Below are 55,187 nucleotides of genomic sequence, written 5' to 3' on the forward strand. Positions count from 1 at the left end.
TAGTTGCCTTTGCCCATCGTGGCCTCCTTGCCTCAAAAATTAGGGAAGAAGGCGTCCACGAACCATGGGGCTATTCACGAAGGAGGTGGGAACGATCAAAAGGACCTTGCGCGTCGCGGACGGGCTATCCCTTATCTTCAGCCATGCCCTTCCGGTCATCTCGCGCATCACCGAGGCTGCGGCGGATCGCCCCTGGATCGCGGCGGTCTTCCCGATCGACCTGGAGAGGGAGGAGGCGCTTCTGCGCGACCTCCGGCACTGCGCACGCGATGAGGCGCGCGGCCTGCCGGCCCCAATCACGGCGCGCGAAATCCATGCCCGGCTCCTCCTGGGTTTGCGTGCCAAGCCATTGCGCAAGCTTCTCTGGCACGAGACGACGGTCAGCCGCATCTTCCAGGCCACGTGCGAAATCCAGTCGGACCTAGCCCGCCCACTCGTGGTTGGCGATCTTGCGGATCGGGACTGCATGAGCAGTTCCGCCTTCCTCGACCACTTCAAGGCGGTGACGGGACCTTCGCCGCTGCAAAACCAGAAGGATCTGCGCCAGCGCTCGGCAGGCGACCCGCCGCTGGGCGAACAGCGGGGCGGAAAATGCGCATCTGCCATTTCGACGACAGGAGCGGGCGATGCTCCGCTTTCGGCGCATGCGAAGTTTGCAAATATTCGCCTCCGTCCACGCCTCTGTTTGCAACCACTTCAACCAGGAGCGCGGCCTCTCCAGCCGGGATATCTTCAAGGCCAACCGCGCCCCGGCTCTCACCGGGTGGCGAGGCCCCTGCGCGGCATAGGCGGCAGCAATTCCCCCTTGTGAGCCGGGTTCGAATTCGTCTGAGACTACCCCCGATAGCCTTTGAGCGACAGGCCAGATAAGCGAGCTGATCGCCCTCCACCAAACCTGGGCAAGTCCAGATCTTGCGGTGTCGAAATCAAAGCGGCTTTCGCCGCCGACAAGATCAGTCGATTTGTCCAGCCGCGCATGTCAGCGTTCTTCTTCACGTTCCATATGCCAGCGGGATACCATTGATGGGCTTGGGTAAAGAGGTCGCAGGGTTGAATGCCGCAATCTTTGGCGGGTGCATGATCGCCTTCCTCGGCTTCGGGTTTGCCGCGACGTTTGGCGTGTTTCTCGGGCCGATGTCAGCGGACCTGGGGTGGGGCCGCGAGACATTCTCGCTGTCGGTGGCCGTGCAGGCGCTTGTCTGGGGGTTTTCACAGCCCATCGCCGGCGCCATCGCCGACAGGTATGGAACCGCCCGCGTGCTGGCCTTCGGGGCGGTATGTGCGGGGATCGGCTTTGCGCTCCGCGGTGTCACGACCGATCCGGTGGCCTTCATCTTGACGGGGATCCTGGTGGGAGCCGGCACAGGTGCGGCGTCATTTCCGATCGTGATCGGGGCCTTGGGCAAGATCGTCGGCCCGCAACGCAGGAGCTTCATGCTGGGCCTCGGCACCGCTTCGGCCTCGCTGGGGATGTTCGTGGCGGCACCGACGGCGACAGCGATGATCAGTTCGATCGGATGGCAGACCGCGCTGATCGCCATCGGGGTCAGTTTCGCACTGATCCTGCCGTTTCTCGTCTTCATCGCACGGGTCGCACATCCGACGGCGTCGGGATCCGGCGCCGGCGATTTCGGAAAGGCGATAGCGGCCGCGTTTTCCGACCGCAGCTACCTGTGCCTGTTCTTTGGCTTTTTCGTGTGCGGATTTCACGTCGCCTTCATCCAGACACACCTGCCGGCCTACGTCGTGGATTTGGGGCTTGCCGCTTCGATCGGCGCCTGGTCGCTGGCCCTGATCGGCCTGTTCAACATCTTCGGGTCCTTTCTTTCGGGCTGGTCTGGCCAGAACTTTTCCAAGAAAGGCGTTCTGAGCGGTATCTACGTCGCGCGGGCGGTGGTCATCGCGGGCTTCGTCCTTGCACCGGCCTCCGAGGCCAGCGTGTTGATCTTCTCGGCCATCATGGGCCTGTTGTGGCTGTCAACGGTGCCCCTGACCATGGGATTGGTTGCCCAGACCCAGGGCCTGAAGTTCCTGTCGACCCTGGCCGGACTGGTGTTCCTGAGCCACCAGACGGGGAGTTTCATCGGCGCATGGCTGGGTGGGCGCATCTATGACTTGGCTCAGGACTACACGCCCATGTGGTGGGCCGCAGTGGTTCTTGGCCTCCTGGCCGCGCTCATTCACCTGCCGATCCGCGAGCAGCCGGGGCCGCTTGCGCGTGCAGAAATGGGGCTGGATGCCTGACCCGGGCGTCATATCCGCGGTATCGCGCCATGGCATGTACGGGTCGCTTGAGACCGGCGCCCAATCAAGACGCCCCCGGTCTTGGACGCGTTCACAGTCGTCTGGCACCACACAAGGCATGTTTCCGGCGAGGGCCGCCCAAAGCGGGTGCCGCCACAGCCGGCGCGGAATCGGGGAGCCAATAGCTGTGTTCGCTGGCGGAGTGGGACGCTCGAGACGACTGAGTTGAACGCTGCCGCCGGACCATGGTCGTTTGGCAGGCGGGGCGCCTTTTCCAACGGGGGCGGCACTCCGCCGTCGGGCAGGGCTGGTGGCCTGCGCCAATCGAGCCCAGCTCTGGATGTCGGTTCAGGACCGGTCCCCGCCTGCCAGGCCGGCAGGTCGCCCTCGCGTGAAGGGCGACCGCCAAGTTCACACGATCGAGAAAAGCCGCCGCGCGTTGTCTTCGAAGAATGCCTTCTTGGCCTCGGGCGTGATGTCCATCGCGTCCAGCACGCCGACTTCGCCCTTTTCGAACTGCCAGGGGTAGTCCATGGCATACATCATGCGATCGGTCCCGATCACGTCCATCAGGTACTTGATCGGAGGTTCCCAGCCGACACCGGAAGAGGTGTAGTAGAAGTTGTCGCACAGGTAATCCCACGCCCTGCGCTTGAGCTTGGGCACGTTCGGGTGCCGGCCGGTGGTCGAAATCCGCGTGTGCATGAAATCGATGCGATACAGCCAGTAGGGCAGGGCCTCTCCGCAATGGCCGAGGATGATCTGCAGGTTCGGGAAACGGTCGAAGATGCCCGACACCATGAGGCGCAGCGCGTGCAGCCCGGTGTCGCAGGCAAAGCCGTAGATCGCCGCATCCAGCGCGCGGCTGAGGAATGGCTGGATCATCTGCGCCGAGGGCATGTTGGGGTGCAGGTAGATCGGCACGCCGAGCGCCTCGGCCGCTTCGAAGACCGGCCAGTACTTTTTGTCGTCCAGGTAGGTGCCCAGCGTGTGGCCGTTCAGGATACCGCCCTTGAAGCCCAGCTTGGTGACGCCGCGCTCGAGTTCCCTGGCGGCACGGTCGGGGTCGAGCGGAGAGAACGCGGCGAGGCCGACGAACCGGTCGGGATATTTCGCGATGCCCTCGGCCAGTTCGTCGTTGGCGGCTTCGGCCAGTGCGCTGGCGGTGTCGGTGTCAAAGATCTGCACCCCGGGCGAGCCCAGCGAGATGACGGCCATGTCAATGCCGCTGTCATCCATGTCGCGGATGCGTTCTTCGCCAAGGTCCTGGATCCTCCGGCGCTGCGCCTCGGCCATGGGGTGATCGCCGCAAAAGAAGCCCCAAAGCTGGGTAAAGCCGGGGTCGTTGATCTGGGGCTCCGCGATTTCCTTGCGGTAGCGCTTCATGATCTCGGGTGACAGCCAGGCCTCTTCGGTGGCGATCCGCTTGTATGGCGGGTTCGGGTTGCGCGGTGGCATCGGAGGGTAACGGTCGGTCATTGGGCTGGCTCCTTTTTGATGGGATGAGAGTGCAGGCCGATCCGGGTGAGGGCCCAAGCGACGGGAAGCGAGATCACCGCGATGGCGATGGCGGGCAGGCTGTCGGGTGCGACGACGGCGGTGCTGGCACCGATCACCAGCGCCGCCAGGAGCGCCACGAGACGCATGGCCCCGCCGCCGAAAGACCGCTTGCTGGCCAGCACGTCGGCCAGCAGGGTGCCCGCCACCGCCACGGTGAGGCACGAGATGCCGATCTGCAGCCAGGTGCCGTCCATCAGCAGCGCCGGGTTCAACGCGAAGACGAAGGGCAGTAGGTAGGCCACGATGGCCAGGCGCACTCCGCTGATGCCGGTCTGCCACATGTCGCTGCCGGCGATGCTGGCCGCCGCGTAGGACGCCACCGCGACGGGCGGTGTCAGCATGGACAGCAGGCCGAAGTACAGGATGAACAGGTGGGCCGACATGTCACCGATCCCCTGGCGCACCAGCGCCGGCGCCAGCAGGACCGAGACGATCACGTAGACACCGGTCGTCGGCATCCCGACGCCGAGGATGATGGCGATGAGCGCCGTGGCCAGCAGCAGCGGGAACACGCCGCCGACGGCCGCGATCTTGCCCAGTGCAAGGGTCAGCGCAAAGCCCAGCCCGGAGATGTTGATGGTGCCGATGACGATGCCGGCGACGGCGCAAACCAGCAGGATCGGCAACAGCGTCTGCCCGCTGTTGCGCAGGATTTCGGGGATCACCGCAAGGGCCCGGCGCGGCGTGGTCACGACGAACAGCGCATAGGCCGCGAAGGCGGAATAGAGGGCCGCCTTGCCGGGCGAATAGCCAAGGTAGAACAGGAACCAGATGAGCACCGCGATCGGTGCGATCAGCGGCCAGGCCCCCAGCAGTGCGGTCCCGATCTTTGGCAAGCTCTCTTTCGGTTCGCCGTCAAGCCCGTTGGCTAAGGCGAACCGGTCGATCATCCGGTACAGCAGGAAGTAGTAGAAAAAGGCCGGAATGGCCGCGGCCAGCACGACATCGGTATAGGGCACCTGCAGGAACTCAGCGATGACGAAGGCCGTGGCGCCCATGACCGGTGGCGCGATTTGCCCGCCGTTCGAGGCGACAGCCTCGATTGCGGCGGCATAGCGCGGCGGGAAGCCGGATTTCTTCATCATCGGGATGGTGACGACACCGGTCGACATGACATTGGCCACGGTCGACCCCGACAGCGTGCCGAAGAGCGACGAGGCCAGCACCGCGACCTTGGCCGGACCGCCCCTGCGGTGGCCCATGGTCGCCAGCGCCAGGTCGGTCATCGCGCGGCTGCCGCCCACCACGTTCAGCGTCGCGCCGAAGATGATGAAGCCGAGGATCTGCGTGGCGCCCACGTTGAGCACCAGACCCGGAATGCCGTTGGTGTCGTTGTAGATGTAGAGCAGGTAGCGCACGGGCGTGAGGTAGGAGGCCTCGAAGATCCCGGGGGCCATCCAACCGAAGAACCCGTAGGCCAGGAACAGCACGGCAAGACCCGCAAGGACGGTGCCGCATTGCCGCCGCGTCGCCTCGAGCGCGCCGAGAATGGCGAGGATCGCGGGAACCCATTTTTCCGGTCCGCGGTTGATCGGGTCGATCAGCCAGGCCTCGTAGTTCCAGGCCAGCCAGCACCACGACAGCATCGTCGCCAGCCCGACCAGCCAGTCCAGCGCCTCGAGCTTGCCGGGCAGGGGCTTGGTTATGACCCCGGCCAGGCAGGCGAGGCCGCAAATGACGGCAAGGTATTGCTCGGTGATGATGACCAAGCCCAACCAGCCCGGCGCGTCAAGAAACCAGAGGACACCGAGGATCGGCACGATGGCCGAGATGATGGCACGCAGCATGTGGAAACGTCTCACAAAAGACGGCATCGACCGGGGCGGCGCGGACAGGTGCCGCGCCGTCTCGAATGCCTGGGGCGTGCGTTACGGCGCGACTTTCATGTCGTTGGAGGCGTTCGCCTCCGTCCACATTCCCTTTTCCTCGTAGAAGGCCACCGCCGCCGGGTGATAGGGCACCGTGTTCGACGTGGCCGAGAACATCTCGGTGCTGCCGGACCGGATCGGCGGGTAATCCTCGCGCAACTTTTCGAAGCTGTCGTAAAGCGCGGTCAGGATCGCCGTCGCCTCCTCATCCGGCAGGTCGGCCGAGGTTGTTAGGTAGACGTCATAGCCGATCACGTTGACGGGCTCCGTCACCTCGGGCAGGCGCGCCGAGGGTTCGACCGTCACGATATAGGTCCCGGGGTAGATGCTGTTGACGTAGTCCGAGGTCGCGTTCGGCCCGGTGATAGACACGTAGCGGATGCCGCCCGGAATGGTCGCATGCGCCTTTTGGGTCAGCGGGATGCCGACCGCGATCCCGGTCGCGTCGAGCGTGCCTTCGGTCAGGCCGTCCATCCCCGGCCCAAGGCCCGAAACGGTCACGCCCTCGACATCTTCGACTTCGACGCCGCCGGCCCTGAGGTAGGTCTGGTCGACAAGGCTCACGGCCTTGAGCGCGGAAAAGTCGGTGACCACGCGCTTGCCCACGAGGTCCTTGACCTCGACCAGGTTGTCATTGGCGCGCGACGCGAGCGCCACGCGAAGCCCCCAGAGCCGAGCCAGAACCCGCAGGTTGTCATACCCGTCGCCACCGTATTCGCCACGCGCGACCGCGCCGGTGTCGAGGCTGGAGTTGATTCCCACGGTCACTTCGCCCGTTGCGACAAGCGGCAGGTAGACGGTCGAGCCCGCGTAGGGCTGGACGGTGACCTGTCGGCCCATCGCCTCCTGCAGCGCGGCCGCCATACCGCCGCCGACGGTGTAGTACAGCGATCCCTGCGGGTTCGTACCGATGGTCACGCGGCCCTGCGCGGATGCGGTCGGGGCCTGCAATGCAAATGCCATCAGCGCCAGCGCGGCGCCTCCTAGAATACTCTTCATGATGTCCTCCCAGACTGGCCGCGTCACCGGCTCTCGTCCCCGAATGTTAACCAATGCTGAGAGAAAAGATAGTTACCGTGTTCACATATGCCGGCATCAGGCGCCTTCGGTCCAGCCGCAGCATTGCGCCAGGAGGTCGCGGATCGCCGTCTCTTGCGCGGGCGCAGAGACCGAGGCAACGAACCCGTCGGGCCGGACCAGGACCTGCGGCGCCTGCCAAACGTCGAACCATTCCAGTTGTGTCTCGGGCGCGACCAGCGGGATCCCCATGTCCTGCGCGACCCGCGACCAGGCGCGCGCGGCCGCGCGGTCAGGCGTGAGCAGGGTGAAGCCATCGTTGAAGGTCGCCGTCAGGCCCCGAACATCGGCCGAAGGCGGGGGAAGGTGGTGCCCCGGGCGGGCCGCGACCTCGTGATGGCCCATGGCGCTGGGGGTGCCGGTACTGCCCGGCACGATGGGCGAACCGGCGTAATTCGGCTCGAACTTGTCGACGTCCCAGGTGTCGCTCTGGCTGTCCCTCCAGGCCGCGTCGAAGGCCGGGCCGTCCTTGTCGGGCCCATGCGCCCGCAGGAAGGCGCGGTCCTTTTCGATGTAGCGTTCGATGAAGTCGCGCGCGGTCGAGGCAAAGACCGGCTGCCGCTCGGCCGTGTAGCTGTCCAGCAGCGCCGCGCCGCCCCAACCCTGAAGGCAGGCCGAAAGTTTCCAGCCCAGGTTGCGCACGTCTTCGAAGCCGGTGTTGATCCCGTATCCCCCGTAGGGAGGGTGGGAATGCGCGGCGTCCCCGGCGATGAAGACCCGCCCGGCCCGGTAGGAATCCGCCATCGCGATACGCAGGTCCCAGAACCCGACATGTGTCAGGGTCAGCTCGAAGGGCTTGCCGACGGCGCGGTGCAGCAGCCCGGCAAAGTCGAAATTGTCGATGGTCGTTCCCACCGGCACAGGCGCATGGAAGAACCAGCTTTTCCCGTGATCCACGCGACCGAAGAACAGCCAGTAGCCATCGAGGTCGGGATGCAGCACCTTGTAGATCGCCTTGTCAGGATAGCGTTGCAGCAGTTGGTGCAGCTCTTCCGACTCGAAGACGAGAAGCGCCATCAGCTTGTCGTGGCTTTTCTGCGTCTCGGTCAGCCCCACCGCGTTGCGAACCATCGAGTGGCTGCCATCGGCGCCGACGACATATGCAGCCGCGAGCCCGCGCCTTTCTTCCGTCTCGCGATTGCGGATCTCCAGCCGTGCGCCGGACGCATCCTGCTGCACGCTTTCGCCGTTCCAGCCATAAAGCAGCGTGATCGCCTCGATCTCGGCCGCCCGGGCGCGCAGCACGGCCTCGGTCTTGTACTGTGGCAGGCGGGCGTTGGCGGTGTGGTAATACTGGCCCACCGTCGCGCGGTTGAACCAGTCGAGGTGGTAGTCCGACAGAAGAGTTCCATACAGGGTCATCCCGCCGATCCCCGCGCCCTTGGGAAGCACATGCGCCGCGCGCAGCGCGTCTTCGCAGTGCCAGGCGATGAAATGCTCGCAGGTACGCTGGGTCAGGTTCTGACCCTTGGGAATCTGTTGCGGCTGGGGGTGCCGGTCGACGACGCAGGTCCGAATGCCGCGTTGACCCAGGTCGATGGCAAGAGCCATACCGACGGGGCCGCCTCCGTTTATCACGACGTCGAATGTCTGGGTCACGAGGGGGTCCGCCTGGTTGCCGCGTTCCGGGAACCATAAGGTGGACGGGGTCAGGATCAATGATCATTCGTGACATACTGTCTGACGTCAGCGCCCGCCGGACAGATTCAGGGGTTTGAGGAACGGAGGATTTCTGGTTCGTCGAAGCCATTATGGAGCGAAGATGGACCAGAAATCCGGAACATCGAAGGACCTCGCGGACAAGCTGGTCAGGGGCATCAAGCGGAAGACCCGTAAACACGACTCTGCCGGGGAGAAGACCAGGATCGCCCTCGCGGGCCTGCGTGGCGAGGACAGCATTTCCGCCCCGTGTCGCCGCAAGGGGATTGCCCGGAGCCTGCAGTGTTCCAGGTCCAAAGGGTTTCTCGAGGCGGGGACGGCCCCGCTGTCGGGCGACACCGCAGGTCAGGCGACGACGCCCGAGGTCACGGAATTGCGGTCGGCATCGGCCGCCTTGAAGGAGGTGGTCGCCGAACCGACGCTCGAGAACCGGGTGTTCAAAAAGCATGATCGGGGGCGGGCCATGTCCCGCATTGGTCCGAGGACAATGTCGCGCGCGTTCGAAGACAGAGATACCCGGCCTCCGAGACGCTCGAGATCATCCGCACGGTCGAGGCGTCACATCAGTCCGTGGTCAGAGTTTTCCGGAGAGCATGGGTCGTCTTGTAACGGAGGCTCTGGTTCGGTTTCTGTTTGAGTTTAGGCAGTCGCGGCTGGGTGCTGCAACCGTCGTTGTCGGATTGTCAGCTTCCTGGTCTCTTCTCTCATCGTCAGGATCTTCGCGCCGCGACCGTGGTGGACGTCGGCCGGGGCCAGGTTTGCCAGGCTCTCATGAGGGCGGTGGTGGAGTGGTCGACGAAGGCGCCGATCTTGCGTTCCAGGTCGCCGGGCAGGACGTCGCTTTCCAGCAGAACACGGTTCTTCATGGTCTGGTGCCAGCGCTCGATCTTGCCCGGGGTCTGCGGGTGATGTGGCGCGCCACGCACATGATCCATGTTCTTGCCTTCCAGGTACTCGGCGAGATCGGAAGCGACGCAAGACGAGCCGTTATCGCTAAGCAGCCAGGTTGACGCAGTCGGTGCCAGGGCCTTCGCCGAATGCGCCCATCTTCAACGGGTGGCCGCTGAGAACCTGGGCACCGAAAAGACCGAACTCAACCAAGAATTTTTGCGCCACATTCGCCTTGCTGCCACTGCTGGACGTCCAGTTCTTGCCGTCGGCCGCGTCTCCGGTCTGCTCAATGCAGACATCATCCCCGTATGCGGCCATCTTGAGCTCCTTCATCATCTTGATCCCCTCGAGGAGCGTGATGCCCCGGGGCTTTGTGAGAAGGACTTCCTGCGTTTCGGGAGAGAGGTCCCTCAGGTCGATGTTCTTCAGGAGCGGTGGGCGCAGCTTGATCCGGACCGCGGTGTCGTCATCCTTGGCCGCGGTATCCGGGGACGCGTCCCTGGCCGCGGGCTGGGGTGTCGCCGGCACTGTGTCCGCATTCGCGGCCGGGGTTACGGCCGTGTCGACCGGCGCCTGAAGAGGAGCAGCCGCCTGCGTTGCCGGCTGTGGCGTGGAAGCTGCCGTCATGAGCGGCACGGCGATGGAGGTCGCGACCGATGCGGCTGCTGCCGGGATGGCTAGGTCGGGGCGGACGATCGGGAGGCAGCCACGGGCAGGGCGGCAGCGGGGGAGGCTGATCGGCTCGCCATGACCGACCGGAAGATCGGGGTCATTTACTCGTAGGTCCCGACCTCGCGCTTCTCCCGTTCGCGGGACACGTCGAGCATGAGCCGCAAAGCCTCGAACCCGAGCGCGCGCCAGTCCGAGCTGGTCTCGTCGAGGGTCACGCCGAACTGCTTCGCCATCTCGTGCAAGGGGTCCGTGACCGGGGACCGATCACCGAGGGCCAGGGCCCAGCGCAGCATGTCCTGGGTCGCGGGCTCGGTCCGCGCCGCGAAATTCGCCGGCGCCTCCGAACACGGCTCGGTGAAGGCGCTCAGAGCCTCGTGCGCCGCGATCTGGCAACGCGCCGGCTCGATCAGCAATGTCACGTGCTCGGCGCTCAGGTGGTCCACCGGTCTCTCCGTCGTCAGCGCGACGGCCAGGTCCGTGAGTGCCGTGCGGGCCCGGACGCGGCATGTCGCTTCGGAGAGGACGTCGGTCCGCAGGGAAAGACAGATGGCCGAACTTTGATCAGGGTTCGATATCTCGACCCAGGCCTTCGGCAGACGGCGCCGGAGGATGTAGCCCGAGGGGCGTTTTTCAAGTTGAGCGGTGTGTGCGACTCCGGCCATGCGGGCAGCCTCCGAAACGGGTTCCAGGGCATCCGGGAGTCGCGGTGGTGCACCGGTTCGGGCACGCGTTTGTGCACCTATCTGTGCACATGCACGCGTGGCTCCTACTCCGGTCGGGGCTCAACCAATGAAATCAACCACTCAGGGGATTTTGGCTCCGGCGGTAGGGATCGAACCTACGACCAATTGATTAACAGTCAACTGCTCTACCGCTGAGCTACGCCGGAACACGAGGGGCGTATAGCAATGGCCCCCGGGGGCGTCCAGAGGCAAATTTCACTTCTCGGACAAAAATATCGCGGCGGCCGGGATCACCCCGAAAGCGCGTAGCGGGCGCTGGCCGAGAGGGGGCCTTCGGGCGCCAGTAGCCCGCGTCCGGTGAGGTCGACGAGGTGGGCCAGGACGTTGCGCGTGGCGGCCGGAAGCAGGGCCGGGGGCGTGTCGGTGTAGATGCGCCGGGCGAGGGCTTCGGCTGTGGCCGGCCCGTCCGCGAGGGCCGAGAGGATGGCGGATTCGCGACCCCGGCGATGGGCCAGCAGCGCCGCGATCCGGGCGGCGGGATCCGTCACCGGGGCGCCGTGGCCGGGGTGGAAGACCCGCCAGTCGCGCGCGGCCAAGCGCGCGCAGGACGCCATGAAATCCGTGAGGTCTCCGTCCGGGGGCGAGACCAGCGAGGTGGCCCAGCCCATCACAAGGTCCCCGGTGAAACAGGTGTCGCCCCAGCCCAACGCGACGTGGTTGCAGAAATGCCCGGGCGTGTGCAGGACCTCGAGGCTCCAGCCGTCTCCGTCGATCGTCGCCCCATCCGGCAGCGCATGGTCGGGCACGAAGGTGGGATCGACCCCTTCACCGCCACCAGCTAGGCCCGTGGCGGCGAGCGCCTCCATCACCGCGCTGCGGCCGGCGGTGGCGGGGCCGAAGGCGTAGACCGGCGCGCCGGTCTCGTGCGACAGGGCGCGCGACAGGGGGGAATGGTCGAGATGGGCATGGGTCACGACGATATGGCTGACGTGCTGGCCGGGCTCGAGCGCACCCAGGATCGCCGACAGGTGCGCCGGGTCGTCGGGGCCGGGGTCGATGACGCAGATGCCGCGCGTGCCCAAGAGGTAGGTGTTGGTGCCGCGAAAGGTCATGGGCGAAGGATTCGGCGCCAGCAGGCGGCGCAGGCCCGGGGCCAGCGGTTCCGCCACGCCCGGGGCGGGCTGGAAGGTCGGGTCGGGGTCCTGCATGGCGGCTCCTGTCGTCTGTCGCTCCAGAACAGGCCACAGCGCCGCGCCGCCCGCAACCCCCGTTCCCTGTTCCCAAGGCGCGGGGATTGCGTCATAGCTGGGCCCATGTCCTTTGCCTGGCTCAAAAGTTACATGCCCCGCAGCCTCTACGGCCGGGCCGCGCTGATCCTGGTGCTGCCGGTGGTGACGCTGCAGCTTGTCGTGTCGGTGGTCTTCATCCAACGGCATTTCGAGGGCGTGACCGAACAGATGACGCGCTCGGTCTCGTCCGAGCTGGCGCTGCTTCTGGACGTGGCGGCCGAGGCCGGCAGCGCGACCGAGGCGGTGGCCGAGATCTCTCCGCTGGCCTCGGCGCTGGGGTACCAGGCGCGGTTCGCGGCCGGGTCCGAGATCCCGGCGGCCGATTACCGGCGCTGGTACGATTTCTCGGGGATCGTGGTGCGCCGCGTGCTGGACGAACGGGTGCCCGAGGTGGTCCGGCTGATGCTGCCCGACGACCGCAACGTGACGCTCTTCGCCGAGACGCCGCACGGGCCGCTGCGGATCGAGTTTCGGCGCACGCGGGTCTCGGCCTCGAACCCGCACCAACTGCTTGTGAACATGCTGGTCTTCGGCGTGCTGATGACGGTGATCGCCTTTCTCTACCTGCGCAACCAGCTGCGCCCCGTGACCCGGCTCGGCCGCGTGGCCGAGGCCTTCGGGCGCGGCCAGCATCTGCCCTACAACCCCTCGGGCGCGGTCGAGGTGCGGGCGGCGGGCAATGCCTTTCTGAACATGCGGTCGCGTATCGAGCGGCAGATCGAGCAGCGCACCATGATGCTGTCGGGGGTCAGCCACGACCTGCGCACGCCGCTGACGCGGATGCGGCTCGAACTGTCGATGCTGGACGAGGCCGAGACCGAGGGCCTCAAGCGCGACGTGGACGAGATGGAGCGCCTGCTGGAAGAGTTCCTGAGCTTTGCCAAGGGCGCCAGCGAGGGCGAGACCGAGCTGGTCGATCCGCAGGAGTTGGTGCAGGAGCTTGTCGCCGACATGGTGCGCAGCGGGGCGGCGGTGACGCTGCTGCCGCCCGAGGGCGCGGGCCGGCTGCGCCTGCGCCCGGTGGCGATCCGGCGCGCGGTCGGGAACCTGCTGACCAACTCCGTGCGCTACGGCGAGCGAGCCGAAGTCTCGGTCCGGATCACCGACAAGAGCCTGCGCATCCGCGTCGATGACGATGGCCCAGGCATCCCCGAGGACCGGCGGGACGAGGCCAAGAAGCCCTTTGCCCGGCTCGATCCGGCGCGCAACCAGAACAGGGGCAGCGGCGTGGGGCTGGGGCTGGCCATCGCGACCGACATCGCCCGGTCGCATGGCGGGGTGCTGCGGCTGGGGCAGTCGGACACGCTGGGCGGGCTTCGGGCCGAGATCGTGATCGGGCGCTAACGGTCGGTCACGCCCCAGCGGGCCTCGTGCGCCTCGATGGCGGCGATGCGCTCGGTCGTCTTGGGGTGGCTCAGCAGCCACGCCGGCACCGCGCCGCCGCGCGCATTGGTTAGCGCCTCGAGCTTGCCGAAAAGGCTTTTCTGCGGGCCGGTGCCGATCCCCGCCTTGACCAGCAGGGCCGAGGCATATTCGTCCGCCTCGTATTCATCCGCCCGGCTGAGCCGCGCGGCCAGCAGCCGGGTCAGCCCGTTGGCGATATAGACGCCGATGCCGGGCAGGAACCGCGAGAGTATCATGGCCAGCGCCGTGCGCAGCGCGTTCTGGCCGGAAAAGTCGATCATCCGTCGCCGCGAATGCCCCAGCGCCACGTGGCCCATTTCATGCGCGACGACGCTGGCGATCTCCTCGGCCGAGACGTCGCCCGCCCGGTAGCGCTGGTAGAAGCCACGGGTCAGGAAGATCCGGCCATCGGGGTCGGCCAGGCCATTCACCGGCTCGATCTCGTAGATCATGACCTTGATGCGCGGCAGGTCCAGCGCGCGTGCCAGGCGGGTGAAGACCTCACGCAGGCCGGGATCGACCAGTTCGGTCGATTTCGCGTCCAGCTCGGCCCGGGTCCGCCAGACGGAAAAGCGATACATGACGTAGCCGTAGAGAACGGCCAGCAGGATGGGGGTGATGCGCAGCGCCAGCATGGGGGGAATATGGGGGCGCAGGCGCCCCGCGACAAGCGCTCAGCGCATGCGCGCGGCCTCCTTGCGGCGCTCGGACTGGCGATGGGCACGCAGCAGGAACCAGCCCGAGACCACGGTGAGGGCGAGCGCGGCCAGAAGGCCGCTGAGGTTGCCCGCGACCTCGGCCACCTCGTCGATATTGCTGGCAAAGAAGGTGCCAAGCCCGACATAGACCGAGACCCAGATCGCCTCTCCGGCGATGCTCCAGGCGGTGAACTGCACCCGGTCGGTGCGGGCCGCGCCGGCCACGAGGTTCACGTAGGGCCCCAGCGGGCTGACCAGCCAGCGCGAGAAGAAGACGCCGAGCCCGCCGCGCTCCTGCATCATCTTGCGGGCGCGCTGGATCAGCGGGCCCCGTTTCGGGTGCGCCGCCGCGCGGTCCAGCAGTCCGGACCCCCCGCGCCCCAGCATGTAGCCCGCCTGGTCGCCCAGCACGGCCCCGGTAAAGGCGGATCCGACCGCCGCCGCCAGTGGCAGATCGCCCGAGGCCACGAAGGCGCCCGAGGTGAGCATCATCAGCGACGAGGGGACGGGCAGGGCGAGGCAGCTGAAAAAGGTCACCGCCCCCAGCAGCAGAACGCCATAGGCGGCAAGGGCGCTCAGCAGCCACTCGGTGATCATTCGGCCGCGCCCTGCGATGCGATCAGCGCCTCGAGTTCGGCCATCACCACGGCGACCGGAACCCCGCGCGCCCGGGCGATCGCCTCGAGCGTGGGGCGCCCCGCAAGGTCGTCGGGCACCTGCAGCGCGGGCTTCACCACCTCGGGCGGGATGTGCCAGGCATGGCTGATGTAGCGCGGTGTCATCCAGGTCGCCGGTTCCTGCATGTGGAACTCGGGGTCTTTCCAATGCGCCGCGAAATACGCCATGCGGGCCGAGAAGAAGACCGTCGCCACAAGCGCCAGCGCAAAGGCCGTCAAGAGAACCGGGTGGCGCCGTGCCAGTTTTCGCGCAGTGTCGAGCATGAGGCCCAGCATGGCCGCAGGGGCCTGCGGGCGCAAGGCGGGACGCGCGGGCTGCTGCGCTTCGTCGCCTGGCTGACCGGCGTTCAGCGCGGCGCCTAGCGCCCCAGCTCCTTCATCCCGCGTTCCAGCCCCTCCAGCGTCATCGGCACCATGCGATCCTCGAAGATCTCGCGGATCATCGCGATCGACTGGGTGTGTTGCCAGTAGCGTTCCTGCACCGGGTTGATCCACATGTGGTCGGGCCATTGTTCGCGTGCGCGCTGCAGCCAGACCTGGCCGGCCTCGGGGTTCCAATGCTCGTTGGCGCCGCCCGGGTAGGCGATCTCGTAGGGCGACATCGAGGCGTCGCCGACGAAGATGCACTTGTAGTCCGATCCATAGGTGTGCAGCACGTCCCAGGTCGGGGTCTGCTTGTCCCAGCGGCGGCGATTGTCCTTCCAGACGCCCTCGTAAAGGCAATTGTGGAAGTAATAGTGCTCGAGGTGCTTGAACTCGGACTTGGCGGCGCTGAACAGCTCCTCGACGACCTTGATGTGGTCATCCATCGACCCGCCGATGTCGAGGAACAGCAGCACCTTGACCGCGTTGCGCCGCTCGGGCCGGGTCTTGACGTCAAGGTAGCCGTGTTCGGCCGTGGCGCGGATCGTGCCGTTGAGGTCGAGTTCCTCATGCGCGCCGGTGCGGGCCCATTGCCGCAGCCGCTTGAGCGCGACCTTGATGTTGCGCGTGCCCAGCTCGACCGTGTCGTCGAGGTTGCGGAACTCGCGCTTGTCCCAGACCTTGACCGCGCGGCGGTGGCGGCTTTCGTTCTGCCCGATGCGCACGCCCTCGGGGTTGTAGCCATAGGCGCCGAACGGGGACGTTCCGGCCGTGCCCACCCACTTGGACCCACCCTGGTGCCGGCCCTTCTGTTCCTCAAGCCGTTTCTTGAGCGTTTCCATGAGCTTGTCGAAGCCTCCCAGGGCTTCGATCTCGGCCTTTTCCTCGTCGGTCAGGTGCTTTTCGGCCATCTTCTGCAGCCAGTCGGCGGGAAGGTCCACGGCTTGCAGAACCGCGTCCAGCGGGATCGCTTCCAGCCCCTGGAAGCTGGCCCCGAAGGCACGGTCGAACTTGTCGAGGTTACGCTCGTCCTTCACCATCGCGACGCGCGCGAGGTAGTAGAAGCCCTCGACGTCATAGGTCACGAGGTTGGCCCGCATCGCCTCGAGGAACGTCAGGTATTCGCGCAGCGTGACGGGCACGCCGGCCTTCCGCAGATTCTCGAAGAAGGGCAGGAACATGGGTCAGACCAGCTGTCGGTTGATGAAGAGCGTGATGAAGAGGCCGAGGATGGCGAACATCATCGCGTAGACAAAGCCGTATTGCAGGATGTCGGCCAGCGATCCCTTGCGGCGTTTGGCGATGCCGCCGCCCAGAAGCGCCCCGATGATGGCACCTGCGATGACGAACATGGGCGATCCTTTCTTCCTGCCACGCGGGGCCGGAAGCGGGAATGCCCGCGCTCAGCCCTTGAGGGGATTGAGGCTTTCGATTTCGCGCATCTTCGCACGCACGGCCCAATCCGCACCGAATCCGTACCGTGCCCATCCCAGACTGTCCAGCCGCACACTGTCGCTCAGGTCCGGCTCGCCGGTCAGCGCCAGCGCCTCGGCCCGCAGCATCATCAGCGTGGCCAGCAGGGCGGCGTTCTCGTACCGGGCTGCGGCACCGATGTTCCGGTCGACGATCTGGCGCGCGGCCGCGCCGTCGCCCCGGCCGATGGCATGGGCAGCCAGTTGGGCGGCGACATAGGCGCGGTGCAGTTCGGTGTCCGGGGCGCTGGCGTAGAACCGGTCGGCGGCCTGGAAGTCCCGCAGCGCGCTGCCCGGATCGACGGCCTGCGTGAGACGCCCCATGGCATAATGCGAAAACGCCCGGCGGTGATCGGTCCAGCCCATGGACGATGCGATCTGCAACGCGCGTTCGGCGGCGCGACGCCGTTCGGCCGGGCCTGCGCCGGGGCCAAGCGCGGTCTGGATGGCGTCGATCCAGACCCGCGGCGTGGGCCCGAGCGCGCGCATTTCGCGGTGCTCACCGGCCGGGTTGAGGCGGGCGAGGAGGCGGGGCAGGCGGGCCGCCACCTCGGCCCGGGTCATGCCGTTGCGCAGCTCGGGCGCGTAGTAGGCCCGCAGGATCAGCATGTCGAAACCGGTCAGCACGGTGTGCACGTTGTCGTCGTTGAAGACGCTGTCGGGCAGGCGATAGAGGTCGTTGAGCGGCCCGAGCGCCTGGGCCAGTTCCTCGTGCAGGCAGTCGCGCATTTCCTGCGGGCTGGTGTCGTTCGGCAGGAAGATCGCCAGCCGCTTGCGTTCACGCAGCAGCGTCCAGTTGACGACCGAGGTCCGCCGCGCCAGCCGGTATTGCGCCAGGTTCGACACGTTGGGCGCCACGAAACAGGCGGCCTGCGGCAGCTGGCGGCGGATGTCGGCGCGGGTCACGGCCTGGATGGTGATCGCGGCGTCGTCCCGGTCGGTCAGCGCGATGTCCAGCCCCGCCTCGGTCCGAAGCCGGTACAGCAGGCGGTTGAGGTCCGAGGCCAGCGTGCGCGGCGCATGGCCCAGCACGCGCAGGGTGATCGGCCCCTCGAAGCGGGTCAGAACGGGCAGGTCGCGCCCGCTTTCGAGCTTGAACGCAAGGTCGAGGAAATCGCGCGCGATGTCGCCATTGGCGCGGCTGGGCGGCGCGGGATGCGGCGCAGCAAAGGTCTTGACCGGCGGCAGCCCGGGCTCGACCAGGGCGGCGCGGCTGGGCTGGTCGGCCTGGGGGGCCGGCATGCAGGCGCCAAGGGCCAGCAGCAGGGGCAGGAGGATCGGACGCATCTTGCCTCCGTTACCGCTGGTACTTGATGAAGGGGGTGAGCGTGCCGATGCGGTCGTAAAGCTTGCGCGCCTCGGTGTTGAAATCCTGCGTCATCCAGTAGACGGTCGGCGCGCCGGCGGCATCGGCGGCGGCATAGACCGCCTCGATCAGCTTGCGCCCCACGCCCATGCCCCGCACCTCGGGGTCGGCATAGAGATCCTGGAGGTAGCAGACATTCTCGATCTTCCAGCCGTGGCGGTGAAAGAGGTAATGGACAAGCCCCACGGGCTTGCCGTCCAACACCGCAAGAAAGCCGCAGTAATCCTGCGGATCGTCGCCCAGCAGCCGTGCGAAAGAGCTGTCGTAGACCTCGGCCGGAACCGTGCTTTCGTAGAAGGTCAGGTAATCGGTCCAAAGCCGCGCCCAGTCCGCGCGGTCCTCGGCGCGCAATTCGCGGATGACCAGGGTGTTCTGTCCCATGTGCCGTTCGGTCCCTTTTGGATCCCTGCCTGGATGCCAGAAGAATACAGCACGGCTAGGAAGGGAATACGGCCAAAGTGAGGCTGTTTCAGATTTGTGGCTATTTTACAATTGGTTAACGGAAGATCCGTGGTGGCCTGCTGCGCCGCCCACACAACATATGGTTGCCGACGCCAGAAACAGTGGGGGCAGGGCGTTTCCGAACCAGCACCATTCCGCGCCCCTCAGGCTAACGCCGAGAGCGAGATCAGCGACAGCACGCTGGTCCAGATGATGACCGGGGCGATGGCATCGGTCCGCACCCCGTGCAGCAGCGCCAGCGAAAACGCCATGGCGCCCGAGGGGCCGGCGGCGGCCATCAGCATCTGCGGCGTCCAGCTATCGCCAGGGCTGAACAGCATCAGCGCGCCCAAGACGACGGCCGGAAAGACCAGCAGCTTGGTCCCTGCGATTGCCGCGACCACCGGCGAGGGGCGCAGGGCTTGCCCCGACAGGATCACGCCAAGCGCGAACAGCGTCAGCGGCGCGGCCCCGGCGCCGGCGAATGTCGCGGCGGTCAGAACGGGGCCGGGCAGGGCGACGGCGGCCAGGCTCAGCACGATCCCGAGGGCAATGGCGATCAGCACCGGGTTGCGCAGGATGCGCCCGCCGGTCTCGCGCAGGCTGCCGCGGCCCGACATCAGCTCGGCCGTGATGATGAAGAAGGCGAAACTGCCCGTCGAGTCCCAGGTCACGATTCCGGCCACGGGGGCGGCATTGCCGGGGCCGTAGATCAACTCGGAGATGGGCCAGACATAGAGCAGCGTGTTGACGAAAACGGTGGCCATGGCCAGCAGCCAGGCCTCGAGCCGATCGCGACGAAAGAGGTGCCGCACCGCGAGGTAGGCCGCCGTGAACACCAGCGCCTGCGCCCCGATATAGAGCCCCAGGGCGCGAAAGTTGAAGGCCGCCCAGTCGGTTGCCGCCACAAGCGGCAAGATCAGCGCGGGCTGCATCACCAGGAAGGCGATGCGGTTCAGCACCCGCGCCTCTGCCTCGCTCGCCGTGCCAAGCCGCCCCATGCCGAAGCCGAGCGCCAGCATGGAAAAGACCGGCAGGACGTCCTGGACCAGGACGGTCAGCACAGGGCCATCACCGCTGGCGACGCGCCATGAAGGCCAGCCGTTCGAAGAGGTGCACGTCCTGTTCGTTCTTCAAGAGCGCCCCGTGCAGCTTGGGCAGCGCATTCGCCCCGTCGCGCTTGAGATCCTCGGCCGTCAGGTCCTCGGCCAGCAAGAGCTTGAGCCAGTCCAGCACCTCGGAGGTCGACGGCTTTTTCTTGAGCCCGGTCTGTTCGCGCAGTTCGTAGAACTGGGTCAGCGCGGCACTCAGCAGCTCTCCCTTGATGCCGGGGTGGTGCACCTCGACGATGGACCGCATCGTCTCGGGGTCGGGAAAGCGGATGTAGTGAAAGAAACAGCGGCGCAGGAAGGCGTCGGGCAGTTCCTTTTCGTTGTTCGAGGTGATGATGACGATGGGGCGCACCCTGGCGCTGATCGTCTCGCCGGTCTCGTAGACGTGGAACTCCATCCGGTCGAGCTCCTGCAGCAGGTCGTTCGGGAACTCGATGTCGGCCTTGTCGATCTCGTCGATCAGCAGCACGACCTTTTCGTCGGCGTCGAAGGCGTCCCACAGCTTGCCGCGCCGGATGTAGTTGGCCACGTCATGCACCCGTTCGTCGCCCAGCTGGCTGTCGCGCAACCGGCTGACCGCGTCGTATTCGTAAAGGCCCTGCTGCGCCTTGGTGGTGGACTTGATGTTCCATTCGATCATGCGCAGACCCAGCGCGCTGGCGACCTGCCGCGCGAGCTCTGTCTTGCCCGTGCCCGGCTCGCCCTTCACGAGCAAGGGCCGCTCGAGGGTGACGGCCGCGTTGACGGCGACGGTCAGGTCCTCGGTGGCGACGTAATCCTTCGTTCCCTCGAATTTCATAGGTGTATCCTGCACTTGGCTTTGCTTTGAGGCGGACCGTACCGCGATCATGCATTCGCCGCAATCAGGTGCTAAACGTGTAGTGACATTCCCCGATCCATGGGGTAGAGCCTCGCCATCAGGGTTGCCAAGGTCTGAAAGGGGAACGCTGCCATGTCAGACACTGGCCTCCGAGTGGGAGCAGACATGAAACAAGAAAACTTCCTAGAGGATGACTATCGTCCCGCCGAGGACGAGCCATTCATGAACGACCGCCAGGTCGAATATTTCCGTCGCAAGTTGATTAACTGGAAGAACGATCTTCTGGCCGACAGCCGGGATACGATCGAAGGCCTTCAGGATTCGACACGCAACATTCCCGACATTGCCGACCGCGCGTCCGAGGAGACGGACCGCGCGCTTGAGCTGCGCACGCGGGACCGCCAGCGCAAGCTGGTCGCCAAGATCGACGCCGCCCTGCGCCGCATCGACGAGGGCGAATACGGCTATTGCGAAGTGACCGGTGAGCCGATCTCGCTCAAGCGTCTCGACGCGCGTCCCATCGCGACCATGAGCCTCGAAGCGCAGGAGCGTCACGAGCGCCGCGAGAAGGTGCATCGCGACGATTGATCGCGGTCGCAAGGCGGATGAGTTTGGGCGAGGCCGGGCCTGCGGGTTCCGGCCTCGTTCCGTCCATAGGGCGGGCAGACCGGGCACGGGAACGGGCAGATGGCGGTAGAGGACAGGCAGATCGTGGTCGTGGGCGCGGGCATCGCCGGGCTTTCGGTGGCACTGGCGCTGGTGCAGCGCGGCGCGCGCGTGACCGTGCTGGAACAGGACGGCGAGATCTCCGAATTCGGCGCCGGCATCCAGGTCAGCCCCAACGGCGTGCGCGTGTTGCAGGCGCTGGGGCTGGGCGAGGGGCTGCGCAAGATCGGCGTTCGGGCGCGGGCGGTGTGCCTGCGCGACTACCGGCGCGGCCGCCAGGTGTTCCGGCTGGATCTCGAGACCGAGACCGGCCCGGGCTACTGGTTCGTCCACCGCGCCGACCTGGTCGAGCTGCTGGCTGGCGCCGTGCGGCACGAGGGCGCGCAGATTCGCCTGCTGCAAAAGGTCGACAAGGTGCATCCCGGGCCCGAGCCGTGGGTGCAACTGGCCAATGGCGACACGGCGCGGGGCGACCTGGTGATCGGCGCCGACGGCATCCAGTCGCGTCTGCGCCCGGTGCTGAACGGGGTGGCCGCGCCCTTCTTTACCCACCAGGTGGCCTGGCGCGCTGTGGTGCCGAACATCGTCGGCCATCCGCCCCATGCGCGGGTCCACATGGGGCCCGGTCGGCACCTTGTCAGCTACCCGCTGCGCGAGGGGCTCGAGTTGAACCTCGTCGGCGTGCAGGAACGGTCGGGCTGGGCCGAGGAAAGCTGGCGGATGCAGGATTCGCCCGACAATTTCCGCGAGGCCTTCGCCCAGTTCGGGCCCGAGGTGCACCAGATGCTTGCCGGGCTTGGCGACGTGGCGCTCTGGGGGCTCTTCCGCCACCCGGTCGCCCGCGTCTGGCATGGCGAGGGCGTGGTGCTGATGGGCGACGCGGCGCATCCGACGCTGCCCTTCATGGCGCAGGGCGCGAACATGGCGCTCGAGGATGCGTGGGTGCTGGCCGATGCGCTGGACACGGCCGACCAGCCCGCCGCGCTGGCCGCGTACCAGGCGCGGCGGCAGGAGCGCGTCACGAAGATCGTGGACACCGCGAACGGCAACGCGTGGAAATATCACCTGAAATTCCCGCCGCTGCGCTTTGCAGCGCATCTCGGGATGCAGGCGGCGTCCCTGGTCATGCCCGGCCGGATGCAGCGCCAGTTCGACTGGCTTTACGAACATGACGTGACCGGCGGCCTCGGCGTCCAGGCCGGCTGAACGCCGTTCAGGCGTCCAGTTCCACCCAGACCGGCACGTGGTCGGACGGCTTGTCGCGGCCCCGCACGTCCTTGTCGATGTGGCACTCGACCAGCAGGTCGGCGCAGGCCGGCGTCAGCAGGAAATGGTCGATCCGGATACCGTCATTCCGGTCCCAGGCGCCGCGCTGGTAATCCCAGAAGGAATAGTGCCCGGGCGCGCGGGTGCGGGCGCGGAACGCCTCGGTAAAGCCGAGGTTGACGATCCGGCGATACGCGGCGCGGCTTTCGGGCAGTGCCAGCGCATCTTCGCGCCAGGCTTCGGGACGGGCGGCGTCCTCGTCCTGCGGGATGATGTTGTAATCGCCGGCCATCAGTGCCGGCTCTTCCGCGTCCAGCAGGTCCTGAGCGCGGGCGTGCAGACGCTCCATCCAGGCCAGCTTGTAGTCGTATTTCGGCCCCGGCGCCGGGTTGCCGTTGGGCAGGTAGAGCCCGCAAAGCCGCACCGCCGTCTTACCCACCACTGTGGCCTCGATCCAGCGGGCCTGTTCGTCTGCGTCATCGCCCGGCAGCCCGCGCGTCACGTCCTCGAGCGGCAGCTTGGACAGGATCGCCACCCCGTTGAAGCTTTTCTGGCCATGGGTTTCGACGTTATAGCCTCGCTCTTCAAAGATCTCGCGGGGGAAGTTCTCGTCGACCGACTTGATCTCCTGGCACAGGACCACGTCCGGCTGCGCCTCGTCGAGCCAGGCCGGAAAGCTCTCGGCCCGTGCCTTGATGCCGTTGATGTTGAAAGTGGCGATCTTCATGGCGTGCTCCGGTCCCGGTTCTTCCCCTTCGTACCCGTCGCAGCGGGGCGCTTCAAGCGACCCGGGATTGTCGCCTGATTCGAAACGATCGCGCTCCGTCATGCCGGATTCTGGCGGTTGATACGCCGAAAATTAACTGTCGGTTAACGTGTTTAAGCCTGGAGAACACGGGCGCAAGCTTGTGGATAACTATTTTTTACACAGCGCTTTGGCCTGTCTGCCCGGCTTTGTTAACGATACCAAAGCTGTTGATAACCCGTATAACGGTAGTTGGTGCGTTGACAGACAAGGTAAGCGGGAAGAACGTTAACGCATCGAAACTGGCGACTTGGAGGAAACAATGTCCGCAGTGGTTAAAGACTTCGTTAACGCTTTCACGGAAACCGCCGATGGCCTGCACGACGGGCACGGGGTCGAGCTGATGTCCTCGGGGGCAATGATCACCGGCTCTGCCATGGATGGCGGCGAGGCGGTGCAGATGTTCTCGTCCGGCGCGCTGATCGGCGGGACCGAGGCCGCCACCGGCGAGGCCGTGCAAGCCTTTTCCTCGGGGGCGCTGATCCGCGACACGGCAGCCGCGTCGGGCGACGTGGTCGAGGCGTTCTCCTCCGGGGCATTGATCCGGGGCGGCGAAACCGCCTCCGGCGAGGCCGTACAGGCGTTTTCGTCCGGCGCCCTGATCCGGGGCACCACGGCGGCCGATGGCCACGCGGTCGAAGCGTTCTCGTCCGGTGCGATGGATCGCGGCCGGGGCAAGGCCGCGGGCGAGGCCGTCCAGGCCTTCTCGTCCGGCGCATTGGACCGCTAGGCGCGCCAACGGGCGGGCCCACCCCGGGCCCGTCCCGAATGTTCTCTCTCTCTTTCAGGAGGTTGCCATGCACAACGTGATCCAGTTTGCCCCCGCCCGGATGCAATCGGCCGAGGCGCGTCTTGCCCAGCTGGCCGAGGCGCTGGTGCGCCACCGGCGGCTGGGCGATGACGTCATGTGGCTGAAAGAGAACGCGGAATTCCTGAACGTCTGCGAATGCACCGGCCAGCCGGTTGGCGCCGAGATGCTCGAGATCTACGCGCCGGTCTACGAGCGCATCGACCGGCGCCTCGCCTTCTTCCCGCAGTATTACCGCTTCATGCTGTCGATCGCGCTTGACCTCGAGGATCTCGGAATGCCGGGCCGCAAGGCCGAAGCGATGGTGCGCTGGTGCGAGGCGCAGGGGCTGGCGCGCGGGGAATTGTCCGACCTGCAACGATTCGAGGCGCGCCGTCTGATGCAGCGCCGCGGGGTCGAGCCGCTGCGCGAGACCGGCCTCGCTGACCGCATCCGGGGCTTTGCCGCGAAAAGCGAGGTCTTTGCGCTGCCCAACAAGAAAGCCGCCTACGAGCTGACGCACACGGTGTTTTACCTGTCGGAATACGGCCGCAAGGACCCTGGCCTGGGCGACGCGGCGCGGCGCAGCCTGACCTATGCCGGGCTGATCGCCTGGCTCGAGCAAAACGCCGACCTGATGGCCGAGATCTGCATCGCCCTGCGCCAGATGGGCGCGACACCGCCCGCCAGCTGGGAGGCCTGGGTGACCAGCGCCGCGGGCTCCGCCGCCATCGTGGCGCGCGACGACCTGTCGGTAAGCGACGACTACCACGAATGGCTGGTCACCAACTGGGCCGCGGCCATGGCCGGGCAGGGCGCCTTTGCCGGCCCCGTGCCCACCGGCCGCCTGGTCTTTGGCCGCGCCCCGGCGCGCCCCGGTGCCCTGCGCCCGCTGAGCGAGGCGATGTTCGCCATGGGTGACCGGAAGGGCGGCTGGCGCGGCATGCGCAACCTGCTCGCCCATGTCCTGCCCGACCACGCCCAGTCGCTTCTGGTCGAGGCGGCCGGCGACATCCCCGAGTTCGAGGCGTTCTTTGCCCTCTTTGCCCGGGCCCAGGCGATCGAGCTGGAGCGGGTGGCATGACCGCCTCGCGGCTCCAGCTCGCGGCCGGTGTCGGCTGCGTGCTGGCCTACACGCTGCTGGCGACGGCGGCGGACGGGGTCACCAAGCATATCGCCGGGCTGTTCGCCGCGCCGCAGATGTATTTCTTTTCCGGCCTCGTGGTCATGGCGCTGGCCGTCGCGGTCAACCGCGCGCGCGCCCGGCCGCAATCCCTGGCAATCGCGCAGCCACGTCTCATGGCGCTGCGCTGCGTCATGACGGTCAGCTCGGCGGTGGGCTATTTCTACGCCTTCCGCCTACTGCCCTTTGCCGAGGTCTTCCTGTTCGTCGGTCTCATGCCGTTGATCTCGGGCCTGCTTTCGGGCCCCGTGTTGGGCGAGCGGGTCAGCCCCCGCGCCTGGGCGGCGCTGGCCCTGGGCTTTGTCGGCGTGTTGGCACTGTTCCCCGAGGGGCTGGGCGCGGTCGGCCCCGGTCACCTGGTCGCGCTTGCCGCGGCCACGGCCGGCACCGGCTCGATGGTGCTGGCGCGCAAGTTCGCCCTGCGCGAAGACAACGCCTTCGCACAGCTTTTCTATCCGAACCTCGCGCTGTCGATGGCGATGGGGCTGGCGCTGCCACTGGTCTACAAGCCCATGGCATTGGCCGACCTGGGCTGGATCGCGGGCTACGGCGCCTTCCTCTTTGCGGCCCGATTCTGCCTCGTGCACGCGCTGACCTGGATGGCGGCCTACGTCGTCACGCCGCTCATCAACCTGCAATTCGTCTGGATGGTGCTGCTGGGCGTGGTCCTGTTCGGCGAACACCCGACGGCCCAGCTCTACGTCGGCGTGACGATCGTCATCGCCTCGGGCCTCGCGCTGGTCCTCGAGTCGATCCCGCTGCCCGGGCGTCGGATGCGCCCGGTCTAGTCGCGGTCAGATCGAAAAGGACGTGCCGCAGCCGCAGCTCGACGTGGCATTCGGGTTCTCGATCACGAAGCGCGCGCCGATCAGCTCGTCGGAAAAGTCGATCACCGCGGCCGCAAGAAAGGGAAGGGAGACGCTGTCGACCACCACCTTCTCGCCCTTGCCCTCGAGCACGAGGTCATCGTCGGCCACGTCATCCAGCTTGATCTCGTACTGGAATCCCGAGCAGCCGCCGCCCTCGACCGCGACGCGCAGGGCCTTGCCCTCGCTGCTCGCACCGATCTCGGAAAGCCGGTCGAATGCCCGGTCTGTCACTTTGGGGGGGAGTTGCATGGTCGCATTCTCCTGCAAGCGGTTCCTGTTCTTCGCAATTCCTCATATATGGGGCCTCGGGACAGGCGACAAGAGAGGCAATCCATGCGCGCGCCCTATGCATCGGACCCCGCGCAGGCGCGCGGGCGGCTCATTCCGGAAGAGGAAAGCGTGTTTCGCTCGTGTTTCCAACGCGATCGGGACAGGATCATCCATGCCTCGTCCTTCCGGCGGCTGAAACACAAGACCCAGGTCTTCGTCGAACACGAGGGTGATTATTTCCGCACACGTCTCACGCATTCGATCGAGGTGGCGCAGGTGGCCCGCACGATCTGTGGCGCGCTGGACCTCAACCCCGAGCTGACCGAGGCGGTCGCGCTGGCCCATGACCTGGGCCACCCGCCCTTCGGCCATACCGGAGAGGATGCGCTGGCCGAGCTGATGGCGCCCTATGGCGGGTTCGATCACAACGCCCAGGCGATCCGCATCGTGACCTCGCTCGAACGGCATTACGCCGAGTTCGACGGGTTGAACCTCACCTGGGAAACCCTTGAAGGGATTGCGAAACATAACGGCCCCGTTACGGGGGACATCCCCTGGGCGCTGGCGCAATACAACGCCCGCCACGACCTGGAACTGCACACCCATGCCAGTGCCGAGGCGCAGGTCGCCGCGCTCTCGGACGACATCGCCTACAACAACCACGACCTGCACGACGGGCTCAGGGCCGAGCTTTTCAGCACCGACGACCTGGCCGAGATGCCGATCCTCGCCGATTGCTTCATCGAGGTGGACCGCAAGTATCCCGGCCTCAACTACTACCGCCGCCGTCACGAGGCGCTGCGCCGCTTTTTCGGCATCCTGGTCGAGGACGTGATCGACAATGCCCGGCGCACGCTGAACGAGGTTCAGCCGCAATCCGTGACGGACATCCGCCATGCGGGCCGCATGATGATCTACTTCAGCCCGGCGCTGTGGGAGGATCTCAAGGTCATCCGCAAGTTCCTGTTCCACCGCATGTATCGCGCGCCTTCGGTGGTCGAAATGCGCAAGCAGGTCACCCAGGTGGTACGCGAGCTGTTCCCGATGTTCATGGAGCATACGGACCTGCTGCCCAAGCAATGGCGCAAGGACGTGGCCGAGGCGACGACCGAGGTGCAGATGGCGCGGATCGTCAGCGACTACATCTCTGGCATGACAGACCGCTTCGCGCTGCAGGAACATGAGCGCATGATCCTGAAGGGGGACAAGACGGCCTCGACCGCCTGACCCTTTCATTATTCCAAAAATACTCACGCGGGCGGCGCCACCGGCGCTGCCCTCGGGGCATGGGCGCCGGTCGGGAATACCTGACTTGGCGTCACCCTGCGCAAGGGGCACACTACCTTTGCGCGGGCACGGGGCGGGTATGTCGCCCGCAGGTCGTGATGCCGCCCGATTGAGGGACCCGAGACGGGGGATAGGACATGGATGAAATTGCAAGTCTTCTCAAGGAACTGGGCGCGGTGATTGGCGGGTTGGTCGCGATCATCACCGCGATCAAGGGATTGCTCGACGCCACCAAGGTGCGCCGCGCGCGCCGCGACGGCGGACCCGAGGCCGAGGCCGCGACGCTGGCCCAGGTCTCGCATGACGTGGCGCGGGGCAGCACGCCGGCCCGGGTCAAGTTCCGCCCCTCGGCCGGGCGGTTGACGCTGCGGATGATCCTGATGGTCGGTCTCAGCATCGCCGTCATCGTCGGAGGGCTGGTCTACGAGGAAAGCTACGGCTTCATGTCCGACGGCATGGCCTATGTGCTGGTCGGCCTCGCGGGCCTCTTCCTCTTCGTCGCCTTCGTCTGCTTCATGCGGCTCACGTATCGCGGGTTGCTCGTCGTTCTCGTCCGATAAGGCCCTGTGCGGCCTTGGTCCATTGACCTGCCCGCCTGCGGTGGTAAACCGCGCAGGATATCTGAAGGACAGGACCGATGAACCTCTTTGCCGAGATCCGCGCGACCGTGATCGCCGCACTCGAAGCCATGACCGCCGAGGGCGTGCTGCCCGAGGGGCTCGACTTTGCCAACGTGGCGGTCGAGCCGCCGCGCGATGCGGCCCATGGCGACATGGCAACCAACGCGGCCATGGTGCTGGCCAAGCCCGCCGGCATGAAGCCCCGCGACATCGCCGACATCCTGTCGGGCAAGCTGGCCGAGGATGACCGGATCACCGAGGCAAGCGTCGCCGGTCCCGGCTTCCTGAACATGCGGCTGGCGCCCTCGATCTGGCAGGGGGTGGTCAAGGCCGCGCTGATCGGCGGGCCGGACTACGGCCGGTCCGAGATGGGCAAGGGGCAGAAGGTCAACGTCGAATACGTCTCGGCCAACCCCACGGGGCCCATGCACGTCGGCCATGCCCGCGGCGCGATCGTGGGCGACGCCATGGCCAGCCTGCTGGATTACGCCGGCTATGACGTGACGCGCGAGTATTACATCAACGATGGCGGCGCGCAGGTCGATGTGCTCGCCCGGTCGGTCTACCTGCGGTATCTCGAGGCGCATGGCCGCGAGGTCGAATTCGCCGACGGCACCTATCCCGGCGACTACCTCGTCGAGGTCGGTCAAAAGCTGATGGACAAGGTGGGCGACGCCTATGTGGACGAGCCGGAAGAGGTCTGGCTGGCCGAAGTCCGCGAATTCGCCACCGACGCCATGATGGAGCTGATCCGCGAAGACCTTGCGGCGCTTGGCGTCCACATGGACCATTTCTTCAGCGAGAAAAGCCTGTATGGCACCGGAAAGATCGAGGCTGCGATCGACGCGCTCCGCGCCAAGGGCCTGATCTACCGTGGCGTGCTCGAGCCGCCCAAGGGCAAGACCCCCGAGGATTGGGAGCCGCGTGAGCAGACGCTGTTCAAGTCGACCGAACATGGCGACGACGTGGACCGGCCGATCATGAAATCGGACGGCGCCTGGACCTATTTCGCGCCCGATATCGCCTATCACTACGACAAGGTGACCCGCGGCTACGACCTGCTGATCGACATCTTCGGCGCCGATCACGGCGGCTATGTCAAGCGGATGAAGGCGGCGGTGTCGGCCCTGTCGGACGGCCGCGTGCCGCTCGACATCAAGCTGATCCAGTTGGTGAAACTCTACAAGAACGGCGAGCCGTTCAAGATGTCCAAGCGGGCAGGGACCTTTGTGACCCTGCGCGACGTGGTGGACATGGTGGGCGCTGACGTGGCCCGGTTCCACATGCTGATGCGCAAGAACGACGCGCCGCTGGATTTCGATTTCGACAAGGTGACCGAACAGTCCAAGGACAACCCGGTCTACTACGTGCAATATGCCCATGCGCGCGTCTGCTCGGTGCTGCGCAAGGCGGTGGATGCCGGGATCGCCATCGACGACGCCACGCTCAGCGCCACCGACTTGACGGGTCTGACCCATGCCGGAGAGCTGGAGCTGGCGAAAAAGATCGCAGAATGGCCGCGCCTGGTCGAGATCGCGGCGCGCGGGAACGAACCGCACCGCGTGGCCTTCTACCTTTACGAGCTGGCCTCGGACCTCAACACGCAATGGAGCCGGGGCAAGGACGACGCGTCTCTGCGCTTCCTGCAAGAGGACGACCCGGCCACCAGCCAAGCGAAAATCGCCCTTGCGCGGGCCACGGCCATTGTCATTTCGGCCGGTCTTGGTATCTTGGGTGTGACACCTGCGGAAGAATTGCGCTGACAAAACAAGGCGCGCCCGGGAGTCGACAGGCAAGCCGGGCGCGTAACACTCGCCCGGAGACATGAGGCGAGACATGGCAGATTTCCCGATGGGCTCGACCGGGCAGGCGGGCCACTACGGCTATTCCGACACCGAAGAACCCGCGGCGCCGCTGGGCGCGCGCGTGGGCACGATGGCGAACTGGGCCGGGGCCGTCGTGTCGCTGGCGCTGATCGCCGGCGTGGGCGTCTGGGGCTACAAGCTGCTGATGCGGGACGTGACCGGCATCCCCGTGGTCCGGGCGGCCGAGGGCCCGATGCGCATCGCCCCCAAGGACCCGGGCGGCCGCCGTGCCGAACACCAGGGCCTTGCCGTCAATTCCGTTGCCGGTAGCGGCGCGGCCGAGCCGCCGGCCGACCGTCTGGTGCTGGCCCCGCAGGGCATCGGCCTCACCGACGAGGACCAGCCCCTGCGCCCTGCGGCGCTCTTGCCTGCGCCCGCGCCCGAGGCCCCGACCGTGCAAGACGCCCCCGTCATCGCCCAGACCGGCGCCGAGGCTGGCGAGCCGGGCGTGATGAACGAGGTTCAGAGGGCCTCGCTCCTGGCGCTTGCCGACCAGATCGCCGCCGCGAATGCCCCGCTTTCGCCGCTTGCCCCCGCATCGCAAAGCGCGACGGTCGAGGCCCCCATGCCAGAGGCCGAAAGCGACACCGCCGCCGACACCACCGAGGCCCCGAACGACGATCCGCTCGCCCGCGCCGTGGCCGAGGCGGTGGCTTCGGACGTGGTGGCCGAAGTGGTGCTGCCGCGCGAAGGGCTGTGGAAATCACCGCGTCCCAGCAAGCGGCCGGCGGGGCTGCAGACCGCCTCGCTTGGGCCTGTCACCGTGGCGCCCGAAGCAGCGGCCGGCCCGCGTGAGCTGGATCTTGCCGACATCCCCGTCGGCACGCGGCTGGCGCAGCTGGGGGCCTTCGACAGCCCGGAAACCGCTCGCGAGGAATGGGACCGGCTGGTGCAGAAGTTCGATGTCTACATGGAGGGCAAGGACCGCGTGATCGAAAAGGCGTCATCCGGCGGGCGCACCTTCTACCGGCTGCGCGCCCATGGGTTCGACGATCTCGCCGACGCCCGCCGCTTCTGTTCCGCCTTCGTCGCGGAACGTGCCGATTGCATCCCGGTCGTGAAAAAGTAAAACGGTCGCACCCTAACCAGGAGTCCGACCGGATGCCTTCCGCATGTATCTTCGATCCCGAGGGGCTGCGCCTCAACGCCTCCGAACGCGCGCTGTACCGTGACCTCGACCCCTGGGGGTTCATCCTGTTCGCGCGCAATATCGACAGCCCCGATCAGGTCCATGCCCTGACCTCCGAGCTGCGCGAGGTGGTCGGGCGCGACGCGGTGATCACCGTGGACCAGGAAGGAGGGCGGGTGCAGCGCCTGCGCGCGCCGCATTGGCGCGAATGGACCCCGCCGCTGGATTTCGTGCGCACCGCCGGCGAGAACGCCGTTCGGGCGATGGAGATCCGCTATCGCCTGATCGCGGCCGAGTTGCGGGCCGTCGGCATCGACAGCAATTGTGCACCCACGGCCGACCTTCTGCGCCCCGAGACCCATGAATTTCTGCAAAACCGCACCTATGGCAAGCGCGTCGGCATCGTGACCGAACGGGCCGCCGCCGCCGCGCGCGGGATGCTCGAGGGTGGCGTGCTGCCGGTGCTGAAGCACATCCCCGGCCATGGCCGCGCCACGCAGGACAGCCACAAGTCGCTGCCGCGGGTCCGCGCCGCGCTGGAACAGCTCGACCGCAGCGATTTCGCGCCTTTTGCGGCGCTGGCAGAGCTGCCGATGGGCATGACCGCCCATATCGTCTTTGAAGAGGTCGACGACCGCCCGGCCACGATTTCGCCCGCCATGATCCGCATCATCCGCGAGCGCATCGGCTTCGACGGCCTCTTGATGACCGACGACCTGCGGATGGAGGCGCTTAGCGGATGCCCCGCCGGCCGGGCCGAGGCGGCGATCGCCGCCGGTTGCGATCTTGCGCTGTATTGCAACGGCTCGCTGGGCGACAAGGCGCAGGTGGCGACGGCCGCCGGCGCCATGACCGAGGCGGCGATGCGCCGCGCCAAGGCCGCGCTTGCCATGCGCCGGGACCCTGCCGCGCTTGACATTCCGGCGCTGGAAACGGAACTTGATGCGCTCATGGCAGAGCGCGTCGATGGCTGATCTATTCGAGGAAGACAAGCGCAACGCGGTCGAGGAACGCCTTGCCGCCGAGGCGCTGATCGTCGACGTCGACGGGTTCGAAGGCCCGCTTGACGTGCTGCTGATGCTGTCGCGCACGCAGAAGGTGGACCTGCGCAAGATCTCTGTCCTGCACCTGGCCGAGCAATACCTGTCCTTCGTCGAAAAGGCCAAGACGCTGCGGATCGAGCTGGCGGCCGATTACCTTGTCATGGCCGCCTGGCTGGCGTTTCTCAAGTCGCGCCTGCTGCTGCCCCCCGACCCCGAGGAAGAGGGTCCGTCGGGCGAGGAACTGGCGGCACACCTGGCCTTCCAGCTTGAACGCCTGCAAGCCATGCGCGATGCCGCCGCGCAGTTGATGGCGCGCGACCAGATGGGCCGCGACTTCTTTGCCCGCGGCCTGCCCGAGGACGTGACCCGCGTGCGCAAGGTGACCTGGTCGGCGACGTTGCTGGACCTTATGCAGGCCTATGCCCGCATCCGCACCAAGGATGAATTCCGGCCCTTCGTGCTCGACCGCGACAATGTCTTCACGATGGAGCAGGCGCTGGAGCGAATGCGCAAGATGGTGGGGTTCGCCGGCACCTGGACCGACTTGGTCAGCTACCTGCCGCAGGGCTGGGAAAAGGACCCGGTCCGCCGCCGCTCGGCCACGGCGGCGACCTTTGCCGCCTCGCTCGAGCTGGCCAAGGAAGGCAAGGTCGAGATCCGCCAGTCCGACACATTCGCGCCGATCCAGCTGCGCCGGAGGGAGAGAGGCCATGAGTGACGCGCCCGAGAACCAGACCCGCGGGGACAGCCTGTTTGCCGCGCCGCCCATGGGCGAGCAGGAGCGCATGGTCGAGGCGATCCTGTTTGCCAGCGCCGAGCCGGTGACGGTGGCCGAGCTGAACGACCGCATGCCCCATGGCTGCGACGCGGCAGAGGCGCTGGTCTACCTGCGCAAGCGCTACGAGGGGCGCGGCGTGCACATCGTGCGCGTGGGCGATGCCTGGGCGATCCGCACCGCCGCCGACCTGGGCTACCTGATGCAGAAGGAAACCGTCGAGACGCGCAAGCTGAGCCGCGCCGCGATCGAGACCCTGGCGATCATCGCCTATCACCAGCCCGTCACCCGCGCCGAGATCGAAGAGATCCGCGGCGTCAGCGTCAGCCGGGGCACTGTGGACCAGCTGCTCGAGATGGAGTGGATCCGGTTCGGCCGCCGCCGCATGACGCCTGGCCGGCCGGTGACCTTCGTGGTGACGCCGGCCTTCCTTGACCATTTCGGGCTGGAAAATGCCCGCGACTTGCCGGGCCTGAAAGAGTTGCGCGCCGCCGGTCTGCTGGAATCGCGGCCCATGGACGGGCTGCCGCTGGGCGGCGCCCAGGACGAGGACGACGACGAGGTGATCGAAGGGCAAAGCGAGCTTTTCGAGGATTGAAGTGTGGATAAAGCGCCTTGGTCCGCGAGACTTCGCCGGTCGCTGCGCGCCGGCGACGGATCGGGCGTCGCATTAACACTTTCTTAACGAAATTCCCGAAAACGTTTACGATCTTGACCATAACGGAAACTTTTTTCAGGATCGGCATGTCGGAAAGATTGTTGAACAACGGGACCAGCATTGTATCGGTGCCCGGCGATGCCGCGGGCCAGACCCGCCTGCTGCTCGAGCGGGTGGTGCGGCTGCGACACGTCCTTCTTATCATCGCCTTCGGCGCCTGGGTGGTCATGATGATGGATCACCTGGTGCCCCCTTGGGTGATCGGTGCGGACGGGGTGGCCCGTCCGCTCACTAACCCGCTGACGTTGGCCTGCGTCGCCCTTGCGCTCGGGGCCAGCGCCATGGTTCGACCCAACCGCACGGCCGAGCCGGTGGAGCTGATCCTCTGGCTCTGCGTCACCGCCATGGCGGCCCTGTTCCCGGTGTCGCCGGCGCTTGCGACGTACATGTTTCCCGCCCATGTCAGCGGTGCGACCTGTGCAAATACCGCGCTGGTCATGCTCTGCCTCGGCTGCGCCCGGCTTTGTGGTGGGCGGCTGCCGCCGCTGGCGCTGTTCGCCGCCTTGCTTGCATCGCTGCTCAGCTCGGCCGGGCTGGTCAGCCACCTGCTGCACCTCGACCTGATCTTCCGGCAATCGTCAGAGGCGACGATGGTGGCGCTGCTGGCGCTGTCGCTGGTCTCCTTGCTCGGGCATTTCCGCAAGCACCTGGTCTGGAGCCTCGTGACCCGGGGCCAGTCGGGCCGGTTCCTGCGCCTGAGCATGCTCGCCTGGGGCGTGCTGGCCCTGCTGGTGCCGGCGATGTTGAGCACCGGCATTGTCCCCATGGCACTGCTGCCGGCGGTCTACCTTGCGGTGATGGTGGCCTGGCTGGCGATCATCATGCATTTCCACGCGCGCTACGCCAGGCTGCTGTGGCAGGTCACCCATGCCCAGGGCTTTACCCTGCGCGACCGCCTGACCGGCGCCTTCACCCGGGTCGCGGCGCAGCAGGCCTTTGCCGCGGCGCCCGATCATGTGGGCCTTGGCGTGGTGATGATCGACCTCGACGATTTCAAATCCGTCAACGACCGGTTCGGCCATCCACGCGGCGATGCCGTGCTGATCGACACGGTGGCGGCGATGCGGCGCGAATTGCGGATTTCCGACCTGCTGGTGCGCTGGGGCGGGGACGAGTTCATCGCCATCCTGCAGATCGATTCGGTCACCGACCTGCTCGGCGTCGCCGACCGGCTGCGCGCAGCGGTCTCGACCGTCAGCCCCGACCCGGACGGATCGGGGCAGCTGATGGCCTCGGTCGGGGTGACCATGGCGCGTCCCGAGGTGGATCCGGAGCTGGACGCCTGGGTGGCCGAGGTGGACGCCGCGCTCTACGCGGCCAAGAACGCGGGCAAGAACCGTGTCTCGGTGGCCCCGTCGCTCAGGTCCGAGATGTTTGCCGCCCTGGTCGCGGCCGGGCAGGCCGACGCGACGCACGGCCCCCCCTGACTTTCGCGCAGGTCCTGCTAGAGTGATCGCGCAAGCAGGAGCCGGACGATGAACGCGAACCAGATCATCAACATGATCGTCAAGATGTTCATGCGACGCGCGATCAATCGCGGCGTGAACTCGGGGATGAAAGCGCTGCAAAAGCGCGGCCAGGGCCAGGACGGCCCAGGTGACGGGCAGGGGCAAGGCCAGGGCCGGCGGCCCGGCGGGCAGGGTCCGAATGCCGAGCAGCGCCAGGCCCGCGAGGCGCGGCGCAAGGCCCGGATGGCCATGCGCGCGGCGCGGCGGATCGGGCGGATGTAGGCCTCAGGCGCGGAAGTGCTTGGCCAGTTTCAGCCCCTGGCCCTGGTAGTTCGACTTCAGATCCGCGCCGTAAAGCATCTGCGGCACCTCGGCCATGCGCTCGTAGACCAGCCGGCCGACGACCTGCCCGTGTTCGAGCACGAAGGGCGCCTCGTGGCAGCGCACCTCGAGCACCCCGCGCGATCCCGTGCCGCCCGCCGCGTCATGGCCGAAGCCGGGGTCGAAAAAGCCCGCGTAATGCACCCGGAACTCGCCCACCATGGCCAGGTAAGGCGCCATCTCTGCCGCATAGGCGGGCGGGATATGCACCGCCTCGCGGCTGACGAGGATATAGAAGGCGCCGGGGTCGAGGATGATCTGGCCGCGATCGGTGCGGATGTCTTCCCAGAACTCGGCCGGGTCGTAATGCCCGATCCAGTCGAGGTCGATCACCCCGGTATGCGGTTTGGCGCGGTATCCGACCAGCGTGCCCGACGCGGGCTTCAGGTCGACCGAAAAGCCAAGCCCGTCGCTGATGACCGCCTCACCATCGACCAGCGGGGTTTCGGCATGCAAAGCGCGTAGTTCCTCGTCGCGCAGAACGGCCTGGCCGGCGCGGAAGCGAACCTGGTTCAGCCGCATGCCGGGCCGCACCAGAACGGAAAAGCTGCGCGGGCAGATCTCGGCGTAAAGCGGGCCAGTGTAGCCCGCCGAGATGCGGTCGAATTCGGTCCCGCCATCGGTGATCGTGCGCGTCAGCAGGTCGAGCCGCCCGGTCGAGCTTTTGGCGTTGGCGACCGCCTGGATGCCTTCGGGCAGGGCGAGGCTCTCCATCAGCGGGACGACGTAGACGCAGCCCTTTTCCAGCACGGCGCCTTCGGACAGGTCCACGCGGTGCATCTCGAACTCGGCCAGGCGATCCGCCACGGTGCGGCCTTCGCCCGCGAGGAAGGACGCGCGCACCCGCCAGGCGGTCGTGCCCAGCCGCAGGTCAAGGCTCGCCGGTTGCACCTGTTCGGGAGTGATCGCAGGGCTGGCCACGATCTCGCCATCGGCGATCATCTGCTGCACTTGCTGGCTTGCCAGGACGCCGGCCATGATGATCCCTCCCACGTCGCGCGCGGATCGCGCCAATGAAACGCCCGCCGCACCGGGGTCGGTGGGCGGGCGGAAAACTCTTGGTCGGGCTAGCAGGACTCGAACCTGCGACCTTCCGTCCCCCAGACGGACGCGCTACCAGGCTGCGCTATAGCCCGACTTGTCCGGGGTATTTGTCGCATTCCGGCGCCAACCGCAAGGGGCTTTTTTGACAAATTCAGAGCTGGTCCAGCTGCGCGCGCAGCCGGTCCAGAAGCGGCCCGATCTCGCGTGCCTGCGCCGGGGTCAGGGCCGTCACGCGCCCAAGCAGCGACAGGGGCGAGGGTGCGGCGGCCGCCTCTTCCAGCGCGGCCTCGGGGTCGGGATCGGCGGGGATCTCCTGGCCCAGCGGGACAGGCGCCGGCTCCGGTTCGGGTTCCGGGCCCGGTTCGGCGGTCGGCAGATCGGGCGCCGGGTCGCGGTCGAGGACGGCCGGGGCGCTGTCGCCTTCATTCGGCGCGGGGAGGGCCGGTTGGGCGGCGGTCTCTGCCTCGGGTTCGGCATCGAGGTCGCTGACAGGCCCGGCGACCGGGGTGTCGATCTCGGCCGATTGCGGCGCGTCTTCGGCGAGGGCGGCAAGGCCATCGGCATCCGGCTCGGACGGGACCGGCGCCGGGGGTTCGTTGTCGCTGTCGGTCGGCGGGGTCTCTGGTGCCCGGCTGAGGAAGGCCGGCAGCGCCCCGGTCTCGGGCATGTCCTCTGGCGCCATGGCGGGCAGGTCATCCGCCTCCGGCGCCTCGTCGGCGCGGTCCGCGACCGGGTCATCCGCTGCGGACAGAGTTTGGTCGGCCTGCGGCGCGACGTCCGACGAGCCGGCGGCGATCCCGTCGATCGCGGTCATTGGCTCGGCCGCGGGCGCCTCTGCCACGTTGGTCTCCAGTGGCGCGACGAAGTCGGTGTCGCGCGGGGTGAAGGCCCCCGCGTCGGATGGTGCCGGCGGCTCCTGGGGCAATTCGATGCCCGTCTCGGGCAGGTCGTCCGGTGTGGGCTCGACCGCGTCCGGGATCTCGGGCGTTGCCGCCACCTCGGGCATCGGCGCATCGGACACGGCCGGCGTGGTCGCTTCCGGCAGGTCGGGCCCGGGCGCGTCCGCCTCTGCGGTTTCCGAATGGCTCGGTTGCTCAGGCTCTTCGGCATCGTCGTCGAGGCTGAGGCCGATTCCGCCGGCCATGGCGCCCCAATCCGCGGCCTCGCCGGGCGCGTCGTCGGCGGCCGCGGCCACGGGCGTCTCGCCGGACTCGGACGGGTCCACCGCAGGAACGGCGGCAAAGAAGGGCGGCGGAGCAGGCGGCGCCTCGTCTGCCATGCCCCCGGTCACGGTATCCGTGGCGCTTTCGGCCGGTTCAGCCGGCTCGTCCTCGGCCGTTTGGGGCGGGGCCTCCGCCTGGGCGCCCGGCATGTCGAGCATGGAAAAGGCGGTCTCGTCCTCGACCGGTTCTTCCGTCGCCTCGGCGCTGGCCAGGGCATCTTCCTCTGCGTCGCTGTCCATCATCGCGACCAGGTCGAGCGGCGGCATGGCCTTGGCTGCGGGCTGGGTTTCCTCTGCGCCTGCCTCGGTCTGCGTCTCGGGCGCGATCCGCGACTCGGGCAGCGCGAGGTCGACGTCAGCCGGCACGGGGTCGGGATCCGTCGCCTGCTCCGGCCCAGCTGTTGCGGCGGGGGTGTCCTCCTCGGGCTCGGCCACTTCTGGTGTCTCTACCAGCTCGGCCTCGGGCACGTGCTCCTGCGCGACCGGATCGGAGGGCTTGAAGGCCACCACTTCGCCGCGCGGTTCGTCCTCGGCCAGGGGTGTCACGTCGATCGGGGTCACGTCATCGAGGCCGTCGGCGAGGTAGCCGTCAAGCGGCCGGGACAGGGACGAGACATGCTTGACGCCACGTTCGCGCAGCACCTTCTGCACGCCCTTGATCGTCATGCCGTCATCATGCAGCAGCGTCTTGATCCCGCCGATCAGCACCATGTCCTGCGGGCGGTAATAGCGCCGCCCGCCGGCGCGCTTGACCGGCTTGATCTGGGTGAACTTGCTCTCCCAGAAGCGCAGGACGTGCGCGGGCACGTCCAGCCACTCGGCCACTTCACTGATCGTGCGGAATGCCTGGGCACTCTTGCTCATGCCTGCCGGGTCCACTTGTCTTGACGGCCGGTCCCGGGGGATCAGCTCTTGTTGCCCGCGGCCACGCGCTCCTTCATCAGATGCGAAGGGCGGAAGGTCAGGACCCGGCGCGGGTTGATCGGGACCTCCTGACCGGTCTTGGGGTTGCGGCCGACGCGGGCCGCCTTGTCGCGTACGGAGAATGTCCCGAAGGACGAGATCTTGACCTGCTCGCCAGCGACCAGGGAATCGGACATGTGCTGCAACACGCTTTCGACCAGATCCGCCGATTCATTGCGCGACAGCCCGACCTCGCGGAACACGGCTTCGCTGAGGTCCATACGTGTTAGCGTCTTCCCGGACATTCGATCCATCCCCCTGGCTCTTTTCTCGCGAGAATGTGACAAGGGCATTCCCAAGTCAACATCAATGACTTGGACAATCCACTTCACGTGAGGCCGGGGGCGGTTTCCCGCAAGGCTTCGCCTATTGGGCGAATCCTACCAGCGCAGCACCACCGCGCCCCAGGCAAGACCGCCGCCGATCGCCTCGGTCACGATCAGGTCGCCCTCGCGCAGCTGGCCGCGCGACTTGGCCACCGACAGGGCCAGCGGGATCGACGCGGCCGAGGTGTTGCCGTGGTCCTGGACCGTCACGACGACCTTGTCCATCGGCAGGCCCAGCTTTTTCGCGGTGCCCTCGATGATGCGGATATTGGCCTGGTGCGGCACGATCCAGTCGAGGTCGTCGTGCCCCAGCCCGGCCTTGTCCAGCGCGCGGGTCGCAGTTTCGGCCAGCTTGACGACAGCGTGGCGGAACACCTGGTTGCCTTGCATCCGCAGGTAACCGGTGTTCTGGGTCGACACGCCCCCGTCCACGTAAAGCAGGTCGCGATACCGCCCGTCGCTGTTGAGGTCCGAGGACAAGATTCCCCGGTCATGCGATGTGCCGGTGCCCTGCCGCGCCTCGAGCACCACGGCCCCGGCGCCATCGCCGAAGAGCACGCAGGTCGACCGATCCGTCCAGTCCATGATCCGGCTGAAGGTCTCGGCCCCGATCACGATCACGCGGCTGGCCTGTTCGCTGACGATCAGCGCATTGGCCTGGGCGAGGGCAAAGACGAAACCGGCGCAGACCGCCTGCACGTCGAAGGCAAAGCCCGAGGTCATGCCCAGCTTGTCCTGCACCATGGTCGCGGCGGACGGAAAGGTCAGGTCGGCGGTCGAGGTGGCGACGATCACGGCGTCGATCTGGTCGGCGCGCAGCTCGGCATCGGCCAGCGCGGCGCGCGCGGCGGCGGCGGCCATGTCGGACGTGGTCTCGCCCTCGGCGGCGAAATGGCGCCGTTCGATCCCGGACCGGCTGCGAATCCATTCGTCGGTGGTGTCGAGCGAGGCTTCGAACTCGGAATTCGGGACGACGCGTGCGGGCAGGTAGTGCCCGACGCCCCTGACAACGGCGCGCAGTTTCATGATTCCCCTTCTTCCCGCTCTTCCGCGGAAGCTTCGCCATGGTGGGCAAGCTCGACCGCGGATGCAACCCGGGCCGCCAGTTTCTCGCGGAACCCCGATCGGGCGAGGTCATGCGCCAGTTTCACGGCCGCCGCAACGCCCATCGCGTCCGCGCCGCCATGGCTTTTCACGACCGTGCCGTTGAGGCCCAGGAAGACCCCTCCGTTCACGCGGCGCGGGTCGATCCGCTTGCGAAAGCGGTTGAGCGAGGTATAGGCCAGCAGCGCCGCGAGCCGCGACAGGGGCGAGAACTTGAACGCCTCGCGCAGCTGGTCGCCGATCATGGTGGCAGTGCCTTCACCGGTCTTGATCGCCACGTTGCCGGTAAAGCCGTCGGTGACGATCACGTCCACCTTGTCGCTGGCGATATCGCTGCCCTCGACAAAGCCGACATAGTCGAAATTGGCCGGGCCCGCGACCTTGGGGATCAGCCCATGGGCGATCTTCAGCTCGGCCCGGCCCTTGTGTTCCTCGGTCCCGACGTTCAGCAGGCCCACGCGCGGCCGGGTGAGCCCCAGCCCGTTGCGCGCGTAGGAGGCGCCCATCAGCGCGTATTGCAGAAGGTCGGTTTCATCGGCGCGGATGTCGGCGCCGACGTCCAGCATGACGTTGAAGCCTTGCGGGTTGCGCGAGGGCCAGAGCACCGCGATGGCGGGCCGCGTCACGCCCGGCAGGCGGCGCAGGCGGACCATCGATACGGCCATGAGCGCGCCGGTATTGCCGCAGCTGACGCAGACCTCGGCCTCTCCGTCGCGCACCGAATCGATGGCGCGCCACATGGAGGTGTCGCGCCCGTGCCGCATGATGTGGCTGGGCTTGTCGGTCATCTTGACCACATCCGCCACGTCGCGGATGTCGATGCGCCCCTCGAGGCCGCGCTTGGCCACCAGCGGTTCAAGCTGCGCGGCCGGGCCGTGCAGGATGAACCGGGGGCCGGGCGCCTCGGAGGCGAAACGCGCAATGCCGGCGACCACGGTCGCCGGCCCACGATCGCCACCCATGGCGTCGATGCTGATGACGGGATGCCCGCCGTTATCCGGTGTCTGGTCTGTCAGACTGGACATGATCGGGCATCAAACAGCGGCTTATGCCGCGTCTTCGTCCAGGTCGATCTCGTCGGCCTGCGCAATCACTTCGCGATCCGCGTAATGGCCGCAGGACGGGCACACATGGTGCGGACGCTTGAGCTCGCCACAGTTGGAGCACTCGTTCGGGTTCGCCCCGGACAGCGCATCATGAGCGCGGCGATTGTTGCGGCGCGACTTGGAAACCTTGTTCTGCTGGACAGCCATGTCTCAACCTCGGTGTTACGCGGGGCAGGTAGGCCGACCCCTGATGTTTCATATCCTGAAGGCGCACATATTCCGTAACGTGCCCACCTTACAAGAGCGAATTCTGATGGAGGCGCGAAAATAGAAAAACACCGCCGCTTTGCAAGTGATTCCTTGGGGCAGGGCGCGTCAGCCCCGTTCACCCCTTGTCGCCGCCGTCCAGCTTGTCGCGCAAGGCGGCAAGCCCGGCAAAGGGTTTGACGTCGTCGTCGGACATCGCCGCCTTGCCCGGCTCGGTGAAGGTCGCGTCGTCCAGCGCCGCGCCATCGGCCCGCGGATAGGGCGGCAGGGCCAGGGCCAGCGCCTCGATCATCGCCGCCTCGATGTCGATCTCGGCGCCCAGCGGCTCGAGCGTATCGTCCTCGGGCATCTCGACCTCGTCCGCGTCGCCCGGATCGGGCATGTCGCGGGTGTAACGCCGCGTCACGTCTTCCTCGATCCGCGTGGTCACGGGGATCAGGCTCACGACGCAGGGCTGCACCACCGTGGCGCCAAGATGCGCCTCGAGCTGCCAGTCGCGCTTGCCCGCGGGGCTGAGGCGGCCGGCAAAGTTCAGCTTGCGCAGGTCCGACAGGCCCAGCTCGGCCGCGATGGCCTTGAGCCTGTCCGCCCCTGGGCGCAACGCGATCTCGCGCGGGCGGTTGTCTGCCAGGTCCGAGGTCCTGATCGGTTTCATGTCGCTCGACATCCCGGCGTCCTTTCTTGATCCCATGGTCATCCTTCTGTAATCGGGATAAAAGCCGGACACGGCCAAGATCAAGGGGGCGGGAGTGCAAGCGATGAAGACCGGGCTGCGGGCTGCGATCCTGGCAAGCACGATTCTGGCGCTGTCCGCCTGTACGGCACAGTATCGGAACCACGGCTATATCCCGTCCGAGGATGACCTCGCCAACGTGATCGTCGGCGTGGACAGCCGCGACAGCGTGACCGAGACGATCGGCGCGCCCACGACGCAAAGTTTCATCGACGAGAGCGGCTATTACTACGTGCGCTCCCGCGTGCGTCATTTCGGAATGCTCGAGCCCGAGGTGATCAACCGCGAGATCGTCGCCATCACCTTCGATTCGGCCGGCACGGTGCAGAACATCGAACGCTTCGGGCTGGAAGACGGCCGCGTCGTCACCCTGTCGCGCCGCGTCACGCCGGTGCCGGGGGGCAGCCCGAGCTTCCTCAAGAAGATCCTGTCGGCCCTCGGCGGCTTCGATCCCGCCTCGGCGCTCAGCGGCAACTGATCCCGGCGAGCGCCGCGGGGGCGTCACGCCTTCGACACGCTTGCACGGCAATTTGCCCGCGACGTATCCTGCGGGCAGAGGTGCCATGATGGTCCAGCCGTTCGAAAAGGGGCGCTACCGGGCGCGGGCTGCCAGCGGCGCGGCCGACCTGGCCGCCTGCCGGGCGCTCAGGGCGCGTGCCTTCGGACATGAAAGCGACGGCGACGCCTTCGACGCGCGCTGCACCCATGTGCTGGTCGAAGAGATCGCAGGCGGGCGCCTGGTCTGTTGCTACCGCATCCTGCCGCTGGACGCCGGATGCATCGGCGACAGCTATGCCGCGCAATATTACGAGCTATCGGCGCTGTCCGATTTCCCGGGCCGGATGGTCGAGATGGGGCGATTCTGCCTTGATCCTTTCGTGCATGATCCCGACGTGCTGCGCATCGCATGGGCCGCGCTGACCCGCTACGTGGACGGAAACGGCGTCGGGCTGCTCTTTGGCTGCGCCTCGTTCCAGGGGGTGGACAAGGACCGCTACCTCGACGCGTTCGCCATGCTGCGGGCGCGGCACCTGGCGCCGACGCGATGGCTGCCCCGCGTGAAGGCGGGCGAGGTCTTTCGCTATGCCGCGCGGCTGCGGCGCAAGCCGGATGCGCGGCGCGCGATGCGGGTGATGCCGCCGCTCCTGAAGACCTACCTGATGATGGGTGGCTGGGTCAGCGACCACGCGGTGGTGGACCGCGACATGAACACGCTGCACGTCTTCACCGGGGTCGAGATCGGCGCCATCCCGGCCGCGCGCAAGCGCCTGTTGCGGGCCGTGGCCGGCCCTGCCTGATCCCATTGTGCGCCTGCGGCGCGCCGGTTTGTCAGGTATGGGGGCGCTGCCCCCGTCGCCTGCGGCGACTCCCCCGGAGTTTAATGGCAAGATGAAGGGGATCCGGGACACTGCTTTCATTATTCCTCAAATACTCCCGCCGGAGGCATCCTTTGCCGGTGTCGAAGCCGGGGGCCGACCCCTCGCGCCGGAGGCGCGGCACCAGGCCAAGCGAGGGGCCAGCCCCTCGCATTCCCCGGGATATTTATGGAAAGGTGAATGGGAGGGGCGCCGCGCAGGATTGACGGGGGCGCGGGCTGGGCTTAGCTGGCGCCCATGGCACGCGCACCTCTCCTCCAGCTTTCCGACCTGTCGCTGACCTTTGGCGGCGATCCCCTGTTCTCCGGCATCGACCTGGTCATCGGCGAGGGCGACCGCCTGGTCCTTGTCGGCCGCAATGGCTCGGGCAAGTCGACCTTGATGAAGGTGCTGGCGGGGCTGGTCGAACAGGATGCAGGGAGCCGGGTCGTCTCACCTGGCTGCAAGGTGAGCTACATGCAGCAAGACCCTGACTTGTCGGGGTTTTCGACGCTGGGCGAATTTGCGAGTTCCGAGCTGGACCTGGGCGAGATGTACAAGGTCGAACGCGCGGCCGAGGGGCTGCGCTTTGACCCGGACCGGCCGGTCGAGACCGCCTCGGGCGGAGAGCGGCGGCGCGCGGCGCTGGCCAAGCTGATGGCAGAAGAGCCCGAGCTGATGCTGCTGGACGAGCCGACCAACCACCTCGACATCAGCGCGATCCGCTGGCTGGAAAGCGAGCTGAAGGCGACGCGGGCGGCCTATGTGCTGATTTCGCACGACCGGGCGTTCCTGAATGAGCTGACGCGCGCAACCCTCTGGCTGGACAGGGGAAACCTGCGACGAGCCGAGGTGGGATTCAAGGGGTTCGAGGCCTGGCGCGACAAGATCTGGGAGGAGGAGGATTCCGCTCGGCACAAGATGGATCGCAAGATCAAGGCCGAGGCCCGCTGGGCGGTCGAGGGAATCAGCGCGCGGCGCAAGCGCAACCAGGGCCGGGTGCGCGCCTTGCAGGACCTGCGGCAGGAACGGGCGGACATGATCCGGCGCCAGGGCACGGCCGCGATGGCGCTGGATTCGGGTCCGAAGTCCGGCAAGAAGGTGATCGAAGCGGTCGGCCTGTCAAAGGCTTACGGCGACAAGCTGATCCTGCGGGATTTCTCGGTCACGGTGCAGCGTGGCGACCGGGTGGCCTTTGTCGGGCCAAACGGCGTGGGCAAGACCACGCTGCTGAAAATGCTGACCGGAGAGGAAGCGCCCGACAGCGGCACGGTCAAGCTGGGTACGAACCTGCAGATGGCGGTGTTCGACCAGGCGCGGGCGCGGCTCGATCCGGAGGCGACCCTGTGGGAAAGCCTGATCGGCGATCCCGAGATGCGGGTGTCGGGCCAGGCGGACCAGGTGATGGTGCGCGGCCAGCCCAAGCACGTGGTCGGTTACCTCAAGGAATTCCTGTTCGACGAGGCGCAGGCGCGGGCGCCGGTCCGCTCGCTGTCGGGCGGAGAGAAGGCGCGGCTGCTGCTGGCGCGGATCATGGCGCGGGAATCCAACCTGCTGGTACTGGACGAACCGACCAACGACCTGGACGTCGAGACGCTGGACCTGCTACAGGAACTGCTTGATTCCTACGACGGCACCGTGCTGCTGGTCAGCCACGACCGGGATTTCCTGGACCGCGTGGCGACCATGAGCATCGCGATGGAAGGCGATGGCAAGGCCACGCTTTATGCCGGCGGCTGGAGCGATTACCAGGCGCAGCGTGGAGGTGAAACCTCAGGGTCGGCCGACAAGGCACAGAAAGACAAGGATAAACCGGCGCCGAAACCCGAGAAGACCAAGGGCAAGGGCCTCAGCTTTACCGAAAAGCACCGGCTGGAAGAACTCCCCGCCGTGATCGAACGACTGGAGGCCGAGATCGCCAAGCTGGAGCAATTGCTGTCGGATGGCGACCTCTTTACCCGCGAGCCGGTCAAGTTCAGGAAGGCGACCGAAGCGTTGAGCGAGCGGCAGCAGAAGCTGGCCGAGGCCGAGGAAGAATGGCTGACGCTCGAGGAAAAGGCGGAAAGCGCCTGATTCCAGGCGCTTGCGCGGCGGTCCTCACCACCGCCAGCGGCGACGAACGACGTTCATGATGACCACGTTGATGATGATCCTGTAGACGTGGTGCGCGATCACCAGCGCCGGGCTGGTGGCGAGCGAGATGGCGATCAGCCCCATCTCGGTCACGCCGCCCGGGGCGTAGGCGACCAAAAGCACGTCGATCGGCAGGCCGCCCATGCGGTTCAGCACCCAGGCGAAGGCCAGGCCCACGCCCAACATCATCGCGGTCGAGGCGAGCGCCAGCCAGACCCCCCGTGCCAGTTGCCGACCCGACAGCTCGTGAAACCGCGAGCCGAGCGCGGAGCCGATCACCACCTGCGCGGCCACCAGCGCCCAGACCGGCATGGCAAGCGACGGGATCGGCAGGAAGTTCAGCACCGCCGCCGCCACGAGCGGTCCCAGCAGGTGGCCGGCGGGCAGGCGCAGGCGCGTTCCGGCCCATTGGCCAAGCGCGCCGACGGGGATCAGCACTGCCAGCGTGGCCCAGAGCGGCAGGTCCGAGCTGGGCAGCTGGTTCGACAGGCCGGCGGCGCTGCCGACCGGGTGGCCTTCGTACCAGGACATGCCGAAGGGCACGAGCGTGATCACGACGGTGATGCGCAGGAATTGCTGGAGCGCGAGGATACGGGAATCGGCGCCTGATTCCTCTCCGAAGGCGATGGCCTCGACCAGTCCACCGGGCGCGCCGGCAAAGAAGGCGGTCGGCTTGTCAAAGCCTGCCACGCGGGTAAACAGGAGGTAGTTCAGCGCCATGATGAGCGGCACGAACAGCGTCAGCGCCGCCAGCGACCAGGCGATCGTCGGGATCTGGCGGAAGAGTTCCGGGTGGACCTGCAGCCCGATCACCATGCCGATCACCGCGATGAAGATGTTGCGGAAATCGTTGGGGTACTTGTACCCGTCCGGCACCGAGGCCGGAACGAAGCGTACGGTCAGCGTGGTCAGCACCAGGCTGCCGGTCAGCCAGGGCATCGGCAGGTGCACCAGAGCGGCGAGGAAGCCGCCGATGGTTCCGATGACGACGAGGAGGGCGGTGGGAAGCGTTGTCTTTTGCATGTCTCAGCGGTTCTGGCGCCAAAGGATGATCCCGCCCGCCGCGACGACCAGCAGGACGCCGGGAAACAGCGTCTCGATCGGCGCCTCGCCGAAAAAGATGTAGCCGAGGGCAAAGGAGGTGAGGATGCCGAGGTAGCCGAAGGGCGCGAGCACCGCGGGCGTGGTCAGCCGATAGGCCAGCATCATCAGCAGCACGGCGCTGCCGCCGAGCATGGCCATGGCAAAGATGGCAGCTGCGTCCCAGCCGCTCTGGATCGGCGAGAAATCGGTGGTGACGGCGGCCAGCAGGATGGCCCCGATCCCCGAGGCACCGGCGGAATATAGGTAGATCAGCGCGTTCGAAGCATCGTCGTCGAAATGGCGCATGGTGACGGCGGAATAGGCGTAGCAGACCGCCGCCGCGATGGGCATGAGCGCGTAGGGCGAAAACGCCTCGGCCCCCGGGCGCAGGATCAGAAGCACGCCGACAAAGCCGACGCCGATAGCCGTCCAGCGCCAGGGCCCGACCCGGTCGCCGAAGATAACGATGCCCAGCAGGACCGAGAACAGCGCGTTAGTCTGGGCGAGCGAGGCGATGGTCGCCAGCTCGAGATAGCCCAGGGCCGCGTACCAGAAGATCTGCGCGACGGCGACGACGATGCCGCGCACCACCGCCAGCCGCCATTGCCGCAGCTTCAGCCGCGAGCCGCGCAGGCGCAACTCTCCGGTGTAAAGCATCAGCATGACCGAGGGCAGCACGCCCAGCACGTTGCGATAGGCGGCCAGTTCCTGCGGGGCGTAGCGCGGGATCAGCATCTTGACCAGCACCCCCATCAGGTCGAACCCGATCAGCGCGCCAAGGATCAGCCCGATCGCAAGCATGGCGTTGCGCCGCTCGGAGGGCGGGCTGGGCGGTGTCTCGGGCGCCGGGGTGGCGGGCGTGATCGGCTGAGTCATGCCTTTTCGCTAGCCGGGCGCGCGACCGGATGCCAGTGGAAAAAGCTGCGCGGTGCATGTATTTCCGCAGGGTAGCGTGCGAAAACGCTCAGCAGCCAGCGCACCGGTCGAAAGGGGGGAGAGCTGGAGCGGGTAACGGGAATCGAACCCGTAACCAGAGCTTGGGAAGCTCGTGTGATACCTTTTCACCATACCCGCGCCGTGCGCAGGGAGGTAGCCGCGCAGGCCCGCCGCGTCAAGGGGGATCACGCCTGTGGCGGCAGATTGGGCGGGTCGTAATCCCGCGCCTCTTTCCGGTGATAGACGGTTGGATGGATGCCATGCCCCGCCGGCACCTTGCGCGGCTCGGACCGGGGAATGTACCAGTTCCAGAAGGCCTTGCGGTCATCCTCCATCCGGCTGACCGACTGCGGGATCCACTCGGCCAGGCTCCAGGCCCGCGACATGGAATCGTGATCCGGCGCCTTAGCGGCGATGGACATCTCAAGTGTGGGACCGCCGGGCGCGTCCTCGTGCATCGCCGCCATGGCCGTGCGGAACGAACGGCGCATGCGGATGCCGAAATCCGGGGCAGGGCGGTCCGAGCCGTCGGGCATGGGCTTGACCAGGCCAAGGCCGGCGTCTTCCTCCCAGGCCTGCCGGTCCAGCTCGGCCAGCCGCTCCAGCATCCAGGTCAGGGTGATGCGGCCCAGCCCCTCGTCCGTCTCGTCCGAGCTGCCGCCGATGTCAGAATGGTAGCCGGCGAACCAGGTCTGGTCGACGAACTGCGTGCGTTTCTGTGCATTGCCAAAGCGGTTGCCGTGGTAGGTGCCGTCGCCCTCCCAGGGCAGGCCCCGGAACATGCAGCGCTTTTCGTCCAGCGCCTGGGCATGCAGCACGATCCGCACCGAAGGGTTTTCCCGCACATGCAAATGGCTGCCGTATGTCACGATGGCGCCGGTCTTGAAGAAGGTCGAGACGGGTTTCGAGAAATCCAGCATCGAGGCCACGGTGTCGAAGAGGCACAGCGACCGGATCGGCGTGATCACCGGCTGAAGGATATCGGCAAAGCGGCGCAGGTTCTCATAGACCTTGTCGTCCGAACCCATCTCGACCTTGCGGTCGAGTATGTCGCGATAGGCCATGAAGACCTTGGTCAGAAGGTGCAGCTGCTCGGGCCGGACCAGCCCGAAATCGTGGAGGAACGCGGCAAAGACCCGCGCGGCATAGGCGCCGCGAGAAAAGCCGATGACGTGGATGTGGTCATCCTCGCCATGGATGTCGCCGGCCTTGATCTCGGGGAAGGCCGCGTCGACCTCGTCCTGCGGCTTGCCCAGGGCCAGCGCCTCGCGCCGCATCGTTTCGCGCCAGGATCGGTAGTCGCGCTGCTTCTGCCGCGCGTCCGTATAGGTGCGGGCAAGGAAGCGATAGGCATCAAGCACGTCATCCTCGAGCCCTTCGCCGCGCATCAGGCCTTGAAAGCTGCGAAAGGCCTGGGCCTTCTTGTCGACCGCCAGCCTGGGGTCGTGGATCGTGCCGACGCCGGGCTGGTAGAAACAGAACTGGTCCTGCGGCAGGCCGACGGGTTTGACCTTGTCCACGCCCTGGTAGATCCGCAGCACGTTGGTGATGCCGGCCTCGATCTCGTTGCCGGTGCCGTCGAAACAGATAACGATCTTGCGCGCGCGCAGCAGCTCTTCTGTCATGGTTCACCCCTGTCGTCCCCTTATGGGCGAAAGGATGCCCGCATTCCGCGCAGAACCCAAGTCCGGATTTCCCGGCCTCCGGGGCGGCGTGAACGCGGTTCAGTGCTTTAGCGGATGACGATTTCGTCCGAACGGACCAGGCCGAGGATGTCGCGCGCCTGTTCGTCCAGGAGGTCGAGGTCGAGAAAATCGTCTGACAGGCGCCGGGTCAGGTTCTCCATCCGATCGACCTCGGCGTTCAGCGCGGCCAGCTCGGCGCGCAGCGTGTCGCGTTCCTGCGTGATCTCGGCCCGGCGGAACAGCCCGTAATCCCCCTGCACCGCGGCAAAGGTGAAATAGGTCGCCAGGGCAAGCGCCACGGCGAAAAACGCGAAGGTCCCAAGCGGTGCGCGGGCAAGGTGGGTGGTCATGCTCTGCCTCTTCCCCGGGGTCTGTCGCCCCTTTGTTTGGCCACTATGCCACAGCCGTGCGCGGGGGAAAGCCTGAATGCGCGCCACCCGACGCGGCGTTGTCTTTGTGCCACGGGGCAAGGGGCGTTAGCGTCAGTGCGAGTCAGAGGGAGTCCGCCGATGTTGCCGCCCGACGCGCATCTTGCGAGCCACGAAGTCGAGAATCAGCCGCTTCCGCGTGGGGCGCGCGATCTTTGGGCCGACGATACCGCCTTGCGCCACTGGTCGGGGGCCATGGGCGCGCGCGAGGCGGCGCTGGCGGCGGCCGGGGCTGCGTTCGGCACCGACGAGGCGCTTGAATGGGCCAACGAGGCCCGGCGCGATCCGCCGCGTCTGGACCTTTTCGACCGCACCGGCCGACGCCGCGACGAGGTGCGGTTCAATGCCGCCTACCACGAGCTGATGGCGCTGGGTCTGGGCCATGGATACGCCGCCTGCGCCTGGGACCGTGCGCCCGGAGGGCACGCGACCCATGCCGCGCTGGTCTACATGTTCGCGCAGCTCGAACCCGGTGTCTGCTGCCCGATGACCATGACCTATGCCGGCATCCCCGCGCTGCGGGCGGCCGGCTTCGGGGATTGGGCCGACAAGCTGGCCGTGCCCGCCTACGATCCCGCCATCGCGCCCCTCGCCGCCAAGCGGGCGGTGACGCTGGGCATGGCGATGACCGAGAAACAGGGCGGGTCCGACGTGCGCGCCAACACCACGCGGGCCGAGCCGGACGGCGAGGCCTGGCGGCTGACGGGCCACAAGTGGTTCTGCTCGGCCCCCATGTCCGACGGGTTCCTGACGCTGGCGCAGGGCCCAGGCGGGCTGACCTGTTTCCTGGTCCCGCGCTGGCTCGAGGGGGGGCGCAACGCGCTGCGCATCCAGCGGCTGAAGGACAAGCTGGGCAATCATGCCAATGCCTCCTCCGAGATCGAGTACCACGACACGCTGTCCTGGCAGGTCGGTGCGCCCGGGCAGGGGGTGCGGACTATCATCGAGATGGTGCACCACACGCGGCTTGACACGGCTCTGGCGCCCGCGGGGCTGATGCGCGCGGCGATTGCCGAGGCGCATTGGTGGGTCTCGGGCCGGTCGGCCTTCCAGCGCCGGCTGATCGACCAGCCGCTCATGCGCGCCGTGCTTGCCGACCTAGCGCTCGATGCCGAGGCGGCGCTGGCGCTCGGCATGATCTCGGCCCGCGCCTATGACGGCACCACCGTGGCCGACGCCGCCTTTGCCCGGATCGCCGTGGCGCTGGCCAAGTACCTGAACAACAAGCGCTGCCCGGTGGTCTGCGTCGAGGCGATGGAATGCCTGGGCGGCATGGGCTATGTCGAGGAAACGCCGATGCCCATGCTTTACCGCGAGGCGCCGCTGAACGGGATCTGGGAAGGCTCGGGCAACGTGATCTGCCTCGACATCATGCGGACCCTGGCGCGCGAACCGCTGGCGGGCGAGGTCCTTGCGTCCTTCCTGCAAGCGGCGACCGGGGCCGACCGCCGTTTCGATGCCGCGCTGGCCGCGCATCTGGCGCGCTGGCCCGGCCTGCCGCCCGAGTCCGAGGCGCGCTGGTTCGCCGAAAGCGCCGCCACGCTGCTGGCCGCCGCCGCGCTGATCCGTCATGGGGATGCGGCCGTGGCCGACGCCTATGCCGCAACGCGCCTCACCGGGCAGCGTGGCCAGGTTCCGGGCGCGCTGCCCGGCATGGATGTCGCGGCAATCCTCGATCGGTTATGACCGCAGGCCGATGTTGACCCAAGCCCCGCCGCGCGCCTAGGCTCGGAGCAGGGAGGCGCCCGAATGCCGAGATACCTGCTTTTGCTGCTTTGCCTTGCCGCCGCTCCGGCGCTGGCCGATGAAAAACCGGCCTCTGCGGCGCCGCTGCCCGGTGCGACCGCAGCGGGGCCGACCGCCACCGGCGCCTGGTCGCTCTCCGGCAGCAGCGCAGGCGGGTTCGAAGCCCGCACGGCGGATGGCGAGACCCGCCGCCCGAAGGCCACGGGCGAGACAAATCTGGGCGAGCCGCGCAGTTGCCCCGGCAAAGGCACCTGGCCCACCTGCTACTGACACATCCCCTGACGCGGACGTGACAACACGCGCCGTGACGGCCCTGCGGCTTTGGCCTAAAGACGATCCCATGTCCGGATTCGAGATCATCGACGCCTCGTTGCTGCCTGCCATGGCCATGGCCCTGCTCGCGGGGTTGATTTCCTTTGCCAGCCCCTGCGTGCTGCCCATCGTGCCGCCCTACATCGCCTACATGTCTGGCGTGTCGCTCAACGACCTGCAGGCGGGCAAGACGGCGCGGGCCATCCTGCCGGCGCTGTTCTTCGTGCTGGGCCTCTCGACGGTGTTCCTGCTGCTCGGGGCCGCGGCCTCGGCGCTTGGCACGGTCTTCCTGACCTACCAGGGCTGGTTCAACACCTTCGCCGGCGTGCTCGTCATGGTCTTCGGCGCGCATTTCGTCGGCGTCTACCGGATCGGCTTTCTCGACCGCGAGGCGCGGATGGACGCGGGCGACCGGGGCGGCTCGGCCTTTGGCGCCTACGTGCTGGGGCTCGCTTTCGCCTTTGGCTGGACGCCTTGCATCGGCCCGGTGCTGGGGGCGATCCTGTCCATGGCCGCCTCGGAAAGCTCGCTGACCCGCGGGACGGTCCTGCTGGGCGTCTATGCCATCGGGCTTGGCCTGCCGTTCCTCGCCGTCGCGGCCTTCCTGCCGCGCATGACCGGATTGATGGGATGGATGAAACGGCACATGGAGCGGATCGAGCGGATCATGGGCCTGTTGCTCTGGACCATCGGGCTCTTGATGCTGACGGGCGGATTCTCGGCCATGAGCTACTGGTTGCTAGAGACCTTCCCGGCGCTCGCCACCCTGGGCTGACCGCGTCTTGCGGATGTCACGCAGGCGAGGGGCCAGCCCCTCGCGCCGGAGGCCCGGCACCAAGACATGCGAGGGGCCAGCCCCTCGCGCCGGAGGCACGGCACCAGGACATGCGAGGGGCCAGCCCCTCGCGCCGGAGGCGCGGCACCAGGACATGCGAGGGGCCAGCCCCTCGCGCTCCCCGGAGTTTATTGGCAAGATGAATGAAGGATCCAGTCTTCATTGTGCCGATAAACTCCCGCCGGAGGCTCCCCTACTTGCCGCCTGCCCGGCATCTGCGGGTCTTACTTGCGCCGGAATTCTCGCCTAGACTGACCTCAAGCAAAGAGGCCTCGAGCATGGGCGACACGCAGGAAATCCGCAGGCGCCGGGTGTTCTACATCCCCGGCTACGATCCGATCCATCCGCGTCGGTACCGCGAGCTTTACCGCAAGGAGGGTGCCGCGCAGGCCGCGGTGTCGGGCTACGAGATCGCCTTGAGCCCCAAGCAAACCAAGGGCCCCTATGGCTGGCACGTCGAAGGGCGGATGGAAGGTGCCGAGGTGCAGGCCGATGTGGAGGTGCTGGTCTGGTCCGACATCGTGCGCGGCAGCATGGAGCAGGGGATCGCGGCCACCTATTGGCAGCTGGCGCGCACTGCCTGGACCTATATTGCGAGCGGCGCGCTGGGGCGGCTGATGAAGCTGCGCAAGGGGCCGGTGATCGCGGCCTTGTATCCGGTGGTCTTCCTGTTGGTGCAACTGGCGCTAGCGCTGTTGCTGGCCTGGGCGTTTGGCGCGCTACTGGGCTGGCTGGTCCACCCCTGGGCTGCCGTGCTGGGGCTGGCCGTCGTCTGGCCGGTGCTGGCGTGGTTCAAGAAGCAGGACGCCAAATTCCTTGCCTATTACCTGATGCATGACTACGCCTATTCGGCCGCGACCAGGGGTGCGAACCCGCCCGAGCTCGAGGCGCGGATGGCCGAGTTTGCGGACCGGATCGCCGAGGCGCTGACCAGTGACGCGGACGAGGTTCTGGTGGTCGGTCATTCCTCGGGCGCGCATATCGCGGTGTCGGTGCTGGCGGACCTGTCGCGGCAGGGGCGCATCCCGGCGGATGGCCCGACGCTCGGGTTTCTCACGCTGGGGCAGGTGGTGCCGATGGTCTCCTTCCTGCCGCTGGCCTGGCGGCTTCGGGCGGACCTTGCGTATCTCTCGACGCGGGACGCGCTCTTCTGGCTCGACGTCACTGCCCCGGGCGATGGCTGCGCCTTTGCGCTTTGCGATCCGGTGGCCGTCTCGGGCGTGGCGGGGCCGGAGCAGAAAGGCCCGCTGGTGATCTCGGCCGCCTTCACCCAGACGCTGAGCCCCGAGCAATGGGCCGCGCTGAAGCGGCGGTATTTCCGCCTGCATTTCCAGTATCTTTGCGCCTTCGACCGGCCGGGGGATTACGATTACTTCCGCATCACCGCCGGTCCGCTGTCGCTGCGCCGCCGGTTCGAAGGGCGCAATCCGACCCCGTCGCGCATCACCGCGCCGGTGAACAAGTTCACCTCGACCGCACCATGACGCCGCCCAAGCCTCCGTCGCGGCCCGACCGTGTATCCCTTTGGCGCTACGCGAAACTCTTCCGTGCCGATATCCTGTCAGCCCAGCCCGCGCGGCTGTACCGCGCCTGGATGGCCGAGTTCCGCACGCCCTTCTTCCGCTCCTACCTGCTGAACCAGCCCGAACTGGTACAGACGGTTCTCAAGGACCGCCCCGACGATTTCCCCAAGTCCGGCCGGATCGGAGAAGGGCTGCGGCCGTTGCTGGGCAATTCCGTCTTCCTGACAAATGGCGAGACCTGGAAGCGGCAGCGGCGGATCATCGACCCGGCCTTTGAAGGCGGGCGGCTCAAGGATACCTTTCCGGCCATGTGGGCCGCCGCGCTGAACTGCGTACAACGGCTGGAAGGCCAGACCGGCGCGCCGCTCGAGATCGAGGCAGAGACCAGCCATGCCGCCGCCGACGTGATCTTTCGCACGCTCTTCTCAATCCCGATCGAGCACGAGGTGGCGGCGCGGGTGTTCGACCGGTTCCGCAGCTACCAGCGCAGCCAGCCGATCCTGAACCTGGCGGCCTTTGTCCCCTTGCCGACCTGGATACCCCGGTTCTTCCGCCGCGACACCAAGTCCGCCGCGCGCGAGATCCGCGACCTCATCCGCACCTTGACCGAGGCGCGGATGCGCGAGATCACCGCCGGGACCGCGCCCGATGACCTGGCCACCAAGATCATGACCACCCGCGATCCGCAGACCGGCGAGACCTTTTCGACCGAGGAGATGGTCGACCAGGTGGCGATCTTCTTCCTCGCCGGGCACGAGACCAGCGCCTCGGCCCTGGCCTGGACGCTGTACCTCATGGCGATCTTCCCCGACTGGCAAGAGCGGCTGGCCGAGGAGGCGCGCGCGCTGGACGAGGGCCCCGAGTTCGGCGTCGTCTCGCGCCTGCGCCTGTCGCGCGACACCTTCCGCGAAGCGCTGCGGCTGTATCCGCCCGTGCCGATGATGGTGCGCGAGAATACCTGCCCGGAACGGTTCCGCGACCGCGACATCAAGCCCGGCGCGCAGATGGTGCTGAGCCCCTGGCACCTGCATCGTCACG

The 55,187-nt window shown here is 67.1% G+C and carries 53 protein-coding genes, 3 tRNA genes and 2 pseudogenes (1 of these 58 running past the window's edge); 25 read left to right on the forward strand and 33 right to left on the reverse strand.

The genetic code is table 11. The features are described 5' to 3' along the window. Positions 1–551 precede the first annotated feature (551 nt). Positions 552–788, forward strand: a pseudogene (locus MF270_RS13905) (IS6 family transposase); the annotation flags it as partial. Positions 789–1,077: 289 nt separating this feature from the next. Then, positions 1,078–2,244 (forward strand): MFS transporter, encoded by a 1,167-nt coding sequence (locus tag MF270_RS13910; RefSeq protein ID WP_238366507.1) that lies wholly within the window; start codon positions 1,078–1,080, stop codon positions 2,242–2,244. Between the two features lie 411 nt (positions 2,245–2,655). On the opposite strand, the gene MF270_RS13915 is transcribed toward MF270_RS13910, so the two are convergent. The 9 genes and pseudogenes from MF270_RS13915 to MF270_RS13955 form a co-directional block, all read right to left on the reverse strand. After that, positions 2,656–3,723: an amidohydrolase family protein gene (locus tag MF270_RS13915; RefSeq protein WP_238366508.1), complete on the reverse strand. Its 1,068-nt coding sequence runs from the start codon at positions 3,721–3,723 to the stop codon at positions 2,656–2,658. Next, entirely contained in the window at positions 3,720–5,591 is a 1,872-nt protein-coding gene (locus tag MF270_RS13920) for a TRAP transporter permease (RefSeq protein ID WP_238366509.1), read from the reverse strand. The genes MF270_RS13915 and MF270_RS13920 overlap by 4 nt, the downstream gene beginning before the upstream one ends. An 81-nt stretch (positions 5,592–5,672) precedes the next feature. Continuing rightward, positions 5,673–6,671, reverse strand: coding sequence for a TAXI family TRAP transporter solute-binding subunit (locus MF270_RS13925; RefSeq protein ID WP_238366510.1), 999 nt, complete (start codon positions 6,669–6,671; stop codon positions 5,673–5,675). Between the two features lie 96 nt (positions 6,672–6,767). Further along, positions 6,768–8,348 (reverse strand): FAD-dependent monooxygenase, encoded by a 1,581-nt coding sequence (locus MF270_RS13930; protein ID WP_238366511.1) that lies wholly within the window; start codon positions 8,346–8,348, stop codon positions 6,768–6,770. 699 nt (positions 8,349–9,047) lie between these two features. Further along, positions 9,048–9,409 (reverse strand): annotated as a pseudogene (locus tag MF270_RS13935) (integrase core domain-containing protein); the annotation flags it as partial. Beyond that, positions 9,402–9,926: a hypothetical protein gene (locus MF270_RS13940; protein ID WP_238366512.1), complete on the reverse strand. Its 525-nt coding sequence runs from the start codon at positions 9,924–9,926 to the stop codon at positions 9,402–9,404. The pseudogene MF270_RS13935 and the gene MF270_RS13940, both read right to left, overlap by 8 nt. A 146-nt stretch (positions 9,927–10,072) precedes the next feature. Continuing rightward, positions 10,073–10,633 carry a hypothetical protein gene (locus MF270_RS13945; protein WP_238366513.1) on the reverse strand — a complete coding sequence of 187 codons (561 nt, stop codon included), beginning with the start codon at positions 10,631–10,633 and terminating at the stop codon, positions 10,073–10,075. 152 nt (positions 10,634–10,785) lie between these two features. After that, positions 10,786–10,860, reverse strand: a tRNA-Asn gene (locus MF270_RS13950). A gap of 84 nt (positions 10,861–10,944) precedes the next feature. Then, the gene (locus tag MF270_RS13955) at positions 10,945–11,862 is read right to left on the reverse strand and encodes an MBL fold metallo-hydrolase (RefSeq protein ID WP_238366514.1); all 918 of its coding nucleotides are present in this window, start codon (positions 11,860–11,862) and stop codon (positions 10,945–10,947) included. A gap of 105 nt (positions 11,863–11,967) precedes the next feature. Here MF270_RS13955 and MF270_RS13960 point away from each other — a divergent pair, with 105 nt between their 5' ends. Continuing rightward, a complete protein-coding gene (locus tag MF270_RS13960) occupies positions 11,968–13,287 on the forward strand; it encodes an ATP-binding protein (protein ID WP_238366515.1) in 1,320 nt (439 codons plus the stop codon). Here the strand turns inward: MF270_RS13960 and MF270_RS13965 are convergent. The 9 genes from MF270_RS13965 to MF270_RS14005 all read right to left on the reverse strand — a co-directional run bounded on the left by MF270_RS13965 (position 13,284) and on the right by MF270_RS14005 (position 20,275). Next, the gene (locus MF270_RS13965; protein ID WP_238366516.1) at positions 13,284–13,982 is read right to left on the reverse strand and encodes a M48 family metallopeptidase; all 699 of its coding nucleotides are present in this window, start codon (positions 13,980–13,982) and stop codon (positions 13,284–13,286) included. The two genes, MF270_RS13960 and MF270_RS13965, sit on opposite strands and share 4 nt — an antisense overlap. A gap of 39 nt (positions 13,983–14,021) precedes the next feature. After that, positions 14,022–14,642 carry a DedA family protein gene (locus tag MF270_RS13970; RefSeq protein ID WP_238366517.1) on the reverse strand — a complete coding sequence of 207 codons (621 nt, stop codon included), beginning with the start codon at positions 14,640–14,642 and terminating at the stop codon, positions 14,022–14,024. Further along, the gene (locus MF270_RS13975; RefSeq protein WP_238366518.1) at positions 14,639–14,986 is read right to left on the reverse strand and encodes a hypothetical protein; all 348 of its coding nucleotides are present in this window, start codon (positions 14,984–14,986) and stop codon (positions 14,639–14,641) included. Before MF270_RS13975 ends, MF270_RS13970 begins: the two co-directional genes overlap by 4 nt. 95 nt (positions 14,987–15,081) lie before the next feature. Next, positions 15,082–16,266: a vWA domain-containing protein gene (locus tag MF270_RS13980; RefSeq protein WP_238366519.1), complete on the reverse strand. Its 1,185-nt coding sequence runs from the start codon at positions 16,264–16,266 to the stop codon at positions 15,082–15,084. A gap of 3 nt (positions 16,267–16,269) precedes the next feature. Continuing rightward, on the reverse strand, positions 16,270–16,437 hold the full coding sequence (locus MF270_RS13985; protein WP_238366520.1) for a hypothetical protein: 168 nt from the start codon (positions 16,435–16,437) through the stop codon (positions 16,270–16,272). 51 nt (positions 16,438–16,488) lie between these two features. Continuing rightward, entirely contained in the window at positions 16,489–17,844 is a 1,356-nt protein-coding gene (locus tag MF270_RS13990; protein WP_238366521.1) for a DUF2927 domain-containing protein, read from the reverse strand. Positions 17,845–17,854: 10 nt separating this feature from the next. Further along, on the reverse strand, positions 17,855–18,304 hold the full coding sequence (locus tag MF270_RS13995; protein WP_238366522.1) for a GNAT family N-acetyltransferase: 450 nt from the start codon (positions 18,302–18,304) through the stop codon (positions 17,855–17,857). A 224-nt stretch (positions 18,305–18,528) separates the two neighbouring features. Further along, on the reverse strand, positions 18,529–19,428 hold the full coding sequence (locus MF270_RS14000) for an AEC family transporter (protein ID WP_238366523.1): 900 nt from the start codon (positions 19,426–19,428) through the stop codon (positions 18,529–18,531). Between the two features lie 7 nt (positions 19,429–19,435). Beyond that, a complete protein-coding gene (locus tag MF270_RS14005; RefSeq protein ID WP_238366524.1) occupies positions 19,436–20,275 on the reverse strand; it encodes an AAA family ATPase in 840 nt (279 codons plus the stop codon). Between the two features lie 186 nt (positions 20,276–20,461). Here MF270_RS14005 and dksA point away from each other — a divergent pair, with 186 nt between their 5' ends. Together dksA and MF270_RS14015 are read left to right on the forward strand one after the other, a co-directional pair. Then, positions 20,462–20,884: an RNA polymerase-binding protein DksA gene (gene dksA, locus MF270_RS14010; protein WP_238366525.1), complete on the forward strand. Its 423-nt coding sequence runs from the start codon at positions 20,462–20,464 to the stop codon at positions 20,882–20,884. 99 nt (positions 20,885–20,983) lie between these two features. Beyond that, on the forward strand, positions 20,984–22,168 hold the full coding sequence (locus MF270_RS14015) for an FAD-dependent oxidoreductase (RefSeq protein WP_238366526.1): 1,185 nt from the start codon (positions 20,984–20,986) through the stop codon (positions 22,166–22,168). A 7-nt stretch (positions 22,169–22,175) separates the two neighbouring features. On the opposite strand, the gene xth is transcribed toward MF270_RS14015, so the two are convergent. Beyond that, on the reverse strand, positions 22,176–22,955 hold the full coding sequence (gene xth, locus MF270_RS14020) for an exodeoxyribonuclease III (protein ID WP_238366527.1): 780 nt from the start codon (positions 22,953–22,955) through the stop codon (positions 22,176–22,178). Between the two features lie 340 nt (positions 22,956–23,295). Here xth and MF270_RS14025 point away from each other — a divergent pair, with 340 nt between their 5' ends. The 3 genes from MF270_RS14025 (at position 23,296) to MF270_RS14035 (ending at position 25,791) form a co-directional block, all read left to right on the forward strand. Further along, a complete protein-coding gene (locus MF270_RS14025) occupies positions 23,296–23,763 on the forward strand; it encodes a DUF6749 family protein (RefSeq protein WP_238366528.1) in 468 nt (155 codons plus the stop codon). A 67-nt stretch (positions 23,764–23,830) separates the two neighbouring features. Beyond that, positions 23,831–24,904 carry a DUF6902 family protein gene (locus MF270_RS14030; RefSeq protein WP_238366529.1) on the forward strand — a complete coding sequence of 358 codons (1,074 nt, stop codon included), beginning with the start codon at positions 23,831–23,833 and terminating at the stop codon, positions 24,902–24,904. After that, positions 24,901–25,791, forward strand: coding sequence for a DMT family transporter (locus MF270_RS14035; protein ID WP_238366530.1), 891 nt, complete (start codon positions 24,901–24,903; stop codon positions 25,789–25,791). The genes MF270_RS14030 and MF270_RS14035 overlap by 4 nt, the downstream gene beginning before the upstream one ends. Positions 25,792–25,797: 6 nt before the next feature. On the opposite strand, the gene MF270_RS14040 is transcribed toward MF270_RS14035, so the two are convergent. Beyond that, positions 25,798–26,121 carry a HesB/IscA family protein gene (locus MF270_RS14040; RefSeq protein ID WP_238366531.1) on the reverse strand — a complete coding sequence of 108 codons (324 nt, stop codon included), beginning with the start codon at positions 26,119–26,121 and terminating at the stop codon, positions 25,798–25,800. Positions 26,122–26,205: 84 nt separating this feature from the next. Here MF270_RS14040 and MF270_RS14045 point away from each other — a divergent pair, with 84 nt between their 5' ends. From MF270_RS14045 to MF270_RS14085, 9 genes are all read left to right on the forward strand, one after another. Continuing rightward, entirely contained in the window at positions 26,206–27,369 is a 1,164-nt protein-coding gene (locus tag MF270_RS14045; RefSeq protein WP_238366532.1) for a deoxyguanosinetriphosphate triphosphohydrolase, read from the forward strand. Between the two features lie 197 nt (positions 27,370–27,566). Further along, on the forward strand, positions 27,567–27,989 hold the full coding sequence (locus tag MF270_RS14050; protein WP_238366533.1) for a hypothetical protein: 423 nt from the start codon (positions 27,567–27,569) through the stop codon (positions 27,987–27,989). Positions 27,990–28,066: 77 nt separating this feature from the next. Further along, complete coding sequence (gene argS / locus MF270_RS14055; protein ID WP_238366534.1) at positions 28,067–29,812, forward strand: arginine--tRNA ligase; 1,746 nt, start codon at positions 28,067–28,069, stop codon at positions 29,810–29,812. Positions 29,813–29,885: 73 nt separating this feature from the next. Next, positions 29,886–30,983: an SPOR domain-containing protein gene (locus MF270_RS14060; protein ID WP_238366535.1), complete on the forward strand. Its 1,098-nt coding sequence runs from the start codon at positions 29,886–29,888 to the stop codon at positions 30,981–30,983. A gap of 32 nt (positions 30,984–31,015) precedes the next feature. After that, a complete protein-coding gene (nagZ, locus tag MF270_RS14065) occupies positions 31,016–32,017 on the forward strand; it encodes a beta-N-acetylhexosaminidase (protein ID WP_238366536.1) in 1,002 nt (333 codons plus the stop codon). Beyond that, the gene (locus tag MF270_RS14070) at positions 32,010–32,804 is read left to right on the forward strand and encodes a segregation and condensation protein A (protein WP_238366537.1); all 795 of its coding nucleotides are present in this window, start codon (positions 32,010–32,012) and stop codon (positions 32,802–32,804) included. Before nagZ ends, MF270_RS14070 begins: the two co-directional genes overlap by 8 nt. After that, positions 32,797–33,459: an SMC-Scp complex subunit ScpB gene (gene scpB, locus MF270_RS14075; protein ID WP_238366538.1), complete on the forward strand. Its 663-nt coding sequence runs from the start codon at positions 32,797–32,799 to the stop codon at positions 33,457–33,459. The genes MF270_RS14070 and scpB overlap by 8 nt, the downstream gene beginning before the upstream one ends. A 146-nt stretch (positions 33,460–33,605) precedes the next feature. Then, positions 33,606–35,006: a GGDEF domain-containing protein gene (locus MF270_RS14080; RefSeq protein ID WP_238366539.1), complete on the forward strand. Its 1,401-nt coding sequence runs from the start codon at positions 33,606–33,608 to the stop codon at positions 35,004–35,006. A 48-nt stretch (positions 35,007–35,054) separates the two neighbouring features. Then, complete coding sequence (locus MF270_RS14085; protein ID WP_238366540.1) at positions 35,055–35,309, forward strand: hypothetical protein; 255 nt, start codon at positions 35,055–35,057, stop codon at positions 35,307–35,309. Positions 35,310–35,312: 3 nt separating this feature from the next. Here the strand turns inward: MF270_RS14085 and MF270_RS14090 are convergent, their stop codons facing one another. The 8 genes from MF270_RS14090 to MF270_RS14125 all read right to left on the reverse strand — a co-directional run bounded on the left by MF270_RS14090 (position 35,313) and on the right by MF270_RS14125 (position 42,035). Beyond that, on the reverse strand, positions 35,313–36,386 hold the full coding sequence (locus MF270_RS14090) for a 2'-deoxycytidine 5'-triphosphate deaminase (RefSeq protein WP_238366541.1): 1,074 nt from the start codon (positions 36,384–36,386) through the stop codon (positions 35,313–35,315). Positions 36,387–36,467: 81 nt separating this feature from the next. Then, positions 36,468–36,544, reverse strand: a tRNA-Pro gene (locus MF270_RS14095). A 59-nt stretch (positions 36,545–36,603) separates the two neighbouring features. Then, positions 36,604–38,538, reverse strand: a complete 1,935-nt coding sequence (locus MF270_RS14100) for a MerR family transcriptional regulator (protein ID WP_238366542.1) — start codon at positions 38,536–38,538, stop codon at positions 36,604–36,606. 41 nt (positions 38,539–38,579) lie between these two features. Further along, positions 38,580–38,882, reverse strand: coding sequence for an integration host factor subunit alpha (gene ihfA / locus MF270_RS14105; protein ID WP_238366543.1), 303 nt, complete (start codon positions 38,880–38,882; stop codon positions 38,580–38,582). A gap of 135 nt (positions 38,883–39,017) precedes the next feature. Further along, entirely contained in the window at positions 39,018–39,989 is a 972-nt protein-coding gene (locus MF270_RS14110) for a beta-ketoacyl-ACP synthase III (protein WP_238366544.1), read from the reverse strand. Then, positions 39,986–41,092: a phosphate acyltransferase PlsX gene (gene plsX / locus MF270_RS14115; RefSeq protein ID WP_238366545.1), complete on the reverse strand. Its 1,107-nt coding sequence runs from the start codon at positions 41,090–41,092 to the stop codon at positions 39,986–39,988. The genes MF270_RS14110 and plsX overlap by 4 nt, the downstream gene beginning before the upstream one ends. Before the next feature lie 21 nt (positions 41,093–41,113). After that, the gene (rpmF, locus tag MF270_RS14120; protein WP_238366546.1) at positions 41,114–41,320 is read right to left on the reverse strand and encodes a 50S ribosomal protein L32; all 207 of its coding nucleotides are present in this window, start codon (positions 41,318–41,320) and stop codon (positions 41,114–41,116) included. Between the two features lie 178 nt (positions 41,321–41,498). Continuing rightward, positions 41,499–42,035, reverse strand: a complete 537-nt coding sequence (locus MF270_RS14125) for a YceD family protein (RefSeq protein WP_238366547.1) — start codon at positions 42,033–42,035, stop codon at positions 41,499–41,501. Positions 42,036–42,138: 103 nt separating this feature from the next. Here MF270_RS14125 and MF270_RS14130 point away from each other — a divergent pair, with 103 nt between their 5' ends. The 3 genes from MF270_RS14130 (at position 42,139) to MF270_RS14140 (ending at position 45,541) form a co-directional block, all read left to right on the forward strand. Next, positions 42,139–42,591: an outer membrane protein assembly factor BamE gene (locus MF270_RS14130; protein ID WP_238366548.1), complete on the forward strand. Its 453-nt coding sequence runs from the start codon at positions 42,139–42,141 to the stop codon at positions 42,589–42,591. 88 nt (positions 42,592–42,679) lie between these two features. Beyond that, positions 42,680–43,411: a GNAT family N-acetyltransferase gene (locus MF270_RS14135; protein ID WP_238366549.1), complete on the forward strand. Its 732-nt coding sequence runs from the start codon at positions 42,680–42,682 to the stop codon at positions 43,409–43,411. A gap of 315 nt (positions 43,412–43,726) precedes the next feature. Further along, entirely contained in the window at positions 43,727–45,541 is a 1,815-nt protein-coding gene (locus MF270_RS14140) for an ABC-F family ATP-binding cassette domain-containing protein (RefSeq protein ID WP_238366550.1), read from the forward strand. Between the two features lie 24 nt (positions 45,542–45,565). Here the strand turns inward: MF270_RS14140 and MF270_RS14145 are convergent, their stop codons facing one another. The 5 genes from MF270_RS14145 to MF270_RS14165 form a co-directional block, all read right to left on the reverse strand. After that, positions 45,566–46,624: an AbrB family transcriptional regulator gene (locus MF270_RS14145; protein ID WP_238366551.1), complete on the reverse strand. Its 1,059-nt coding sequence runs from the start codon at positions 46,622–46,624 to the stop codon at positions 45,566–45,568. A gap of 3 nt (positions 46,625–46,627) precedes the next feature. Next, complete coding sequence (locus MF270_RS14150; RefSeq protein WP_238366552.1) at positions 46,628–47,560, reverse strand: DMT family transporter; 933 nt, start codon at positions 47,558–47,560, stop codon at positions 46,628–46,630. Between the two features lie 124 nt (positions 47,561–47,684). After that, a tRNA-Gly gene (locus MF270_RS14155) sits at positions 47,685–47,758 on the reverse strand. A 47-nt stretch (positions 47,759–47,805) separates the two neighbouring features. Beyond that, positions 47,806–49,245, reverse strand: coding sequence for a T6SS phospholipase effector Tle1-like catalytic domain-containing protein (locus MF270_RS14160; RefSeq protein WP_238366553.1), 1,440 nt, complete (start codon positions 49,243–49,245; stop codon positions 47,806–47,808). A gap of 107 nt (positions 49,246–49,352) precedes the next feature. Further along, the gene (locus tag MF270_RS14165; RefSeq protein ID WP_238366554.1) at positions 49,353–49,655 is read right to left on the reverse strand and encodes an FtsB family cell division protein; all 303 of its coding nucleotides are present in this window, start codon (positions 49,653–49,655) and stop codon (positions 49,353–49,355) included. 159 nt (positions 49,656–49,814) lie between these two features. On the opposite strand from MF270_RS14165, the gene MF270_RS14170 reads away from it, so the two are divergent. From MF270_RS14170 to MF270_RS14190, 5 genes are all read left to right on the forward strand, one after another. After that, complete coding sequence (locus tag MF270_RS14170) at positions 49,815–51,419, forward strand: acyl-CoA dehydrogenase family protein (protein ID WP_238366555.1); 1,605 nt, start codon at positions 49,815–49,817, stop codon at positions 51,417–51,419. 63 nt (positions 51,420–51,482) lie between these two features. Next, a complete protein-coding gene (locus MF270_RS14175; protein ID WP_238366556.1) occupies positions 51,483–51,749 on the forward strand; it encodes a hypothetical protein in 267 nt (88 codons plus the stop codon). A gap of 70 nt (positions 51,750–51,819) precedes the next feature. Further along, a complete protein-coding gene (locus MF270_RS14180; protein WP_238366557.1) occupies positions 51,820–52,566 on the forward strand; it encodes a cytochrome c biogenesis CcdA family protein in 747 nt (248 codons plus the stop codon). A 338-nt stretch (positions 52,567–52,904) separates the two neighbouring features. Continuing rightward, a complete protein-coding gene (locus tag MF270_RS14185) occupies positions 52,905–54,110 on the forward strand; it encodes a hypothetical protein (protein ID WP_238366558.1) in 1,206 nt (401 codons plus the stop codon). Continuing rightward, positions 54,107–55,187 carry the 5' portion of a cytochrome P450 gene (locus MF270_RS14190; protein WP_238366559.1) on the forward strand. 275 nt of this gene lie beyond the right edge of the window, so only the first 1,081 of its 1,356 coding nucleotides appear in the window; it begins with the start codon at positions 54,107–54,109; its stop codon lies off the right edge, out of view. The genes MF270_RS14185 and MF270_RS14190 overlap by 4 nt, the downstream gene beginning before the upstream one ends.

The sequence above is a fragment of the Mesobacterium pallidum genome, from assembly GCF_019966535.1.
Taxonomy (GTDB): Bacteria; Pseudomonadota; Alphaproteobacteria; order Rhodobacterales; family Rhodobacteraceae; genus Mesobacterium; species Mesobacterium pallidum.

What these genes read in the sequence shown, in the direction of transcription:
- MF270_RS14160 (WP_238366553.1), bottom strand. Translation starts at nt 49,245, where the DNA reads ATGACAGAAGAGCTGCTGCGCGCGCGCAAGATCGTTATCTGTTTCGAC.
- MF270_RS13970 (WP_238366517.1), bottom strand. Translation starts at nt 14,642, where the DNA reads ATGATCACCGAGTGGCTGCTGAGCGCCCTTGCCGCCTATGGCGTTCTG.
- nagZ (WP_238366536.1), top strand. Translation starts at nt 31,016, where the DNA reads ATGCCTTCCGCATGTATCTTCGATCCCGAGGGGCTGCGCCTCAACGCC.
- MF270_RS13945 (WP_238366513.1), bottom strand. Translation starts at nt 10,633, where the DNA reads ATGGCCGGAGTCGCACACACCGCTCAACTTGAAAAACGCCCCTCGGGC.
- ihfA (WP_238366543.1), bottom strand. Translation starts at nt 38,882, where the DNA reads ATGTCCGGGAAGACGCTAACACGTATGGACCTCAGCGAAGCCGTGTTC.
- MF270_RS13985 (WP_238366520.1), bottom strand. Translation starts at nt 16,437, where the DNA reads ATGTTCGTCATCGCAGGTGCCATCATCGGGGCGCTTCTGGGCGGCGGC.
- MF270_RS14130 (WP_238366548.1), top strand. Translation starts at nt 42,139, where the DNA reads ATGAAGACCGGGCTGCGGGCTGCGATCCTGGCAAGCACGATTCTGGCG.
- MF270_RS13980 (WP_238366519.1), bottom strand. Translation starts at nt 16,266, where the DNA reads ATGTTCCTGCCCTTCTTCGAGAATCTGCGGAAGGCCGGCGTGCCCGTC.
- MF270_RS14140 (WP_238366550.1), top strand. Translation starts at nt 43,727, where the DNA reads ATGGCACGCGCACCTCTCCTCCAGCTTTCCGACCTGTCGCTGACCTTT.
- MF270_RS14060 (WP_238366535.1), top strand. Translation starts at nt 29,886, where the DNA reads ATGGCAGATTTCCCGATGGGCTCGACCGGGCAGGCGGGCCACTACGGC.
- MF270_RS14015 (WP_238366526.1), top strand. Translation starts at nt 20,984, where the DNA reads ATGGCGGTAGAGGACAGGCAGATCGTGGTCGTGGGCGCGGGCATCGCC.
- MF270_RS14025 (WP_238366528.1), top strand. Translation starts at nt 23,296, where the DNA reads ATGTCCGCAGTGGTTAAAGACTTCGTTAACGCTTTCACGGAAACCGCC.
- MF270_RS14150 (WP_238366552.1), bottom strand. Translation starts at nt 47,560, where the DNA reads ATGACTCAGCCGATCACGCCCGCCACCCCGGCGCCCGAGACACCGCCC.
- MF270_RS13960 (WP_238366515.1), top strand. Translation starts at nt 11,968, where the DNA reads ATGTCCTTTGCCTGGCTCAAAAGTTACATGCCCCGCAGCCTCTACGGC.
- MF270_RS13920 (WP_238366509.1), bottom strand. Translation starts at nt 5,591, where the DNA reads ATGCTGCGTGCCATCATCTCGGCCATCGTGCCGATCCTCGGTGTCCTC.
- MF270_RS13940 (WP_238366512.1), bottom strand. Translation starts at nt 9,926, where the DNA reads ATGACGGCAGCTTCCACGCCACAGCCGGCAACGCAGGCGGCTGCTCCT.
- MF270_RS14035 (WP_238366530.1), top strand. Translation starts at nt 24,901, where the DNA reads ATGACCGCCTCGCGGCTCCAGCTCGCGGCCGGTGTCGGCTGCGTGCTG.
- MF270_RS13955 (WP_238366514.1), bottom strand. Translation starts at nt 11,862, where the DNA reads ATGCAGGACCCCGACCCGACCTTCCAGCCCGCCCCGGGCGTGGCGGAA.
- MF270_RS13975 (WP_238366518.1), bottom strand. Translation starts at nt 14,986, where the DNA reads ATGCTCGACACTGCGCGAAAACTGGCACGGCGCCACCCGGTTCTCTTG.
- MF270_RS14135 (WP_238366549.1), top strand. Translation starts at nt 42,680, where the DNA reads ATGGTCCAGCCGTTCGAAAAGGGGCGCTACCGGGCGCGGGCTGCCAGC.
- MF270_RS14170 (WP_238366555.1), top strand. Translation starts at nt 49,815, where the DNA reads ATGTTGCCGCCCGACGCGCATCTTGCGAGCCACGAAGTCGAGAATCAG.
- MF270_RS14165 (WP_238366554.1), bottom strand. Translation starts at nt 49,655, where the DNA reads ATGACCACCCACCTTGCCCGCGCACCGCTTGGGACCTTCGCGTTTTTC.
- MF270_RS13995 (WP_238366522.1), bottom strand. Translation starts at nt 18,304, where the DNA reads ATGGGACAGAACACCCTGGTCATCCGCGAATTGCGCGCCGAGGACCGC.
- MF270_RS14145 (WP_238366551.1), bottom strand. Translation starts at nt 46,624, where the DNA reads ATGCAAAAGACAACGCTTCCCACCGCCCTCCTCGTCGTCATCGGAACC.
- plsX (WP_238366545.1), bottom strand. Translation starts at nt 41,092, where the DNA reads ATGTCCAGTCTGACAGACCAGACACCGGATAACGGCGGGCATCCCGTC.
- MF270_RS14045 (WP_238366532.1), top strand. Translation starts at nt 26,206, where the DNA reads ATGCGCGCGCCCTATGCATCGGACCCCGCGCAGGCGCGCGGGCGGCTC.
- MF270_RS14080 (WP_238366539.1), top strand. Translation starts at nt 33,606, where the DNA reads ATGTCGGAAAGATTGTTGAACAACGGGACCAGCATTGTATCGGTGCCC.
- MF270_RS13910 (WP_238366507.1), top strand. Translation starts at nt 1,078, where the DNA reads ATGATCGCCTTCCTCGGCTTCGGGTTTGCCGCGACGTTTGGCGTGTTT.
- rpmF (WP_238366546.1), bottom strand. Translation starts at nt 41,320, where the DNA reads ATGGCTGTCCAGCAGAACAAGGTTTCCAAGTCGCGCCGCAACAATCGC.
- MF270_RS14180 (WP_238366557.1), top strand. Translation starts at nt 51,820, where the DNA reads ATGTCCGGATTCGAGATCATCGACGCCTCGTTGCTGCCTGCCATGGCC.
- MF270_RS14100 (WP_238366542.1), bottom strand. Translation starts at nt 38,538, where the DNA reads ATGAGCAAGAGTGCCCAGGCATTCCGCACGATCAGTGAAGTGGCCGAG.
- MF270_RS14070 (WP_238366537.1), top strand. Translation starts at nt 32,010, where the DNA reads ATGGCTGATCTATTCGAGGAAGACAAGCGCAACGCGGTCGAGGAACGC.
- MF270_RS14005 (WP_238366524.1), bottom strand. Translation starts at nt 20,275, where the DNA reads ATGAAATTCGAGGGAACGAAGGATTACGTCGCCACCGAGGACCTGACC.
- xth (WP_238366527.1), bottom strand. Translation starts at nt 22,955, where the DNA reads ATGAAGATCGCCACTTTCAACATCAACGGCATCAAGGCACGGGCCGAG.
- scpB (WP_238366538.1), top strand. Translation starts at nt 32,797, where the DNA reads ATGAGTGACGCGCCCGAGAACCAGACCCGCGGGGACAGCCTGTTTGCC.
- MF270_RS14185 (WP_238366558.1), top strand. Translation starts at nt 52,905, where the DNA reads ATGGGCGACACGCAGGAAATCCGCAGGCGCCGGGTGTTCTACATCCCC.
- MF270_RS14040 (WP_238366531.1), bottom strand. Translation starts at nt 26,121, where the DNA reads ATGCAACTCCCCCCCAAAGTGACAGACCGGGCATTCGACCGGCTTTCC.
- MF270_RS14125 (WP_238366547.1), bottom strand. Translation starts at nt 42,035, where the DNA reads ATGAAACCGATCAGGACCTCGGACCTGGCAGACAACCGCCCGCGCGAG.
- MF270_RS14085 (WP_238366540.1), top strand. Translation starts at nt 35,055, where the DNA reads ATGAACGCGAACCAGATCATCAACATGATCGTCAAGATGTTCATGCGA.
- MF270_RS13965 (WP_238366516.1), bottom strand. Translation starts at nt 13,982, where the DNA reads ATGCTGGCGCTGCGCATCACCCCCATCCTGCTGGCCGTTCTCTACGGC.
- MF270_RS14090 (WP_238366541.1), bottom strand. Translation starts at nt 36,386, where the DNA reads ATGGCCGGCGTCCTGGCAAGCCAGCAAGTGCAGCAGATGATCGCCGAT.
- MF270_RS14030 (WP_238366529.1), top strand. Translation starts at nt 23,831, where the DNA reads ATGCACAACGTGATCCAGTTTGCCCCCGCCCGGATGCAATCGGCCGAG.
- MF270_RS14110 (WP_238366544.1), bottom strand. Translation starts at nt 39,989, where the DNA reads ATGAAACTGCGCGCCGTTGTCAGGGGCGTCGGGCACTACCTGCCCGCA.
- MF270_RS13990 (WP_238366521.1), bottom strand. Translation starts at nt 17,844, where the DNA reads ATGCGTCCGATCCTCCTGCCCCTGCTGCTGGCCCTTGGCGCCTGCATG.
- argS (WP_238366534.1), top strand. Translation starts at nt 28,067, where the DNA reads ATGAACCTCTTTGCCGAGATCCGCGCGACCGTGATCGCCGCACTCGAA.
- MF270_RS14050 (WP_238366533.1), top strand. Translation starts at nt 27,567, where the DNA reads ATGGATGAAATTGCAAGTCTTCTCAAGGAACTGGGCGCGGTGATTGGC.
- MF270_RS13925 (WP_238366510.1), bottom strand. Translation starts at nt 6,671, where the DNA reads ATGAAGAGTATTCTAGGAGGCGCCGCGCTGGCGCTGATGGCATTTGCA.
- MF270_RS13915 (WP_238366508.1), bottom strand. Translation starts at nt 3,723, where the DNA reads ATGACCGACCGTTACCCTCCGATGCCACCGCGCAACCCGAACCCGCCA.
- MF270_RS14175 (WP_238366556.1), top strand. Translation starts at nt 51,483, where the DNA reads ATGCCGAGATACCTGCTTTTGCTGCTTTGCCTTGCCGCCGCTCCGGCG.
- dksA (WP_238366525.1), top strand. Translation starts at nt 20,462, where the DNA reads ATGAAACAAGAAAACTTCCTAGAGGATGACTATCGTCCCGCCGAGGAC.